The organism is Streptomyces sp. DH24 (assembly GCF_029813775.1).
In the GTDB taxonomy this organism is placed as follows: Bacteria; Actinomycetota; Actinomycetes; order Streptomycetales; family Streptomycetaceae; genus Streptomyces.
Genome location: NZ_JARVKW010000053.1, coordinates 1 through 47,259, shown reverse-complemented (window position 1 = coordinate 47,259; position 47,259 = coordinate 1). Strand labels below are relative to the sequence as shown.

At 72.5% G+C, this 47,259-nt stretch carries 42 protein-coding genes and 2 pseudogenes; 14 read left to right on the top strand and 30 right to left on the bottom strand.

The window, feature by feature from the left end; translation table 11 throughout:
- The 3 genes from QC282_RS28960 to QC282_RS28950 form a co-directional block, all read right to left on the bottom strand.
- A partial coding sequence (locus tag QC282_RS28960; protein WP_279552545.1) for a serine/threonine-protein kinase occupies positions 1 to 1,513 on the bottom strand: 1,513 nt, incomplete at its 3' end.
- Between the two features lie 83 nt (positions 1,514 to 1,596).
- Entirely contained in the window at positions 1,597 to 2,055 is a 459-nt protein-coding gene (locus QC282_RS28955) for a MarR family winged helix-turn-helix transcriptional regulator (RefSeq protein ID WP_279552544.1), read from the bottom strand.
- On the bottom strand, positions 2,052 to 2,678 hold the full coding sequence (locus QC282_RS28950) for a glutamine amidotransferase (protein ID WP_279552543.1): 627 nt from the start codon (positions 2,676 to 2,678) through the stop codon (positions 2,052 to 2,054). The genes QC282_RS28955 and QC282_RS28950 overlap by 4 nt, the downstream gene beginning before the upstream one ends.
- Positions 2,679 to 2,860: 182 nt before the next feature.
- On the opposite strand from QC282_RS28950, the gene QC282_RS28945 reads away from it, so the two are divergent.
- From QC282_RS28945 to QC282_RS28935, 3 genes and pseudogenes are all read left to right on the top strand, one after another.
- Positions 2,861 to 4,216, top strand: coding sequence for an aspartate aminotransferase family protein (locus QC282_RS28945; protein ID WP_279552542.1), 1,356 nt, complete (start codon positions 2,861 to 2,863; stop codon positions 4,214 to 4,216).
- Positions 4,217 to 4,425: 209 nt separating this feature from the next.
- Positions 4,426 to 5,121 (top strand): annotated as a pseudogene (locus QC282_RS28940) (GntR family transcriptional regulator); the annotation flags it as partial.
- 486 nt (positions 5,122 to 5,607) lie between these two features.
- Positions 5,608 to 6,258 (top strand): hypothetical protein, encoded by a 651-nt coding sequence (locus tag QC282_RS28935; RefSeq protein WP_279552541.1) that lies wholly within the window; start codon positions 5,608 to 5,610, stop codon positions 6,256 to 6,258.
- Positions 6,259 to 6,300: 42 nt separating this feature from the next.
- Here the strand turns inward: QC282_RS28935 and QC282_RS28930 are convergent, their stop codons facing one another.
- Together QC282_RS28930 and QC282_RS28925 are read right to left on the bottom strand one after the other, a co-directional pair.
- Positions 6,301 to 6,594, bottom strand: coding sequence for a hypothetical protein (locus QC282_RS28930; RefSeq protein WP_279552540.1), 294 nt, complete (start codon positions 6,592 to 6,594; stop codon positions 6,301 to 6,303).
- 139 nt (positions 6,595 to 6,733) lie between these two features.
- Positions 6,734 to 8,017, bottom strand: a complete 1,284-nt coding sequence (locus tag QC282_RS28925; protein WP_279552539.1) for an adenylosuccinate synthase — start codon at positions 8,015 to 8,017, stop codon at positions 6,734 to 6,736.
- 193 nt (positions 8,018 to 8,210) lie between these two features.
- Here QC282_RS28925 and QC282_RS28920 point away from each other — a divergent pair, with 193 nt between their 5' ends.
- On the top strand, positions 8,211 to 9,065 hold the full coding sequence (locus tag QC282_RS28920; protein ID WP_279552538.1) for a diacylglycerol kinase family protein: 855 nt from the start codon (positions 8,211 to 8,213) through the stop codon (positions 9,063 to 9,065).
- A 56-nt stretch (positions 9,066 to 9,121) separates the two neighbouring features.
- Here the strand turns inward: QC282_RS28920 and QC282_RS28915 are convergent, their stop codons facing one another.
- Positions 9,122 to 9,631 (bottom strand): GbsR/MarR family transcriptional regulator, encoded by a 510-nt coding sequence (locus QC282_RS28915; protein ID WP_279552537.1) that lies wholly within the window; start codon positions 9,629 to 9,631, stop codon positions 9,122 to 9,124.
- A 104-nt stretch (positions 9,632 to 9,735) separates the two neighbouring features.
- On the opposite strand from QC282_RS28915, the gene QC282_RS28910 reads away from it, so the two are divergent.
- On the top strand, positions 9,736 to 10,656 hold the full coding sequence (locus QC282_RS28910; protein WP_279552536.1) for an ABC transporter ATP-binding protein: 921 nt from the start codon (positions 9,736 to 9,738) through the stop codon (positions 10,654 to 10,656).
- Between the two features lie 92 nt (positions 10,657 to 10,748).
- Positions 10,749 to 12,257: an ABC transporter permease gene (locus QC282_RS28905; RefSeq protein WP_279552548.1), complete on the top strand. Its 1,509-nt coding sequence runs from the start codon at positions 10,749 to 10,751 to the stop codon at positions 12,255 to 12,257.
- Between the two features lie 62 nt (positions 12,258 to 12,319).
- On the opposite strand, the gene QC282_RS28900 is transcribed toward QC282_RS28905, so the two are convergent.
- The 3 genes from QC282_RS28900 to QC282_RS28890 all read right to left on the bottom strand — a co-directional run bounded on the left by QC282_RS28900 (position 12,320) and on the right by QC282_RS28890 (position 15,613).
- Entirely contained in the window at positions 12,320 to 13,522 is a 1,203-nt protein-coding gene (locus tag QC282_RS28900) for a cytochrome P450 (RefSeq protein ID WP_279552535.1), read from the bottom strand.
- 61 nt (positions 13,523 to 13,583) lie between these two features.
- The gene (locus QC282_RS28895) at positions 13,584 to 14,255 is read right to left on the bottom strand and encodes a response regulator transcription factor (RefSeq protein WP_279552534.1); all 672 of its coding nucleotides are present in this window, start codon (positions 14,253 to 14,255) and stop codon (positions 13,584 to 13,586) included.
- On the bottom strand, positions 14,252 to 15,613 hold the full coding sequence (locus tag QC282_RS28890) for a sensor histidine kinase (protein WP_279552533.1): 1,362 nt from the start codon (positions 15,611 to 15,613) through the stop codon (positions 14,252 to 14,254). The genes QC282_RS28895 and QC282_RS28890 overlap by 4 nt, the downstream gene beginning before the upstream one ends.
- Before the next feature lie 150 nt (positions 15,614 to 15,763).
- Here QC282_RS28890 and QC282_RS28885 point away from each other — a divergent pair.
- Both QC282_RS28885 and QC282_RS28880 read left to right on the top strand, forming a co-directional pair.
- A pseudogene (locus QC282_RS28885) lies at positions 15,764 to 15,859 on the top strand (ATP-binding protein); the annotation flags it as partial.
- 25 nt (positions 15,860 to 15,884) lie between these two features.
- On the top strand, positions 15,885 to 16,238 hold the full coding sequence (locus QC282_RS28880; protein ID WP_279552532.1) for a hypothetical protein: 354 nt from the start codon (positions 15,885 to 15,887) through the stop codon (positions 16,236 to 16,238).
- A 6-nt stretch (positions 16,239 to 16,244) separates the two neighbouring features.
- Here the strand turns inward: QC282_RS28880 and QC282_RS28875 are convergent, their stop codons facing one another.
- Positions 16,245 to 17,156: an alpha/beta hydrolase gene (locus QC282_RS28875; protein WP_279552531.1), complete on the bottom strand. Its 912-nt coding sequence runs from the start codon at positions 17,154 to 17,156 to the stop codon at positions 16,245 to 16,247.
- Between the two features lie 228 nt (positions 17,157 to 17,384).
- Between QC282_RS28875 and QC282_RS28870 the strand changes: the two genes are divergently transcribed.
- Positions 17,385 to 18,038: a TetR/AcrR family transcriptional regulator gene (locus QC282_RS28870; RefSeq protein ID WP_279552530.1), complete on the top strand. Its 654-nt coding sequence runs from the start codon at positions 17,385 to 17,387 to the stop codon at positions 18,036 to 18,038.
- Between the two features lie 17 nt (positions 18,039 to 18,055).
- Here the strand turns inward: QC282_RS28870 and kynU are convergent, their stop codons facing one another.
- The 10 genes from kynU to QC282_RS28820 all read right to left on the bottom strand — a co-directional run bounded on the left by kynU (position 18,056) and on the right by QC282_RS28820 (position 28,780).
- Entirely contained in the window at positions 18,056 to 19,252 is a 1,197-nt protein-coding gene (kynU, locus tag QC282_RS28865; protein WP_279552547.1) for a kynureninase, read from the bottom strand.
- A gap of 28 nt (positions 19,253 to 19,280) precedes the next feature.
- Positions 19,281 to 20,129 (bottom strand): tryptophan 2,3-dioxygenase family protein, encoded by an 849-nt coding sequence (locus QC282_RS28860; RefSeq protein ID WP_279552529.1) that lies wholly within the window; start codon positions 20,127 to 20,129, stop codon positions 19,281 to 19,283.
- A gap of 151 nt (positions 20,130 to 20,280) precedes the next feature.
- A complete protein-coding gene (locus QC282_RS28855) occupies positions 20,281 to 20,694 on the bottom strand; it encodes a DUF3151 domain-containing protein (RefSeq protein ID WP_279552528.1) in 414 nt (137 codons plus the stop codon).
- 242 nt (positions 20,695 to 20,936) lie between these two features.
- On the bottom strand, positions 20,937 to 22,391 hold the full coding sequence (locus QC282_RS28850; protein WP_279552527.1) for an MFS transporter: 1,455 nt from the start codon (positions 22,389 to 22,391) through the stop codon (positions 20,937 to 20,939).
- Between the two features lie 87 nt (positions 22,392 to 22,478).
- Positions 22,479 to 23,510 (bottom strand): class II fructose-bisphosphate aldolase, encoded by a 1,032-nt coding sequence (gene fbaA / locus QC282_RS28845; protein ID WP_279552526.1) that lies wholly within the window; start codon positions 23,508 to 23,510, stop codon positions 22,479 to 22,481.
- 136 nt (positions 23,511 to 23,646) lie between these two features.
- A complete protein-coding gene (gene pyrE, locus QC282_RS28840) occupies positions 23,647 to 24,195 on the bottom strand; it encodes an orotate phosphoribosyltransferase (RefSeq protein ID WP_279552525.1) in 549 nt (182 codons plus the stop codon).
- A 10-nt stretch (positions 24,196 to 24,205) separates the two neighbouring features.
- The gene (locus QC282_RS28835) at positions 24,206 to 24,994 is read right to left on the bottom strand and encodes an aldose 1-epimerase (RefSeq protein ID WP_279552524.1); all 789 of its coding nucleotides are present in this window, start codon (positions 24,992 to 24,994) and stop codon (positions 24,206 to 24,208) included.
- Between the two features lie 60 nt (positions 24,995 to 25,054).
- Positions 25,055 to 26,017, bottom strand: a complete 963-nt coding sequence (locus tag QC282_RS28830; protein WP_279552523.1) for an SRPBCC domain-containing protein — start codon at positions 26,015 to 26,017, stop codon at positions 25,055 to 25,057.
- Positions 26,018 to 26,262: 245 nt separating this feature from the next.
- Complete coding sequence (locus tag QC282_RS28825; RefSeq protein WP_279552546.1) at positions 26,263 to 27,846, bottom strand: polyamine aminopropyltransferase; 1,584 nt, start codon at positions 27,844 to 27,846, stop codon at positions 26,263 to 26,265.
- 334 nt (positions 27,847 to 28,180) lie between these two features.
- Complete coding sequence (locus QC282_RS28820; protein WP_279552522.1) at positions 28,181 to 28,780, bottom strand: DUF2617 family protein; 600 nt, start codon at positions 28,778 to 28,780, stop codon at positions 28,181 to 28,183.
- A gap of 868 nt (positions 28,781 to 29,648) precedes the next feature.
- On the opposite strand from QC282_RS28820, the gene QC282_RS28815 reads away from it, so the two are divergent.
- Positions 29,649 to 30,833: a pyridoxal phosphate-dependent aminotransferase gene (locus QC282_RS28815; protein ID WP_279552521.1), complete on the top strand. Its 1,185-nt coding sequence runs from the start codon at positions 29,649 to 29,651 to the stop codon at positions 30,831 to 30,833.
- Positions 30,834 to 30,920: 87 nt separating this feature from the next.
- Here the strand turns inward: QC282_RS28815 and QC282_RS28810 are convergent, their stop codons facing one another.
- Together QC282_RS28810 and clpB are read right to left on the bottom strand one after the other, a co-directional pair.
- A complete protein-coding gene (locus QC282_RS28810) occupies positions 30,921 to 31,457 on the bottom strand; it encodes a YbjN domain-containing protein (protein WP_279552520.1) in 537 nt (178 codons plus the stop codon).
- A 143-nt stretch (positions 31,458 to 31,600) separates the two neighbouring features.
- Entirely contained in the window at positions 31,601 to 34,198 is a 2,598-nt protein-coding gene (clpB, locus tag QC282_RS28805) for an ATP-dependent chaperone ClpB (RefSeq protein ID WP_279552519.1), read from the bottom strand.
- Positions 34,199 to 34,357: 159 nt separating this feature from the next.
- Here clpB and QC282_RS28800 point away from each other — a divergent pair, with 159 nt between their 5' ends.
- Positions 34,358 to 34,810, top strand: coding sequence for a TIGR03618 family F420-dependent PPOX class oxidoreductase (locus QC282_RS28800; RefSeq protein WP_279552518.1), 453 nt, complete (start codon positions 34,358 to 34,360; stop codon positions 34,808 to 34,810).
- Positions 34,811 to 34,973: 163 nt separating this feature from the next.
- Here the strand turns inward: QC282_RS28800 and QC282_RS28795 are convergent, their stop codons facing one another.
- Positions 34,974 to 35,309 (bottom strand): hypothetical protein, encoded by a 336-nt coding sequence (locus QC282_RS28795; protein ID WP_279552517.1) that lies wholly within the window; start codon positions 35,307 to 35,309, stop codon positions 34,974 to 34,976.
- A 296-nt stretch (positions 35,310 to 35,605) separates the two neighbouring features.
- On the opposite strand from QC282_RS28795, the gene QC282_RS28790 reads away from it, so the two are divergent.
- Both QC282_RS28790 and QC282_RS28785 read left to right on the top strand, forming a co-directional pair.
- Positions 35,606 to 36,619, top strand: a complete 1,014-nt coding sequence (locus tag QC282_RS28790) for a helix-turn-helix transcriptional regulator (protein ID WP_279552516.1) — start codon at positions 35,606 to 35,608, stop codon at positions 36,617 to 36,619.
- Positions 36,620 to 36,656: 37 nt separating this feature from the next.
- Positions 36,657 to 37,655: a helix-turn-helix transcriptional regulator gene (locus tag QC282_RS28785; protein WP_279552515.1), complete on the top strand. Its 999-nt coding sequence runs from the start codon at positions 36,657 to 36,659 to the stop codon at positions 37,653 to 37,655.
- Positions 37,656 to 37,677: 22 nt separating this feature from the next.
- Here the strand turns inward: QC282_RS28785 and QC282_RS28780 are convergent, their stop codons facing one another.
- The 7 genes from QC282_RS28780 to QC282_RS28750 form a co-directional block, all read right to left on the bottom strand.
- On the bottom strand, positions 37,678 to 38,715 hold the full coding sequence (locus QC282_RS28780; protein ID WP_279552514.1) for a helix-turn-helix transcriptional regulator: 1,038 nt from the start codon (positions 38,713 to 38,715) through the stop codon (positions 37,678 to 37,680).
- A 201-nt stretch (positions 38,716 to 38,916) separates the two neighbouring features.
- Positions 38,917 to 40,038 (bottom strand): sugar ABC transporter substrate-binding protein, encoded by a 1,122-nt coding sequence (locus tag QC282_RS28775; RefSeq protein ID WP_279552513.1) that lies wholly within the window; start codon positions 40,036 to 40,038, stop codon positions 38,917 to 38,919.
- Positions 40,039 to 40,402: 364 nt separating this feature from the next.
- Positions 40,403 to 40,855 carry a heat shock protein transcriptional repressor HspR gene (locus QC282_RS28770; RefSeq protein WP_279552512.1) on the bottom strand — a complete coding sequence of 151 codons (453 nt, stop codon included), beginning with the start codon at positions 40,853 to 40,855 and terminating at the stop codon, positions 40,403 to 40,405.
- Between the two features lie 5 nt (positions 40,856 to 40,860).
- Positions 40,861 to 42,042, bottom strand: coding sequence for a molecular chaperone DnaJ (gene dnaJ, locus QC282_RS28765; protein WP_279552511.1), 1,182 nt, complete (start codon positions 42,040 to 42,042; stop codon positions 40,861 to 40,863).
- Between the two features lie 36 nt (positions 42,043 to 42,078).
- Positions 42,079 to 42,765 (bottom strand): nucleotide exchange factor GrpE, encoded by a 687-nt coding sequence (gene grpE / locus QC282_RS28760; RefSeq protein ID WP_279552510.1) that lies wholly within the window; start codon positions 42,763 to 42,765, stop codon positions 42,079 to 42,081.
- The gene (gene dnaK, locus QC282_RS28755) at positions 42,762 to 44,624 is read right to left on the bottom strand and encodes a molecular chaperone DnaK (RefSeq protein ID WP_279552509.1); all 1,863 of its coding nucleotides are present in this window, start codon (positions 44,622 to 44,624) and stop codon (positions 42,762 to 42,764) included. The genes grpE and dnaK overlap by 4 nt, the downstream gene beginning before the upstream one ends.
- A 93-nt stretch (positions 44,625 to 44,717) precedes the next feature.
- Complete coding sequence (locus QC282_RS28750; RefSeq protein WP_279552508.1) at positions 44,718 to 45,746, bottom strand: MraY family glycosyltransferase; 1,029 nt, start codon at positions 45,744 to 45,746, stop codon at positions 44,718 to 44,720.
- Between the two features lie 264 nt (positions 45,747 to 46,010).
- Here QC282_RS28750 and QC282_RS28745 point away from each other — a divergent pair.
- A partial coding sequence (locus QC282_RS28745) for a (Fe-S)-binding protein (RefSeq protein WP_279552507.1) occupies positions 46,011 to 47,259 on the top strand: 1,249 nt, incomplete at its 3' end.

Sequence of the window (47,259 nt, the reverse complement as noted above, 5' to 3'; positions counted from 1 at the left end):
GGGCGGGCGTGGACGGACGGGCACCCGGGGCCGGCGTGGCCGCAGGGGGGCCGGGCGCGGGGCCGGCCGACCGCGCACCCGGAGCAGGTGTGGCCCCCGGGGCGCCCGGGCCCGGCGGAGGCGTCTGGCCCTGCTGACCGGCGACGAGCGTGGGCAGGTGGCTCAACAGGCCCGCGCCACCCGGCGAACCGAGGGTGGACGGGCCCGGCGGACGCCCCGAGGAACCCGGCGCCTCCTCGGCGCCCGGTGCGGCAGCGCCACCCGGCGCGGCGGCGGCAGCGGCAGCGGCACCAGGTGGACGTCCTTGAGCAACCGGCGCCCCGGCGGCACCCGGAGCCCTCTCGGCACCCGGCCCGGCAGCGCCACCCGGCCCGGCAGCACCACCAAGCGGGCCTCCCGGAGCACCCGGCGCACCGGCAGCAGCCGACGGGCGCCCGGGGGCTCCCGGAACCCCGGCAACACCTGGCGCAGCCCCCGCAGTTCCCGGTGCCCCAGCGGCACCCGGCGCCATACCCGCCGTACCCGACGGGCCGGTCCGGTCGGTCCGGTCGGTCCGGTCGGTCGGGTCGGTCGGGGTCGTGGGAGCCGATGTCGTCGGGTCCTCCGTGTCCAGCAACCGCACCGCGTGACGCCCCAGTTGGGCGACCAGGGTGGCCGGCAGCCACGGCTCGCGGGAGCGGCCGTCGGCGACCGTGTCCTCCGCTCCGGTGCGTTCCAGGATGCGGTCCAGGGTCGGCCGGGCGCCCGGGTCCTTCTTGAGGCAGTCGCGGACCAGGTCGGCGATGCCCTCGGGCACCCCGTCCAGGTCGGGTTCCTCCTGGGCGATGCGGAACATCAGCGCGTGCACGCCGCTGTTGGCCGTGCCGAAGGGGAGCTTGCCGGTGGCGGCGTAGGCGAGCACCGAGCCGAGGCAGAAGATGTCGCACGCCGGCGTGATCCGGTCCCCGCGCACCTGCTCGGGCGCCATGAAGCCGGGCGACCCGACGACCGCGCCGGTACGCGTCAGTCCCCCGTTCGTCACGGTCTCCAGTGCCCGCGCTATCCCGAAGTCGATGACGCGCGGCCCGTCGATGGTCACGAGCACGTTGGACGGCTTGAGGTCGCGGTGGACGATCCCGGCGGCGTGGATGTCCTTCAGCGCGTGCGCGAGCCCGGCCGCGAGGATGCGCACCGACCGTTCCGGCAGGGCGCCGTGGTCGTGGCCGACGATCTGCTCAAGGCTCGGCCCGGCGACGTATCCGGTGGCCACCCACGGCACCGCGGCCTCCGTGTCGGCGTCCAGGACGGGCGCGGTCCAGAACCCGCCGACCTGCCGCGCGGCCCGCACCTCCTGCCGGAAGCGGGCCCGGAACTCCTCCTGGCGGGCCAGTTCCCCGCGTACGAGTTTCACGGCCACGGTGCGTCCCCGGTCCGAGCGGGCCAGATAGACGTACCCCATGCCCCCTGCGCCGAGCCGCGCCAGCAACCGGTAGGCACCGATCCCCTGCGGATCCCCCGGCCCGAGCTTCTCCATGGCCCCGCCGCCTTCCCCCACACGAGCAACAGGGCGAGGATAGTGCCGGCCCGGGGTGGCGTGAGCCGAACACCGAACACCGTCTACGGTTCAGCAACAGGGGCCCCGAGGTCGTCCAGCACCTTCGACAGCCGTTCCAACACCTCGACGGCCCGCGCGAGTTCCGTCTCGCCGAAGGCCTCCGCCAGACGGTCGGCGTACGCGGCGTGGCCGGGGTCGATGCGGCGGACGGCGGCGCGTCCGGCGTCGGTCGGGGCGAGGAGCTTGGCGCGGCGGTGGGCGGGGTTGGGCCGGTACTCGGCGAGGCCCCGCTCGACCAGCAGGTCGGCGACGCGCTGCACGCTCTGCCGGGTGATGCCCATGGCGCGTGCGATCCCGGACACCGGCAGCGGCTCCCGCAGGACCGCGCCCAGCACCTGCCACCAGGCGGCGGTCAGCCCGGCCGGGCGGGACAGTTCCTCGGCGACGGCGAGGAACTGGCCGTTCAGCCGGAAGACGCCGAGGGCGCCGCGGCTGAGCAGGTCCTGGCGTTCCTCGCTCACGCCGCACCGGCCCTGGCGAGGACGGCGTAGGCCTCCGGGTCGGAGTCGTGGAACAGCCGGTACCAGGCGTCGACCAGTTCGTCGTCGTAGGCGCCCAGGAGGCGGAGGATCTCGCGTGCGAAGGCGACGGGTTCGGTGGGTCCGGCGGTGATCAGCGGGCCGTCGGTGACGGCGTCGGCCTCGACGTAGTTCCCGCCGCCCCGGTAGCCGGTGGCGGCCAGGTAGAAGGACACGGCGCTGGTGTGCCGGCGGTCGTCGAGGAGGCCTTCGCGGGCCAGTCCGGCGGTGGCGCCGCAGATCGCGGCGACGGGGACTCCGGCGGCGAGGAAGGCGCGGGCCTTGCGGGCGAAGGGGGCCAGGTCGTCGCCGGTGTCCCACAGGTCGGCGCCCGGCAGGATCAGCAGGGAGCTGTCCTCGGGGTCTACGTCGTCCAGGGCGAGGTCGGGCCGGATGTCCAGGCCGCCGATGCTGGTGACGGGGTCGGTGGTGGGGCCGACGGTGCGGATCTCGTGGCCGGTGCGGGCCAGGTGCGCGGTGGCGTGGCCGGTCTCCCAGTCGGCGAGGGTGTCGTAGACCGCGAGGTGGACGGGCTTGCGGGCGGTGCCGGGAGTGCTGCTGTTCATGGCTTCTCCTCACGCCGTTGCTTATGACAGAAGGCTGTCACTTATGCAGCATGCTGTCAACATTCCCCCTCCGCGTCCCGGCGGCCCCGGCCCGCCCTGTCGACAACCTGTCGCGGAAACCCCCGCACCGCAGACAGGACGCCCATACCGCGTCCGCATGACGGACATCTACGCTCGCCCGCATGACCCCTCAGCCCAACCCCGAGGTCGGCGCCGCCGTGAAGGCCGCGGACCGCGCGCACGTGTTCCACTCCTGGTCCGCCCAGGAGCTCATCGACCCGCTCGCCGTCGCCGGCGCGGAGGGGTCGTACTTCTGGGACTACGACGGCAACCGGTACCTCGACTTCACCAGCGGACTCGTCTACACCAACATCGGCTACCAGCACCCCAAGGTCGTCGCCGCGATCCAGGAGCAGGCCGCGCGGATGACGACCTTCGCGCCCGCGTTCGCCGTCGAGGCGCGCTCCGAGGCGGCCCGGCTGATCGCCGAGCGGACGCCCGGCGACCTGGACAAGATCTTCTTCACCAACGGCGGCGCGGACGCCGTCGAGCACGCGGTGCGCATGGCCCGGCTGCACACGGGCCGCCCGAAGGTGCTCTCGGCGTACCGCTCCTACCACGGCGGCACCCAGCAGGCCGTGAACCTCACCGGCGACCCGCGCCGCTGGGCCTCCGACAGCGGCTCGGCCGGCGTCGTCCACTTCTGGGCGCCGTTCCTGTACCGCTCGCGCTTCTACGCCGAGACCGAGGAGCAGGAGTGCGCGCGGGCGCTGGAGCACCTGGAGACGACGATCGCCTTCGAGGGCCCGTCGACCGTCGCCGCGATCGTCCTGGAGACCATTCCGGGCACGGCCGGGATCATGGTGCCGCCGCCCGGCTACCTGGCCGGGGTCCGCGAGATCTGCGACAAGTACGGCATCGTCTTCGTGCTGGACGAGGTGATGGCCGGGTTCGGGCGGACCGGCACGTGGTTCGCGGCCGACCTGTTCGGTGTCGTGCCGGACCTGATGACCTTCGCCAAGGGCGTGAACTCCGGCTACGTGCCGCTCGGCGGTGTGGCCATCTCCGGGGAGATCGCGCAGACGTTCGCGAAGCGGCCCTACCCGGGCGGTCTGACGTACTCGGGGCACCCGCTGGCGTGTGCGGCGGCCGTCGCCACGATCAACGTGATGGCCGAGGAGGGCGTGGTCGAGCACGCGGCCCGGCTGGGCGGCGACGTGGTCGGCCCCGCGCTGCGGGAGCTGGCGGACCGGCACCCGAGCGTCGGCGACGTGCGCGGCGTCGGCATGTTCTGGGCGCTGGAGCTGGTGCGCGACCGCGAGACGCGGGAGCCGCTGGTGCCGTACAACGCGACCGGCGAGGCGAACGCGGCGATGGCGGCGTTCGGCGCCGCCGCGAAGGCCGGGGGTCTGTGGCCCTTCATCAACATGAACCGCACGCACGTGGTCCCGCCGTGCAACGTGACGGAGGCCGACCTGAAGGAGGGCCTCGCGGCGCTGGACGCGGCCCTGACGGTCGCCGACGAGTACACCCGGTGACGGCGTCCTGACCGGTCGGTCGGCCGCACGCCGGTCCCCGGCGCCGGGCGGCCGGTCCTCAGGGGCGTTCGAACGCGTAAGGTGGCGTGCTCAAAGACATGCGCGAAGACATGCGCGAGGACACGCGTGGCGACCCGCATGGCGCCACACGTGAGCATGCGCGCGGACCTGTCCGCGCACGCCACCGAACGCGACGAGGAGCCCCGACGATGCCCGGCAGCAGCGGCATTGGTGCCGTCACGCGCAGCACCCTGCGGCAGCAGATCGCCGACGCGCTCCGTGACGAGGTCGTGTCGGGGCGGCTGAAACCCGGGCAGGCGCTCACGGTCAAGGAGATCGCCGAGCAGTACGGCGTCTCCGCGACCCCGGTCCGCGAAGCGCTCGTGGACCTGTCGGCGCAGGGCCTGCTGGAGGCCGACCAGCACCGCGGGTTCCGCGTGCCCCAGCACTCCGCCCAGGACCTGCGCGCCATGCTGGAGGCCCGCTGCCTCGTCACCGAGGGCATCTTCCGCAACCTCGCCGAACGCACCGACCTGGACGCCTCGGCCGTGCCCCGCATGGTCGCCGCGCTCGTCGTGGTCCGCCGCCGCGGCGAGGAGGCCCAGCGCGCCGCCCTCGCCGGTGACCTCACCGTCCTCGTCGGCTACGACCTGCGGTTCTGGCGCGAGCTCAGTGCCGTGTTCGGCAACCCCTACCTCGGTGACTTCCTGCACCGGCTGCGCACCCAGACCTGGGTCTGCACGGTGCAGCACCTGCGGGACGCGACCGACCTGCGCGGCCGGCTGTGGGCCGGTCACACGGACCTGGTGGACGCGCTGGCGCGCCTGGACACCAAGGCGGCGCACGAGATCGTCAAGTCGTACAACAGGCACGCCATGCAACTGGTCGACCTGCTCCCGCAGGACGGCCGGGGAACCGCGCAGGACGGCCGGGGGAGCGCCCAGCACCCCCCGGGGACCGCGCAGGGCACGCCGAAGGCCCCGCAGGGGGGTCCGGGAGCCGCCTCCGACGGACCGGCGACCGCGCCCGGCGGCCCGGCGGCAGCTCCGGGCGGTCCGGCAGCCGCGCCCGGCGGTCCGTAGGTCACGTCCGTCCGGTGGGCCGGCGCCCGCGCCGCGGGCTCCCGCGCGTTCCGGACGGTGCGCGCCCTCGCCGCCGTCCGGCGGCGTCAGCGACGGCCGGGCGGGTAAGGAACGGGCACGGGGAAGCCCGCGCGAGGAAGCGGAGCGCGCGGGTGACCGCCACCGAACCGCACCGAGCCCGCACCCAACCGCACCGACGAACCGCAGCGATTACCCTGCTTACCCTGCTTGCTATCCGCCCCGACCACGCGTTCCACGGCCGTGGTCCGACCGCCCGACCACGTGCCGTGCGCTAGCGAGGAGCCCTCTTTGGCCTGTGACCTGTGGCTGGTACCGCTCGTCGACGTGTTGTGCCACACGCCCGACAACCCGTTCGCCGAGGAACTCGCGCAATACAACAAGGTGCTGGCCGAGGCCGGGCTCCCGCCGGTGCCGGTGTACCAGTACATGCCGGGCCTGTCCGGCGACGTCGCCCCGGTGGCCGGCTTCGACTACGACGCGCTGCACTTCCTGCGCCGCGCCTATCTGCTCCAGGTGTGCGGGCTGCCGGTGACGCCGGTGGACGAACTGGGCGGCGACTACGAGCAGTTGCTGGAGATGTTCGAGGCGACGGCCCAGCAGTCGCACCTGGTCTGGCACTACGACCACGCGGGCACGTACGTCCCCGTCGACTTCCCGCACCCCCTCGCCAACGACGAACTCCTCGCCGGCGGCGGCCCGCTGGGCTCGTCCCAGGCGCTGCTGAGGGAGCTGGAGCTGGTGGCCGCGGCCATCGGCATCGACCCGGCCAACCCGCCGCCGGCGCCCGAACCCCCGATGTCCCCCACCGAGTTGGAGGAACCGGCGGTGCCCGCGCCGTACGACCCCAGCCCCTTCGCCCGGGAACGTCACGTCTGGCTGGGCCTGCACGCGGCGGCGACGCGGAGCCTGGCGCAGGGGTCGATGATCGTCTTCAGCTGAGGCGCGCGGCGGCACGCCCGCCGCGGCACCGGCCTGCCGCTGTCAGCGACCCAGCTGGGAGAGGCCCTTCTGCACGTCGTCGAGGTTCATCACCGGCGTGTAGGTGATCTCCGCACCGAGATGCAGGAAGAACGGCTCGCTGATCACCGGCATCTGCGAGCTCTCCTGCATGTCGAAGAACAGGTAGGCGGTCCGCCGGCCGTGGTCGGTCGTGAAGTAGGCCGCCTCGGGCCTGATCTGCTCCATCGACTCCTGGATGAGCTTCCCCATGGTGCCGTTCCGGATCGCCTCGTTGGCCTTCTCCGTGTCCATGGACGCCTTGAGCAGTACGCGCATCGCACTCACCTTCTCCGGTCGACGCACGCGGGGTACGGCTTCAGCCTATGCCCGCACCCCGTCACCCGCGCGGGCGCCGGTGACGGCACACGCCCCCGCCGGCCAAGGGCCGAACGGGGGCGTGTCGCGGCGGTGAGGCCTACAGGAACGAGTTGATCTCGATCGTCTCGTCCCGCCCCGGGCCCACGCCGATCGCGGAGATCGGGGCGCCGGACATCTCCTCCAGCGCCTTGACGTACGCCTGGGCGTTCTTCGGCAGGTCGGCGAAGGTCTTCGCCTTGCTGATGTCCTCGCTCCAGCCCGGCAGCATCTCGTAGACCGGCTTGGCGTGGTGGAAGTCGGTCTGGGAGTACGGGAGTTCCTCGACGCGCCTGCCGTCGATCTCGTACGCCACGCAGACCGGGATCTGCTCCCAGCCGGTCAGGACGTCCAGCTTGGTGAGGAAGAAGTCCGTCAGGCCGTTGACGCGGGTCGCGTAGCGGGCGATCACCGCGTCGAACCAGCCGCAGCGGCGGTCGCGGCCCGTGGTGACGCCCCGCTCGCCGCCGATGCGGCGCAGCGCCTCGCCGTCCTCGTCGAAGAGTTCCGTCGGGAAGGGACCCGCGCCGACGCGGGTCGTGTAGGCCTTGAGGATGCCGATGACCCGGCTGATCTTCGTCGGGCCCACGCCGGCGCCGGTGCAGGCGCCGCCCGCGGTCGGGTTCGACGAGGTGACGAAGGGGTACGTGCCGTGGTCGATGTCCAGGAGGGTGCCCTGGCCGCCCTCGAAGAGGACCACCTTGTCCTCCTCCAGCGCCTGGTTCAGGACCAGGACGGTGTCGGCGACGTACGGCGCGAGCTTGTCCGCGTAGCCCAGCAGCTCCTCGACCACCTGGTCGACGGCGATGGCGCGCCGGTTGTAGAGCTTGGTGAGGATCTGGTTCTTGACGTCGAGCGCCGCCTCGACCTTCTGGGTGAGGATCGACTCGTCGTACAGGTCCTGGACGCGGATGCCGACGCGGTTGATCTTGTCCGCGTAGGTCGGGCCGATGCCGCGGCCGGTGGTCCCGATCTTGCGCTTGCCGAGGAAACGCTCCGTGATCTTGTCGACGGTCACGTTGTACGGCGTGATGATGTGCGCGTTTCCGCTGATCAGGAGCTTGGACGTGTCGACGCCGCGCTCGTTCAGCCCGCTCAGCTCGGAGAACAGGACCGACGGGTCGACGACGACACCGTTACCGATGACCGGCGTACAGCCGGGAGACAGGATTCCGGAAGGGAGCAGGTGCAGGGCGTACTTCTGGTCGCCCACGACCACCGTGTGGCCGGCGTTGTTACCGCCCTGGTAACGCACCACATAGTCGACGGAGCCACCGAGCAGGTCCGTCGCCTTTCCCTTGCCTTCGTCACCCCACTGAGCACCGAGCAGCACAAGTGCGGGCACGCGCGTACACCCCTTCCGGGCGGGGCATGTCCTGGGTCAGGGGCGTACGCGGAGGGTTTCCGCCGCGTGCCCCGCGGCCGTCGTTGGCCGCAACCGTCGGACCGGATGCCCCGGAATAGACGAAGCCCCTGGCGCAATAGCGCAAGGGGCTCTTGCACAAAGATGCTACCCGAGGAAGCGAGGCAGGACCGAGGTGGCGACTTATCCGACGTCCGACCAGCTGCTCGTGGTCATCGACCCGGTCGCCCGTCGGACGGACGGGGAATCGGTACGGATCGCGAAAGACGTGCTCAGCGCGGGTGCGGCGGTGAAGGTGTGCCTGCCCGACGGGCCGGAGGAATTCGCCCGCGCCCTGGCGCGTCGGGGGTCGCGCCGGCCGGTCGTGGTCGGCGACGACCGGACGCTGGTGCGCGCGGTGGCGCTGCTGCACCGGCACCGGGAGCTGGCCGGATGCGCGCTGTCGATGGTGCCGGTCGGGACCGGTCTCGGGCTGGCCCGGTCGCTGGGCGTGCCGACGGGCGCGGTGGCGGCGGCGCGGGCCGTGCTCGACGGGTCGGCGCGGCGGCGGGACCTGCTCGTGGACGACAGCGACGGGGTGGTGCTGGGCGCGGTGCGGATACCCCCGCTGCGGGGCGCCCCGGCGGAGGAGGCGGAACCGCCGCACGATCCCTCCCGGCCCTGGCTGCGCACCTGCCAGTCCCTCGTACGGACCCTGGTCCCGGCCCGCCCGGCCCGGCTCGCGCCCTCGGCCGGCTCCGGTCCGTCCCGCCTGCGGATCGAGGTCGACGGGACCACTCTGGTGGACCTGCACCAGCCGGTGGCGGGCGTGTCGGTCTGGCCGGGCGCCTCGGGGGTGGCCGAGATCGAGGTGCGCCCGGTGTCGGTGGGCGCGGAGGCCTCCCCGGTGCTGGCGGAGGGCCGCACGGTCACGGTCTCGGGCGCCGACTTCCGCTACCGCGCGGACGCGTCGGTGTCCGGTCCGGTCCGACGGCGGACCTGGACGGTACGGGAGGGCGCCTGGTCGCTGACCCTGCCGCCGCCGCGGTGAGTCGCTCTCCGAGCGCTCCGCGCGGACCGCGCTCCGCGTGGTCCGGCCGGTGTGCGTCAGCCCTCGCCGAACGCCTTCGCGCAGTACACGCGCCAGCGTTCCATCATGCCCGCCACGTCCTGCTCGATGAACTCGAAGAAGGCCAGCGTCTCGGCGAGGCGGCGGCCCGCGGGGGTGTCGGGGCCGAGGCTGGAGACGCCCTCGCGGAGGGCGTCCTCCCAGCGTTTGATGATCGCCTCGCGGTTGGTGAGGGCCTCGTACCACTGGTCGCTGTGCACGCGGTAGCGCTCGCGGCGTGAACCGGGCTCGCGTTCGCGGGAGACCAGGTGGACCTGGGCGAGGTAGCGCACCGCGCCCGAGACGGCGGCGGGGCTGATCCTCAGCTGTTCGCCGAGGTCCGCGGAGGTCAGGGTGCCGGCGTCGGAGGCGAGCAGCGCGGCGAACACGCGGGCCGGCATGCGCGGGACGCCCGCCTCGACGAGCTGCGCCGCGAAGTTCTCCACGAACCGCGAGACCGTCTCCGGGTCGCGCCCGTCCGGCCGGTCCTGCGCCTTCGCTTCCGTCATGCCCGGATCATCTCCCCTGCTCGTGCCCGCCCCTGAGAGTCTACGACCCTTTCATACGGTTCCTTAACTTCACAAATTTCTGAAGTAAGCGTAGCTTCCCTTTCATGACCAAGGCCATCACCGTCTGCGGACTCCACAAGTCGTTCGGCCGGACGCACGCCCTCGACGGGCTCGACCTCGACGTCGAGAGCGGCGAGGTGCACGGCTTCCTCGGCCCCAACGGCGCCGGGAAGTCCACCACCATCCGCGTGCTGCTCGGTCTGCTGCGCGCCGACGCCGGCGCCGCGCAGGTGCTCGGCCGCGACCCGTGGACGGACGCGGTGGAGGCGCACCGCCGCATCGCCTACGTCCCCGGCGACGTCACCCTGTGGCGCAACCTCTCCGGCGGCGAGACCATCGACCTCTACGGCCGGCTGCGCGGAGGGCTGGACGCCGGTCGGCGGGCGGAGCTGATCGAGCGGTTCGAACTCGACCCGACGAAGAAGGGCCGGACGTACTCCAAGGGCAACCGGCAGAAAGTCGCCCTGGTCGCCGCCTTCGCCTCCGACGTCGACCTGCTGATCATGGACGAGCCCACCAGCGGCCTCGATCCGCTGATGGAGGAGGTCTTCCGGACGTGCGTCGAGGAGGAACGCGACCGCGGCCGGACCGTCCTGCTGTCCTCGCACCTCCTCAGCGAGGTCGAGCAGCTCTGCGACCGCGTGAGCATCATCCGCAAGGGCCGGACCGTCGAGAGCGGCTCGCTCGCCGACCTGCGCCACCTGACCCGCACGAGCGTGACCGCCGAACTCGCCGGCCCGCCCGACGGCCTCTCGCGCCTGCCCGGCGTCCACGACCTCGACGTCCGGGGCAACCGCGTCCGGCTCCAGGTCGACACCGGCGGACTGGACGCCGTACTGCGCTCGCTCAGCGAGTCCGGCGTGCGGTCGCTGACGTCGACGCCGCCCACGCTGGAGGAACTGTTCCTGCGGCACTACCAGGACGTGCGGCCGACCGCGGTGCCCGAGGCGGGGGCGGCCCGGTGACCGCCGCGGCCTGGGGCGTACGTCCCCGAAGCTCCCGCACGCTGGCCGGCACCGGCACGCTGCTGCGGTTCGCGCTGCGCCGCGACCGCGTGATGATCCCGGTCTGGATCGGCGTGAACGCCCTCATGGTGCTGTCCATGCCGAACACCCTGGAGGGCCTGTACGGCACCCCGGCCGCACGCGCCGACCTGGTGGCCCAGGCGGAGACCAACTCCTCCCTGCGCGCCCTGGTCGGCCCCGTCTTCGGCGACTCCATCGGCGCGCTGACCGCCTGGCGCGTCGGCGTCTACGCCGCCGCCCTCGCCGCCGTGATGAGCCTGACGATCGTCGTACGGCACACCCGCGACGAGGAGGAGAGCGGCCGCCAGGAGCTCGTGGCGTCGGGCATGGTGGGCCGCCGGGCCTCCCTGACGGCGGCGCTGCTCGCGGCGGCCGTCGCCAACGCGGTCCTGGCACTGCTGGTGGCCGCCGGGCTCGCCGGCCATGGCGTCCCGGGCGCGGTGGCCTTCGGGCTGGGCCTCGCGGGCGTCGGCATGGTCTTCGCCACGGTGGCGGCGATCGTCGCCCAGCTCACCGAGAGCGCGCGGCTCGCCCGGGGCCTGACGGCGGCGGTGCTGGGCGCGGCGTTCGTGCTGCGCGCGGCCGGCGACTCGGCGACAGACGACGGTTCGTCGGCGCTGACGTGGCTGTCGCCGCTGGGCTGGCCGGAGAACCTGCGGGCCTTCGCCGGGGAACGCTGGTGGGTGCTCGCGCTGCCGGTCGCGGCGGTCCTCGTCCAGGGCGCGGTGGCCTACGGGCTCGCCGGGCGCCGGGACGTCGGCATGAGCTTCCTGCCGACCCGGCCGGGACCGGCGTCCGGCCGGCTGGCCACGGCGGGCGCGCTGGCCTGGCGGCTCCAGCGGGGCGGCGTGCTCGGCTGGAGCATCGGCTTCTTCCTCGCCGGTGTCGTCTACGGCTCGCTCACCGAGGGCGCGGCCGATCTGGTCGGCGACAACGCGAACGCCCGCGAGATCATCGAGCGCATGGGCGGGCAGGCCGGCATCACGGACGCGTTCCTGTCGGCGATGATCGGCATGCTGGGCCTGGTCGCCGCCCTGTACGTCGTCGCGTCGGTGCTGCGGCTGCACGGCGAGGAGACCTCCGGGCGCGCCGAGCCGGTGCTGGCCGGGGCCGTCGGACGGCTGCGCTGGGCCGCCGGTCATCTGGTGATCGCGTTCGGCGGGGCCGCCCTGATCATGCTGATCGCCGGCGCGGGCTTCGCCGTCGGCCACGGCAGGGAGGTCGGGCCGATCCTCGGCGCCTGCCTCGTGCAACTGCCCGCGGTGTGGGTGATCGGCGGCGTCGCGGTGCTGCTCCTCGGCGCGCTGCCGCGTGCGGCGGTGGCGGCGTGGGCGGTCGCCGGGGCGGTCCTGCTGATCGGCTGGGTCGGCCCCGCGCTTGACGTCCCCCGGGCGGTCCTGGACGTCTCCCCCTTCGGTCACCTGCCGAAGATGCCGGGCGCCGACATGCGGTGGACGCCGGTGCTGGTCCTCACGGGGGTGGCGGGGGCGTTGGTGGCGACGGGGCTGGCGGCGCTGCGGAGGCGGGATGTGACGGCGTGATCCCGCCTGGGGCCGCCGCCGTTCCTTCCCGCCTGCTCACACCGTGAACCGGCCTCCGCCCCTCACACCGTGACCGGCAGCCCTTCCAGGCCTCGGATCACGAAGTTGGGCTTGCGGACCGGCTCGGCGGCGAGTTCCAGCGTCGGCGCCCTCTCCAGCAGCGCCGTCATGGACGCCGCCAGCTCGATGCGGGCCAGCGGGGCGCCGATGCAGTAGTGGATGCCGGCGCTGAAGGAGATGTGCGGGTTGTCGCGGCGGGTGAGGTCCAGGGTGGCGGGCTCGGCGAAGACGGCCGGGTCGTGGTTGGCGGAGCCGAACAGCATGGCGATCTCGGCGCCGCGCGGGACGGTGGTCCCGTCGATCTCGATGTCGTCCAGCACCCAGCGCTCGAACAGCTGGAGCGGGGTGTCGTACCGCATCAGCTCCTCGATCGCGGACGGCACGAGGGAGTGGTCGGCGCGCAGGGCCGCCAGCTGTCCGGGGTGCCGGAAGAGGGCGTACCAGCCGTTGACGGTCGCGTTCACGGTGGCCTCGTGACCGGCGTTGAGCAGCAGCACGGCCGTCGAGATCATCTCCTGCTCGGTGAGCCGGTCGCCCTCGTCGTGGGCCGCGATGAGCCCGGAGATCAGATCGTCACCGGGCTTCTCGCGCCGCTCGGCGATCAGCCCGAGCAGATACTCGGAGAACTCCACGGACGCCCGCACGGCCTTCGCCGCGGTCTCCTCGGAGGGGTTCAGCTCGTACATCCCGCAGATGTCGGCCGACCAGGGCCGCAGCGGCGCCCGGTCCGACTCCGGGATGCCCAGCATCTCCGCGATCACGGCGACCGGCAGGGGCTCGGCGACGTCCGTGAGCAGGTCCCCGCCGCCGACCTCCACCAGCCGGTCCACCAGGTCCCCGGCGAGCTGCTCGACATAGGGCCTGAGCTGCTCCACGGTGCGCGGTGTGAACGCCTTCGACACCAGGCGCCGGATGCGGGTGTGGTCCGGCGGTTCCAGGTCCAGCATCCCGTGGTCGTTCAGCGTGTGGAACGGCTCCTGTTGCGGTGGCGGCGCCGTCCGCCCGAAGTCCTCGTGCGAGAACCGGTGCAGATAGGTCCGCCCGAGCCGCCGGTCGCGCAGCAGCGCGGACACGTCCGCGTGGTGCGGCACGAGCCACTGGTCGGTGGCCTCGTAGTGGATGACCCGCCCCCGCGCACGCAGCTCGGCGTAGCCGGGGTACGGGTCGGCGACGAACGCGGGGTCCCAGGGATCGAAGGCTGCCATGCGGGGACGCTAGCCCGCCGGCCCCGCGTCTGACCAGGGGTGTCGTGCGCCCGACCACTTCTCAGCGCGGTGTCACCAGCCGCGCCTCGTACGCGAAGACCGCCGCCTGGGTGCGGTCCCGCAGGCCCAGTTTGACCAGGATGCGGCTCACGTGGGTCTTGATGGTCGACTCCGCCACCACCAGCCGGGCGGCGATCTCCGCGTTGGACAGGCCCTGCGCGATGAGGACCAGGACCTCGGTCTCCCGCTCGGTCAGGTCGCCGTACGCCGCGTGCGCGGACATCGTCGGGCGCGGCGCGTCGGACAGCTTGGAGAACTCCGTGATCAGCCGCCGCGTGACCGACGGGGCGAGCAGGGCCTCGCCCGAAGCCACCACCCGTACGCCGTCCGCGAGCTGCCGCGCCGAGGCGTCCTTCAGGAGGAAGCCGGAGGCTCCCGCCCGCAGCGCCTGGTACACGTACTCGTCGAGGTCGAACGTGGTCAGCACCAGCACCTTCGCCGCGTCGTCGGCCGCGACGATCTCGCGGGTCGCCTCGATGCCGTTCAGCTCGGGCATGCGGATGTCCATGAGGACGACGTCCGGGGCGAGTTCGCGCACCTTCTCGACCGCCTCACGCCCGTTCACGGCCTCGCCGGCGACCTCGATGTCCGGCATGGCGTTCAGCAGCACGGAGAAGCCCTCGCGCACCATCATCTGGTCGTCCGCGATCAGCACGCGGATGGCCGTCGTCATACGTCACCCTCACCCGTCGGGGCGGCCGTGGTGACCGTGGCGACCGTGGCGACCGGCAGGAACGCCGCCACCTCGTATCCCCCGTCGTCCGTCGCGCCCGCCGTCATCTCGCCGCTCAGCATGGACACCCGCTCGCGCATGCCGGTGATGCCGTGGCCCGCGCCGGGAGACGGCTTGATCAGGGACGGCTCGGGCGGCGGCCCGTTCACGACGCGCAGGCCGAGCCCGCCGAGGACGTAGCCGATCTCGACGCGGGCGCTCGCACCGGGCGCGTGCCGCAGCGCGTTGCTGAGCGCCTCCTGCACGATCCGGTACGCCGACAGCTCCACGCCCTGCGGCAGCTCCCGCACCGCGCCGGTCACGGCCTTGTCCACGGTCAGCCCGGCGTCGCGCACATTGGCCAGCAGACCGTCCAGGTCGGCGAGGGTGGGCTGCGGCGCGTCGGGCGCCTCGTAGTCCTCCGCCCGTACGACACCGAGGACGCGGCGCAGTTCGGTCAGCGCCGCGACCGCGTTCTCCCGGATGGTGGCGAAGGCGCGCTCCAGCTCGGGCGGCGGGTTCTCCACCCGGTAGGGCGCGGCCTCCGCCTGGATGGCGACCACCGACATGTGGTGGGCGACCACGTCGTGCAGTTCGCGGGCGATGGTGGTGCGCTCCTCCAGCAGCGTGCGCCGGGAGCGTTCGTGCGCGGTGACCGTCTGCTGCGCGGTCACCTCCTGCTCGGCCTCGCGGCGGATGTGCCGTACGGCGACCGCGAGCAGGGCGAGCGCCGACAGGACCAGCATCGGCGCGCTGTTGTCGGAGGAGCGCCCGCCGCCGAGCACCACCTCGGCGAGGAAGCCGTAGCCGAGGGTCAGCGCCCACATCCAGGCGGCCGTGCGGGGGCGGGTGCGTATCGCCACGACGATCAGCACCGTCAGGTGGCAGATGAACGCGCCCGGCGTCCACGGCCAGTCGCCCCAGGGGCCGTCGAGCACGGACACGACCGGGGTCGTGGCCATGGACAGCCAGAACGCGCCCACCGGACGCACGAGCGTGGCCAGCACCGGGACGACGCACAGCAGGCCGGTCAGCAGCGCGGGCAGGCCCGCGTAGCTGCTGTTGCCGACGTACCCGCCGTACAGGGCGATCAGCGCGGCACCCGCGACCGTCGCGTGCGGCAGGTACGCGGCCCGCGCCCTGAGCCGCGCGGGCAGCCGACGGGTCACCGGCCCGTCCGTGGCCATGGGCGGCAACGGCCGGTACGCGAAGGCGTCCTGGATCAGATCCTGCCGCAGCCCGCGCAGCGCGCCCTGCGCCAGCCGGTACTCGGGGCTGCGCGGCCTGGTGTCGTCAGTGTGCGTCGTCGTCTCGGTCACGCCCACACGGTAGGCGGGGGGTGTACGGGGGGTCGTCACCGTGGAGGGGGGTTCGCGGGGGTCCGTCTCAGGTACTACATGCCTTTCAGCAGATCCACGAGGGCGGAGAAAGAGTCCCGGGGGAAGGAGAGCACGGCCCGTTCCGGGGTTTTGGTCCGGTCGTGCGCCGACCTCTGGGGCCGGCAGCCGCTGTCCCGGTTCGGCAACCGGGGCAAGTACGTCTGGTGCGAGCCGGCCGCAGGCTGAAACGACAACGGAGAGACCCGTCATCATGCTCAAGCCAGACCTTGCCGTGATCTACGTCCACATGGCACCCGGCCGCGAACCGGGTCCCGCCGAGGCAGAGGCGCGCGCCTTCGCCGACAAGCGCGGGCTGGCGGTCACCGCCGTCGTCACGGACCCGTACGGCGAACCCGACCCCGCCGGGCGCCCCGGATGGCAGCGCGTTCGGGACACGGCCGCGCGCGGTGGGATCGGCACCGTCGTCGTCCGGCTGCCCTCCTGCATCGCCCCGGAGCACGCGCACGAGGTGCGCTACCGCGAGATGCGGTGGCTGCTCGACCGGGGCGTGCGGGTGAGGTTCTCGTGGCCCGCGCTGACGCCGCCCGACGGCGGGGTCACATGAGGGCGCTCACCAGGCCAGTTGGGCGATCTCCTCCGCCACCACCGCGCACGCGTCCGCCGCCGGGTCGATGAGCGGGAAGTGGCCCACGTCCTCCAGCAGGGTCAGGCCCACCACCTCGCCCGCCCTGGCCGCCGCGTCCGCGTACGCCTCGGCGACCGCCTGCGGTACGTCGATGTCCTCGCGGCCCTGGACCAGGGTCGTCGCGATGCCGGTCGGGAGCAGCAGCGCCGGGTCGGCGTACGGGCGTCGCTCGGCGAACGACCCCTCCCCGCCCAGGAGTTGGCGTGCCGCGCCGCCGCACACGTCCAGCGTGTCGGCGACCGCGAGGTCGGCGATCGGGGCGAGCGCGACCACGCCGCGCAGGGGTGCCGGCCGGTCGGTGCGCCACGGGGCGCCCTCGGGCAGGAGGTGGCGCGCGGCCACCCACAGGGCGAGGTGGCCGCCCGCCGAGTGACCGGTGACGACGATGCGGCGCGAGTCGGCCTCCGGCAGCGCCTCCCGCGCAAGGCCCGGCAGCGCGTCCAGCGCGGCGGCGACGTCGTCGAACGTGTCGGGCCACCGCCCGGCGATGCCACCCTCGACACCCGATCCGGCACCCGCGTCCTCAGGCGCCGCACCCCGCCGGTACTCCACGCTGGCCACCGCGAACCCCCGCCGGGCGAGGAAGGCGGCGAACGGGCTGATGTGCCGGCGGTCGTAGGGCGCCCGCCAGGCCCCGCCGTGCAGGACGGCGACCAGCGGGGCCGGGACGCCGGGGACCACCTCGCGGCGCGGGGCGTAGAAGTCGACCACCTGGTCGGGATGGTCGCCGTACGCGGCGCTGACGTCGGGCTCGACCGCCGGGTGCGAGAGGGCCGACTTCTCCTCGGCGGCGGCCCTGGCAGCGGCGTTCTCCGGTTCTGCGGCGGCGTCCGGCATGCTCCAACCTCTCAGCGATGAAACGGAATTGGCGGACCAGGAGAGACAATCGGCCGTTGGCCGGGACGGTACCAGGCCGGTGACGTGCGCGGACACGGGGATGTCACGCTCGGTGAGGCTCAAACGGTTCTGTCGTTTCGTTACGCTGGCGGTGGAGCCCGCGTCCCGGCCGCGCGAACCCCGCGTGAACCCCGCGCGCACGCCCCCGCCCGCACCAAGGAGGCCGACATGTCCCCCGAACCCGGCACCGTACGTCCCGCCGAACCCGGCACCGTACGTCCCGGAGGGCGTACCGCCCGTGTCCGTGCGGCCGTACTGCGGGCGGCCGGCGACGTCCTCGCCGAGCAGGGGTTCGCGCACCTCGACCTCGCGGACCTCGCCCGGCGGGCCGAGGTCGGCAAGACGACCGTGTACCGGCGCTGGGGCACACCGACCGCCCTGGTCGCCGACCTGCTCACCGACATGGCCGAGCAGTCGCTGCCCCGCACCGAGACGGGCACCGTCCTCGGCGACCTGCGCGCCAACGCCGACCTGGTCCGGCGCACGCTGGCCGATCCCCGCCAGGGCGCGCTGTTCCGGGCGGTCATCGCGGCGGCGAGCTGCGACGAACGCACCGCCGAGGCGCTGCGGCGGTTCTACGAGGTGCGGGTCGCCGAGTGGGCGCCGTGCGTCGAACAGGGCGTCCGGCGCGGGGAGCTGCCGGCCGGGACCGACGCGGCGGCGGTCGTCCGCGCCGTGTCGGCCCCGCTGTACTACGCCCTGCTGACCACCGGCGAGGCACCGGACCCGGCCGCCGCGGACCGCGCGGCACGCGCCGCGTTCGCCGCCGCGACGGCCGGGGTGTACGTCACCGGCCCCGACGCGCCCGACGGGGCGGCCTGAGCCCGGCGGCCGGCGCCTCAGGCGGCGGCGTCCGCCAGCACCTCCGCCAGCACCCGGGCCGCCCGCTCCACGTCCGCGAAGCCGACGTACAGCGGGGTGAAGCCGAAGCGCAGCACGTCCGGGGCACGGAAGTCGCCGATCACGCCCCGCTCGATCAGCCGCTTCATCACGTCACCGGCATCCGGGCAGCGCAGCGCGACCTGGCTGCCGCGTTCCGCGTGGGCGAGCGGCGTCACGCACTCGACCCGGCCCTCGGGCACGTACGCCGTGACGCACTTCAGGAAGAAGTCCGTCAGGGCGAGGGACTTGGCGCGCACCGCCTCGACGCGGACGCCGTCCCACACCTCCAGGGCCGCCTCCAGGGCGAGCATGGACAGGATGTCCGGCGTGCCGACCCGGCCGCGCCGTGCGCCGTGCGCCGCCTCGAACTCCGGGCGCATCCCGAACGGCTCGGCGTGCGAGTTCCAGCCGGGCAGCGGGGAGTCGAAGCGGTCCTGGAGGTCGTGGCGCACGTACAGGTAGGCCGGGGAGCCCGGCCCGCCGTTGAGGTACTTGTACGTGCAGCCGACCGCCAGGTCCACGCCGTGCTCGTCGAGCCCGACCGGCAGCGCGCCCGCGCTGTGGCACAGGTCCCACACCACGTACGCGCCCGCCTCGTGCACGGCGGCCGTGAGTCCCGGCAGGTCGTGCAGCCGGCCGGTGCGGTAGTCGACGTGGTTGAGCAGCACCGCGGCGGTGCGCGGGCCGAGCGCGGCCGGGACCTCCGCGGGCGTCACCGCGCGCAGCGTGCGGCCGGTCAGCCGGGCGGCCGACTCGGCGATGTACCCGTCCGTCGGGAACGTCGACGCGTCGACCAGGATCTCGTCGCGGCCCTCACCGGCGAGGCGTACGGCCGCCACGACCGCCTTGAAGACGTTGACGCTGGTCGAGTCGCCGACCACGATCTGCCCCGGCGCGGCGCCGACGAGCGGGGCGATCCGGTCGCCGATCCGCTCGGGCGCCGTCCACCAGCCGCTCTCCTCCCAGGACCGGATGCGCAGCTCGCCCCACTGGCGGCGTACGACGTCCGCGACCCGGTCGGGCACCGCGGCGGGCAGCGCGCCCAGCGAGTTGCCGTCCAGGTAGACCGCGTCGTCCAGGACGAACCGGGCGCGCAGCCCGGCCAGTTCGTCGGACGCGTCGAGTTCCTTCGCTTCCCGGGCGAGGTCGGACACCGGCCCGGACACGGATTCCGTCACGCCCTCAGACATACGACCGCGCCGTCCACAGCTCGGGGAACACGTTCTTCTGGGCCCGCTTCTCCAGCCAGGCCACCCCGGCGGAGCCGCCCGTGCCGGTCTTGGACCCCATCGCGCGGCGGGTGGCGACCAGGTGGTCGTTGCGCCAGCGCCACACCAGCTCGGCGACGTTCGTCAACGCCTCGCCCAGCCGGGTCAGTTCGGCGTTCTGGTCACCGGAGTAGACGGCCGTCCAGGCGGCCTCCACCTCCGGCGACGGCTCGTACCGCTGCGACACGTCGCGGTGCAGCACGGCGTCCGGGATGTCGTACCCCCGGCGGGCCAGCAGCCGTACGACCTCGTCGTACAGGCTCGGCTCGTGCAGGGCCTTCTCCAGTTCCGCGTGGGCGCGCGGCGCGCCCCGGTGCGGGACGAGCATGGACGCGGACTTCTCGCCGAGCAGGAACTCCAGGCGGCGGTACATCGCCGACTGGAAGCCGGAGCCCTCGCCGAGGGCGGAACGGTACGAGTTGAACTGCGCGGGCGTGAGCTGGGCCAGCGGCGTCCAGGAGGCGTTCAGCGCCTCCAGCTCGCGGACGGAGCGCTTCAGCGCGGCGACCGCCGTGGGGACGTCGTCCGAGCGCAGGGCGTGCGCGGCGGTCTCCCACTCGTGGACGATGACGGTGAACCACAACTCCATGACCTGGGTCGTGACCAGGAAGACCATCTCTCCGGGATCGTCGGAGAGGGGCTGCTGGAGGTGCGTGAGCACGTCGGCCCGGACGTAGTCCTCGTACGGTGTCGTGCCGGCGAAGTCGAGATGCGGGGTCTCGGGCTCCTGAGCCTGGTCAGCCTGGTGAGCCTGGTGGGACATCGCTGTCTCCTGTTTGTACTCCGGGTAGCGGTCCGCCCCTGCCGATGCCGGCACGGGGGCCCCGGTCCCCACTCGCATCCTCCGCAATCGTCCCCCACAAGGGCAAGGCCCGCCTGGTCACAGGCGGGCCCGCGGTGCGGTACGGGACGGGTCAGCCCAGGGTCTGGGCGGCCGTCGGGGAGGAGTCCCGCAGGAACTGGGAGCAGCGCTCGTACTCCTCCTGCTCGCCGATCGCCTGCGCGGCGCGGGCGAGGGCGTGCAGGGCGCGCAGGAAGCCGCGGTTCGGCTCGTGCTCCCAGGGGACCGGGCCGTGGCCCTTCCAGCCACTGCGGCGCAGGGAGTCCAGGCCCCGGTGGTAGCCCGTACGGGCGTAGGCGTACGACTCCACGACGCTGCCGCGCTCGAAGGCCTCGTCGGCCAGCCGGGCCCAGGCCAGGGAGGAGGTCGGGTACTTCGCGGCGACGTCGGCGGGGCTCGTGCCGGCGGCGAGGAGCTCGCGGGGTTCCGGGTCGTCGGGGAGATGGGTCGGGGGCGGTCCCCCGAGGAGGTTCTCGTGAATGGCCATGGGGTCCAGTGTCCCGCAGTTCGTGCCACTGGCGCTTGCCGGGTGCCGTGGACCCGGCCGGTTCCGCCACCCCGGCGACGCGGCTGGGACTGCGGACTGCGGCTCGGCTGCGGCTGCGGCGCGGCTCGGCTGGGAATGCGGCGCGACTGCGGACTGCGGCTGCGGCTCGGCTGCGGCTGCGGCTCGGCTGGGACTGCGGACTTCGGACTGCGGCTCGGCTGCGGCTGCCGCACCCCGCCGGCTCAGTGCCCGTCCCCGCGCTCCAGCGGCGGCACCGCCACGCTCCCGTGCGTCCGGCACTCCGGATGGCAGCGGTCCGGGGCCGGACGCCCGACCGTCGTGAAGGCCAGGACCGCGCCCGCCGCCAGGACCGCCGCGCACCACGTCATCGCGCGGCCGAACGCCGCGTCGAAGGCCGCCGGCATGCGGTAGGCCTCCGGTCCCATGCCGGCGAGGAGCGGGAGCGCCGCGACCGCGACCAGTCCGGCCGCGCGGGCCGCCGCGTTGTTGATGCCGCTGGCCAGGCCCGCCCGGGCGGTGTCCACGGACGCCAGCACGGTCGCCGTCAGCGGCGCGACCAGCGTGACCATGCCCAGGCCCAGGACCAGCAGCGCGGGCAGGACGTCGGCGGCGTACGAGGCGCCCGGGCCGACGCGCAGCATCAGCAGCATCCCGGCCGCGCACAGCAGCGGGCCGACCGTGAGCGGAACGCGCGGGCCGATGCGGTCGGCGAGCTCACCGGACCGGGCGGAGAGCAGCAGCATCAGGGCGGTCGTCGGCAGCAGCGCCGTACCGGCGGCCAGGGCCGAGTAGCCGACGACGACCTGGAGCTGGAGCGCGGCCAGGAAGAAGAAGCCGCCGAAGGCCGCGTACACGCACAGCGTGACGAGGTTGACGGCGGTGAACCGGCGGGACGCGAAGACGTCGAGCGGCATCATCGGTGCGGACCGGCTCCGCTCGACCAGCACGAAGGCGACGGCCGCCGCGAGCCCGGCGACCCCGGTGAGGACGACGGCCGCCGGACCGCCGCGCGCCTCGATCAGCGCGTACGTCAGCAGGGCGAGCGCGAGCGCCCCCAGCCCGGCGCCGAGCACGTCGAAGCGGCCGTGGGCGCGCGGGTCCGCCGACTCCGGCACGTGCCGTACGGCGATCACCGCGCACAGCAGGGCCGGCGCCACGTTGAGCAGGAACACCCACCGCCAGCCGGGCCCGTCCACCAGCCAGCCGCCGACGAACGGCCCGACCGCCGCGCCGATCCCGCCGAAGCCGGACCACAGGCCGACCGCGCGGCCCCGGTCGTCGGGGTGGAAGGAGGCCTGGATGAGCGCGAGGGAGCCCGGCGTCAGAAGGGCGCCGCCGACCCCCTGCAGGGCGCGGGCCGCGACGAGCAGCTCCGCGTTCGGGGCGAGCCCGCACAGCAGGGAGGCCGCCGCGAACCACAGCACGCCGGTCACGAAGATCCTCCGGCGCCCGAACCGGTCCCCGAGCGCGCCGCCCAGCAGGATCAGCCCGGCCAGCGTGACCATGTACGCGTTGACGGTCCACTGGAGGGCCGCGAGGTCGGCGTCGAGATCGCGGCCGATGCGGGGCAGGGCGACGTTGACGACGGTCGAGTCCAGCAGGGCCATGCCGGAGCCGAGGACCGTGGTGAGCAGAATCCACCTGCCCCGGGGCGAGGCGAGCCTGACATCGGGCATGGGGGGAGCATACGGAAGGGCCCGGCACCTGAGCGGGTGCCGGGCCCTGCCGGACGTGACGCGGCCGGCCCCGTGGGGCCGACGGACCTACTTGATCTTCGTGCCGGTGGAGCGCAGGTGCCCGCAGGCCTCCACGACGCGCGCGGCCATCGACGCCTCGGCGAGCTTGCCCCAGGTGCGCGGGTCGTAGGTCTTCTTGTTGCCGACCTCGCCGTCGACCTTCAGGACGCCGTCGTAGTTGCGGAACATGTGGTCGGCGACCGGACGGGTGAAGGCGTACTGGGTGTCCGTGTCGATGTTCATCTTCACGACGCCGTTCTCCAGCGCGGTGGCGATCTCCTCAGCGGTGGAGCCGGAGCCGCCGTGGAAGACGAAGTCGAACGGCTGGGCACCGGCCGGCTTGCCGTACTTGGCGGCGACGCCCTCGTTGAGCTCCTTCAGCAGCTCCGGACGCAGCACGACGTTGCCCGGCTTGTACACGCCGTGGACGTTGCCGAAGGACGCGGCCAGCAGGTAGCGGCCCTTCTCGCCCAGGCCGAGCGCCTCGGCGGTGCGGACGGCGTCGTCGACCGTGGTGTAGAGGGAGTCGTTGATCTCGTGGGTGACGCCGTCCTCCTCGCCGCCGGTCGGGGTGATCTCGACCTCAAGGATGATCTTGGCGGCGCGGGCGCGCTCCAGCAGCTCCTGCGCGATGGCCAGGTTGTCGGCCAGGGTCTCCGCGGAGCCGTCCCACATGTGGGACTGGAACAGCGGGTTGCGGCCGGCCTTGACGCGCTCCTCGGAGACCGCGAGCAGCGGACGTACGTACCCGTCGAGCTTGTCCTTCGGGCAGTGGTCCGTGTGCAGCGCGACGGTGATGTCGTACTTGTCGGCGACGATGTGCGCGAACTCGGCGAGGGCGACCGCGCCCGTCACCATGTCCTTCTTGTGCTGGCCACCCAGGAACTCGGCACCGCCGGTCGAGATCTGGATGATGCCGTCGCTCTCCGCCTCCGCGAAACCGCGCAGGGCCGCGTGCAGGGTCTGGGAGGAGGTCACGTTGATGGCCGGGTAGGCGAACTTGCCTGCCTTCGCCCGGTCCAGCATCTCGTTGTAGACCTCGGGAGTTGCGATGGGCATCTGTCCGCTCCTTGGTATGTGCGGGTTGGCGTTCTGCGTACTGACGGCCCTGACCTAGAACCATGGGTGCGACGTCATCGTCGGCCCCATCTTCCCAGACTTGGTCCGGTGGTCCACGGCGCCGTCCACCGGCTGGTCAGTCCAGCCCGAGCTCGTCCTTCGAGTACGCGAAGAGGTACGGCACGCCCGCGCCCTCCTGGATCTTCTCGGCGGCACCGGTCGCCCGGTCCACGATCGTCGCGACCGCCACGACCTCGGCGCCCGCCTCGCGGACCGCCTCGACCGCGGTGAGCGGCGAGCCGCCGGTGGTGGAGGTGTCCTCGACGACGAGGACGCGCCGGCCCGCGATGTCCGGGCCCTCGACGCGGCGCTGCAGCCCGTGCGCCTTGGCGGCCTTGCGCACGACGAACGCGTCCAGCTTCCGGCCGTGGGCGGCGGCCGCGTGCAGCATGGCGGCGGCGACCGGGTCGGCGCCCATGGTGAGGCCGCCGACGGCGTCGAACTCCAGGTCGGCGGTCAGGTCCAGCAGCACCTGGCCGACCAGCGGGGCGGCCTCGCCGTCCAGGGTGATGCGGCGCAGGTCGACGTAGTAGTCGGCCTCCAGACCCGAGGAGAGGGTCACCTTGCCGTGCACCACGGCCTTGTCCTTGATCTGCTGCAGCAGCGCGCCGCGTACGTCCGTCATGCCTGTCAGCTTAAAGGCGGCGCCAGCTCCAGGTGGTCGTGGCCTCCAGCGGCTCCAGGGGCGTGACCAGGCGCGGGAGGGTGTTGAGCCCGTCGGGCGGGCCGGTCTGCGGCTCCACGCACACCGCCTCGCGCTGCTCGTCGTACACGACGACCCACTCCTCGCGGCTGGTCACCCTCAGCTCCAGCAGCTCCGGCCAGGTGAGGGTGACGTCGACGCCGCCGGGCATGCCGAAGCAGTCGTCCCAGGGGCCGGGCTTCGGGTCGAGGCGGTTGCCGGTCGGCAGGTGGTCGGCGCCGCGCTCCTCCTGCCAGGCCGGGTCGAAGTCGATCCGCACGTCCCGGCCGCCGAGGCTGCGGTTGAACCACGGATGCCAGCCGATCTGAGCAGGGAAGGACGACTCGTACGTCTCCACGGCCGTCGTCAGCGTCAGCGCGTCCTCGGTGAGCGCCACGACCTGGGTGACCCGGCCCGGGTAGGGCCACGGCTCGGTCAGGTCGTACGTGATCGCCGCCTCGGTGCCGGTCGCGCGGGCCGTGCGCCAGGCGCCGTCGCGCGCGGTGCCGTGGATGGCGTGCGGCGGGGCGTTCAGCGGCATCCGGTGGACGACGGCGCCGTCCCGGAAGCGGCCCTCGCGGATGCGGCCGCACCAGGGGACCATCGGGAAGCATCCGTAGCGGTCGCCCTGCCGCAGCAGCTCGACGCCGCCGACCCGGAGCCCGCCGATCCGCCCGCCGTTGCCCGGCAGCACGGTCACCTCCGCGTCACCCGCGGTCAGCGTGATGGGTTCGTTACTCACATGACGACCCTACTGGGGTGATCAAGAGGGCGTGTCCGGCCGCGCCACCGGCGCACGGCCTCACCGGCGTCTGCGCAGCACCCGGCCGACCAGGATCGCCGACGCCAGCACCACGGCCGCCGCCGGGGCCGCCCAGCGCAGCGGGGTCTGCGCGGCGACGCTCTGCGGGCCGGGGACGGGCGCGTACCGGCCGCGCGGCGGAGCGTGGTCCACCTCCTCGGCGCTGCGCCCGATCATCGTCCGCCGCGCGTGCGCGGCCTCGGCGATGCCCTCGCCGTCGATCGGCGCCGCCGTCACGGCGTCGTCGGACTCGTCGTCGTCCTCGTCGTCGGCCTCGGGGTCGAGCGACGGCGGCGGCACCTGGGCGTCGAACACGGACGCGCGCGCGTCGTCCCCGGGGGCCTGCTCCGCGGCGGGCCGGGCGTCGTCGGCCGCGGCCTCACCCGGCTCGGCCGGCACCGGCGCGTCCTCCGCGTCCGGCGCCGCCCCGGAGTCGCCGGTCGCCGTCGGTTCGAGGTGCTCCGTGGCCACGGACCCGGGCGTTTCCGGTGTCTCCTGCGTTTCCGGGGCCGGCGGGGCGGTCGGCGCCGTCGGTTCCCCGCCCGCCGCCTCGCCCAGGTGCTCCGCGAAGCGGTCCAGCAGGCGCAGGACGGCCGACGTGACCGCGTCCTGCGGCAGCTCCGTGACCCGCCCGTCCGCGGACGCCGTGCCCGCGAAGGCGAGGGTGGTGCCGCCGTCGGTGTCGCGGACCCGGACCGTGAGGGCGAGCTTCGCCGCACCGGAGCCGCGGGACTCGGTGGCGTCGCCCTCGATCGCGTACGCGCCGTCGTCCTGTGCGGTGACCCGGACGGAGCCGCGGTAGGTGATGGAGTGGCTGCCGATGCGCAGCTTCAGCCGCCCGGTGACGGGCTCGGCGCCGGCGTCCTGCTGGAGCCCGGGAACCGCCCGGGCGACGCGCGCGGGGTCGGCCAGCGCCCGCCTGAGCCGCTCGGCCGGAAACGGAACGAACACCTCGTGCTCCATGTCGACGGAGCCTACCCAGTCGGCGGCGAACTGCACCCTTCCGTCGGCACGAAGTCACGTCCCGCTCCGGACGGGCAGTCAGCGGCCCGCCGCGACCGGCCCCGTCAACGGCACGCGCCGTCCACGCACGAGGCCGCGGGGCACCATCACGTCCCACGCCGTCCACGCACGACACCGCGCGGCACGCCACCACACCCCGCGCCGTCCACGCACGAGGCCGCGCGGGGCAGTTTCCGTGGCGCGGGTCAGTTCGCGTAGCGCGGGTGCATCAGGGTCGACGGCGGCAGGCCCGTCAGACGGGTCCGGGCGGCGGCGCGGGCGTTTCCGCGCAGCGACTCCGGCGTGAGGGTGCCCGCGCGGGGGCCGTCGGGGTCGAGGCGCAGCGGCGGGCGCGTGCGGGCGGCCAGCACGAAGCCCCAGTCGCCGGGCGCGTCGTCGTCATCGGAGGCCGTACGGTCGGGGCCTGCCGCGAATCCCGAGTCACGGCCGCCCACCAGATACGGCACGGTGCGCAGCCCGGCGGCCCGGACCGTCGCCTCCACCGTCCAGAACGTCTTCGGCCGCGCGGAGACCGACCCGGCGTGCACGACCAGCCGCCCGGAGTCGGCCAGCGCCCGCCCGACCAGCCCGTAGAACTCCTGCGCGTACAGCTTCGCGCTCGCCGTGATGCCCGGGTCCGGCAGGTCCGAGATCACCACGTCGTACGTCGTCGTGGGCGCCGTCCGCAGCCGCCGGAAGGCGTCGGCGGTGACGACGTGGACGCGCGGGTCGTCGTAGGCGTGGCCGTTCAGCCGGGTCAGGGCCGGGTCTCGGGAGGCCAGCCGGACGAGCCCCGGGTCGAGCTCCACGATGTCGACCCGGCGCACGTCCGGATGGCGCAGCACCTCACGGGCGGCCATGCCGTCGCCGCCGCCGAGGACGAGCACGCGCGCGTGGGGGCCGGCAGCCATCGCGGGGTGGACCAGCGCCTCGTGGTAGCGGCGCTCGTCCCGGCCGCTGATCCGCAGCCGCCCGTCCACGAACAGGTCGAGGGGCCGCCCGTGCGTGCCGCCGGTGAGGACCACCTCCTGGACGTCGGTCCGCAGCGCGACGCGGACGTGCTCGCCGAACACGGCCTGCCGGGCTGCGCGTTCGAAGTCGTCGACGAGGACGGTGGCGGAGGCGAGGACGGCGAGCACGGTGAGGTTGACGGTCAGCAGCACCCGGCGGGCCCGGCGGGTCAGGTCCCGGTGGAACAGGCCGAGCACCAGGGCGCCCCCGGCGACGACGTTGACCGCGCCGGTGAGCAGCACCCCGGTCAACTGGCCCAGGAACGGCAGGAGAAGGAAGGGGAAGGCCAGTCCTCCGACGAGCGCACCGACGTAGTCGGCGGCGAACAGGTCGGCGACGGCGCCGCCCGCGTCCTGCCGGCGGACGCGCTGGATGAGCTCCATCAGCAACGGGACTTCGGCGCCGATCAGCAGGCCGATGGCGAGGGAGAACGCGACGAGCAGCCAGCGCGGCCCGTCGGCCCACAGCCCGCCCCAGCCGCCGGTCCAGGCGAAGACCGCGTACAGGGCCATCGCGCTGCACCCGCCGACGAGGGCGAGCACGGCCTCGACGGTGGCGAATCCCGCGGCGGCGTGCCAGCGCAGCCGTTTGGCGGCGAGGGAGCCGACGCCCATCGCGAAGACCATGACGGACAGGACGACGGACGCCTGGGTGACCGAGTCGCCGATCAAGTAGGAGGCGACGGCGACGAGTTCGAGTTCGTACACGAGTCCGCAGGCAGCGCACACGAACACGCACGCGAGGACGAGGAACCGTCCCGTGTCCGGCCGGACGGGCAGCGGGACCGCCGGGCCGCACCGCTCGCAGGTGCCGGGTCCGCCGGGCGGTTCGGGTCCCTGGGGCGCGTGGGCTCCGCCGCACACTCCGTCGGGCCCCCCGTATGTCCACGGCGGGAGGTCCGACGGGGTGCGTGTGGACGGATCGATCACGCTGTGACGTTACGTTACTTCTCGGGCACGTCTCGTCACCCACACGTGTGGAAATGCCCGTTGCCCGGTCACCGAACGTTTGAAGTGCCGTTGCCCTGTCACACCGGACGGACCGGACGGCGGGGGTCCATCACACCGGACGCACCGGACGGACCGGACGGCGGGGTCCGTCGCACCGGTCGGATCAGACGGCGGACGGGCTGAGCCGGCCGCGCTCCCGCCCCCGGCCCGCGGAGCCCGCCGCGCCCGCCGCATCCGCGGGGCCCGCCGGGCCCGACGGCACCCGCACCCCCACACGGGTGCGCGTCGAGACCAGTTGGCCGTCCTGCGGATAGGCGTGCCAGGTGCGCCAAGTGACCTGGCCCTGCCGGCGGTTGGCCAGCATCGCCGTGAAGGCGTGCGGGCTTCCGGGGAAGACGCCGGCCAGGCCCTGCGGATGGTCCGAGACCAGGGCCAGCAACTCCTGGGCGCGGCCGGCGAACGCGCCCGGCGACAACACCTCCACCCGGGCCGCGAACTCGTACTCCCAGTCGCCCACCCGCTTGGCGACGCCCAGCGGCAGGGGTGTGCTGCTGCCCGGGATGCAGGCCACCGTCTCCGAGCAGGTGCCCCGTTCCTCCTCCAGAAGAACCTGGTGGGATGCGCCGAGCAGCCTCAACTGGACTGTGGCGGCGTCCAGTTCGAGGTCGAGCGTGGCCAGCGCCGGGAGGGGCTCGCGCCCCAGGGTCCAGGCGAGGTCGGCCGCGCGCGTGTCGGTGTAGGAGGTGTTCAGGGTCGTGAGCATGGAACGGCTCCGCTGGCACACGTGGAGAGGTGGGTGCAGGTCCCGCGCGCCCCCGGTCACACCGGGGAAGTCGGCCCGGTTGAGCCCGGTCGGCCGGTCGGGAAAAGGTCCGCGGACGGCACTTGGGGCTGCGTTGGTGTTTTAGAGGGAATCATGAACTGCGGCGGCGCCACAGCGTTTTTACCCAACTTCGGTTGGTTTCCATCCCTCAGGGGGCTACTCAGTTCAGGTGTTCAACCAGGGCGTGCGCCCTTTGCGTCAAGGCGCACGCCGGGGCGCGCGAGCGTCCGCCGGGAGCTGTTCCCGGCGGACGCTCATGACGGGACCCGACCCAGTGAGGGTCCCGTCGTGCCGGGGCCCGTCCCAGGACGGGCCCCGTCGACCGGATGCGTTCCCCCTGCCGGAGCTCGGCTGCCCCGTGTCAGCTGCCTCCGCCGCATCCGCCGCCGCCCCCACCCCCGCAGGACGACCCGCCTCCGCACGACGAGCCGCCCGAGGACGAACCACAGGAGCTTCCTCCGCCGCCCCCGTCGTGACCGCCGGACGATCCGGCGTCCCCCGCCGACGCGGCCACCCACCAGCTCGAGTCGCTGCTGCCGCTGCTGCTGCCGCCCCGCCCGCGAGTGGACCGCGAGCCGACCCGCGTCGCCGGCGTCGCCGCACGGTTGACGGCCACCCCGATGACCACCGCGACCACCACGAACAGCAAGACGATCCCCAGGATGATGCCGATGACCATGGCGCCACCCTCCTTCCGTTTCCCCCGAAGCGGCCCCCCGTGGGCGCCTCGCTCGTTGCGTGACACGGGGATGCCCGCCCCCGATCGCGGCCAAAGCAGAGTTGAGGAACTCCAGAGCTTCGGCGCAGGATGACCCGCATGACCTCCAGCGCGCGCCCCCTCCTCAACCGCCGGCTCGCCGAGTTCGGGACGACGATCTTCGCCGAGATGTCCGCCCTCGCCCTGCACACCGGGGCGATCAACCTCGGCCAGGGCTTCCCCGACACCGACGGCCCCGAGGAGGTCAGGGAGGCCGCCGTACGGGCCCTGCGGGACGGGCGCGGCAACCAGTACCCGCCGGGCCCCGGCGTCCCCGAGCTGCGCACCGCGGTCGCTGCGCACCAGCTGCGCCGGTACGGGCTGTCGTATGACCCGGACACCGAGGTCCTGGTCACGGCCGGGGCCACCGAGGCGATCGCCGCCTCGCTGCTCGCGCTGCTGGAGCCCGGCGACGAGGTGATCGCCCTCGAGCCGTACTACGACTCCTACGCGGCGTCCATCGCCATGGCGGGCGGCACGCGCGTGCCCGTCACCCTGCGCCCGGACGGCGACGGCTTCACGCTGGACCTGGACGAGCTGCGCGCCGCCGTCACCGACCGGACCCGGCTGCTGCTGATCAACACCCCGCACAACCCGACGGGCACCGTCCTCACGCGCGCGGAGCTCGCGGCGGTCGCGGAGCTGGCGGTGGAGCGGGATCTGCTGGTGGTGACGGACGAGGTGTACGAGCACCTGGTCTTCGACGACGCCGAGCACGTGCCGCTCGCGTCCTTCCCGGGGATGCGCGAGCGCACGGTGACGATCAGCTCCAGCGGCAAGACGTTCTCGTTCACGGGGTGGAAGGTCGGCTGGATCACGGCGGCGCCGCCCCTGGTCGCGGCGGTGCGGTCGGCGAAGCAGTTCCTGACGTACGTCTCGGCGGGCCCGTTCCAGTACGCGGTGGCCGAGGCGCTGGCGCTGCCGGAGTCGTACTTCACGGGCTTCCGGGACGACATGCGCGCCAAGCGGGACCTGCTGGCGGCGGGCCTGGCGGAGGCCGGGTTCCGGGTGTTCCGGCCGGCGGGCACCTACTTCGTCACGACCGACATCCGGCCGCTCGGCGAGACGGACGGCCTCGCCTTCTGCCGCGCCCTGCCGGAACGGGCCGGGGTGGTCGCCGTCCCGAACGCGGTGTTCTACGACCACCGGGAGGCGGGCGCGCCGTTCGTCCGGTTCGCGTTCTGCAAGCGGACCGAGGTGCTCCAGGAGGCGGCCAAGCGCCTGGCGGCCCTCTAGACGGCCCGAAACGGCCGAAGCCCGGCCCCGGCGCGCGACCGTGACGGTCGGCGCCCTGGCCGGGCTTCTGAGGGCCTGGGCGGCTGTCTACTCGCCGTCCTCGGTTCCCTCGGGCTTGTCCGCTTCGTTGACCTCCTGCTCAAGGCCGAGCTGCTCCACGAGCCACTTGTCGAACTCGATGGCGGCCCGCACCCAGCTGACCGTGGACGAGACGAAGTGCTCCAGGCCCACGCCCATGCCGATCAGCATCTGGGCCTCGCCGATGAGGCGGACCGTGCCGTCGTCGTGGGTGTGCGTGTAGACCTTGGGCCACAGGGTCCGGCGGTTCCAGTCGTCGATGGACTCCAGCAGCTGGGGCTTCTCGTCGATCTTGTGGGGCCGGTCGTAGAACGTCCGGACGGAGAAGACCTGCTGGTCACCCTCGCCGCGGAACATGAAATACGTACGGAACTGCTCCCACGGCGCCGCGAGGTCACCCTCTTCGTCGACGACGTACTTCAGCTCCATCTGCTCCAGGAGCTGCTTCACGAGGTCCTGATCCGGCACGACGGGGCCCGCCGGTCCTTGGGGCTGCGGCTCGGGCTGGCCCCCGAAGTTCGGAATCGAGGACGGGTCGATGCTCACCGTGATTTTCCCTTCGTACGGATCCCGCCATCCTCCCTCATCCGGGGAGGGGGGTGGCAAGCCCCGCCGGGGTCTGTCGCTCAGAACAGGCCCCGCTCGATCGGGTCCAAGTGTGGCCGGGGGCCGCCGGGCGTACGGCGGCGTCAGAGCGTCTTCCCGCCGGCCGGCCCCACGATCAGGTCGTCGCCGGCGCGGTCGACGCGGACCGTGTCGCCGTCCTTGATCTCGCCTGAGAGGATCTCCTTGGCGAGGCGGTCGCCGATGGCGGTCTGGACGAGGCGGCGCAGCGGGCGTGCCCCGTACGCCGGGTCCATGCCCTCGTCGGCGAGCCAGGCCAGTGCCTCGTCGGTGATCTCCAGGCTGAGCCGGCGTTCCGCGAGCCGCTTCGCGAGCGCGTCGATCTGGAGCCGGGCGATCCGGCTCAGCTCGTCCTTGGCCAGCGCCGAGAAGACGACGAGGTCGTCCAGGCGGTTGAGGAACTCCGGCTTGAAGGAGGCGCGGACCACCTCCAGGACCTGTTCCCGCTTCTCCGCCTCGCTGCTGATCGGGTCGACCAGGAACTGGCTGCCCAGGTTGGACGTGAGCACCAGGATCGTGTTGCGGAAGTCGACCGTGCGGCCCTGACCGTCCGTCAGCCGGCCGTCGTCCAGCACCTGGAGCAGGATGTCGAAGACCTCGGGGTGGGCCTTCTCCACCTCGTCCAGCAGGACCACGCTGTACGGGCGGCGGCGCACCGCCTCGGTGAGCTGGCCGCCCTCCTCGTAGCCGACGTAGCCGGGCGGGGCTCCGACGAGGCGGGCCACGCTGTGCTTCTCGCTGTACTCCGACATGTCGATGCGGACCATCGCCCGCTCGTCGTCGAAGAGGAAGTCGGCGAGCGCCTTGGCGAGTTCGGTCTTGCCGACGCCGGTCGGACCCAGGAAGAGGAACGAGCCGGTCGGCCGGTCCGGGTCGGCGATCCCGGCGCGGCTGCGGCGCACCGCGTCCGACACCGCGCGCACGGCCTCGCGCTGCCCGATGAGCCGCTTGCCGATCTCGTCCTCCATGCGCAGCAGCTTCTGCGTCTCGCCCTCCAGCAGCCGCCCGGCGGGGATGCCGGTCCAGGAGGCGACGACGTCCGCGATGTCGTCGGCGCCGACCTCCTCCTTGACCATGGTGTCGCGGGTGACCTCCTCCTCGGCCTCGGAGGCGGCCTCCAGGTCGCGCTCCAGGGCGGGGATCTCGCCGTACAGCAGCTTGGAGGCGGTGTCGAAGTCGCCGTCGCGCTGGGCGCGTTCGGCCTGGCCGCGCAGTTCGTCCAGCTTCTCCTTCAGCTCACCGACCCGGTTGAGGGACTGCTTCTCCTTCTCCCAGCGGGCGTTGAGGCCGCGCAGCTCCTCCTCCTTGTCGGCGAGGTCGCGGCGCAGTCGCTCCAGGCGCTCCTTGGAGGCCTGGTCGGTCTCCTTGCTGAGGGCCAGCTCCTCCATCTTCAGCCGGTCGACGGCGCGCTGGAGTTCGTCGATCTCGACGGGTGAGGAGTCGATCTCCATGCGCAGCCGGGACGCCGCCTCGTCCACGAGGTCGATGGCCTTGTCGGGCAGGAAGCGGGAGGTGATGTACCGGTCGGACAGGGTGGCCGCCGCGACCAGCGCCGCGTCCGCGATCTGCACCTTGTGGTGGGCCTCGTACCGGCCCTTCAGGCCGCGCAGGATGGCGATGCTGTCCTCGACGGACGGCTCGGCGACCAGCACCTGCTGGAAGCGCCGCTCCAGCGCCGGGTCCTTCTCGATCCGCTCGCGGTACTCGTCCAGGGTGGTGGCGCCGACCATGCGCAGTTCGCCGCGGGCGAGCATCGGCTTGAGCATGTTGCCGGCGTCCATGGCGGAGTCGCCGCCCGCGCCGGCGCCGACGACGGTGTGCAGCTCGTCGATGAACGTGATGATCTGCCCGTCGGAGTCCTTGATCTCGGCGAGGACGGTCTTGAGCCGCTCCTCGAACTCGCCCCGGTACTTCGCCCCGGCGACCATCGCGCCCAGGTCCAGCGCGACGAGGCGCTTGTTCTTCAGCGACTCGGGCACGTCGCCCTTCACGATCCGCTGGGCGAGCCCTTCGACCACGGCGGTCTTGCCGACGCCGGGCTCGCCGATGAGGACGGGGTTGTTCTTGGTGCGGCGGGACAGCACCTGCACGACGCGGCGGATCTCGGTGTCCCGGCCGATGACCGGGTCGAGCCTGCCCTCGCGCGCGGCGGCCGTGAGGTCGGTGCCGAACTTCTCCAGCGCCTTGTACTGGCCCTCGGGGTCGGCCGTGGTCACGCGGCGCCCTCCCCTCGCCCTCTGGAAGGCGTCCAGCAGCCTCTTCGCGGTGGCGCCCTGCCCGGAGAGTACGTCACCGGCGGCTCCGCCCTTCGCGGCGATGCCGATGAGGAGGTGCTCGGTGGACAGGTACTCGTCGCCGAGCTCCCGCGCGCGGGCCTGCGCGTCGGCGACCACGGCGAGCAGCTCGCGGTTGGGCTGGGGCGGCGCGACGGTGGACCCGGTCACGCTGGGCAGTCCGGCGAGGATCTTCTCCGCGCCGGCGCGGACGGCCGCCTGGTCGGCGTCGACGGCGGCCAGCAGGTCGGTGATGTTCTCGTTCTCCTGCCCCTGGAGCAGAGCGAGGAGCAGGTGAGCGGGGGTGAGGTCGGGGTGCCCCTCGGTCACGGCGCGGCTGCTCGCCGCGTTGAGCGCGTCCCGGCTCCGGTTGGTCAGCTCGGCGTCCACGTGTCCGTTCTCCTCCTGTGCGTCAGCCGTGTGTCACGTCTCCCGGCCCATGTCCGTCCTGACATAGTCAGCGTACACAAAGTTGAGTCTATTCCACTCAAGGACGATGCGGGAGACCCCCGGACCGCGACGCCCGGCGGGAGAGTTAGGTTCGGCACCATGAGCGCCACCTACTCCGTGGATCCCGGGAAACCGGACGCGTCGTACCTCGCCTTCTGGCGCGAGCGGCATCTGTGCACGCTGACGACCCCGCGCCCGGACGGCACCCCGCACGTAGTACCCGTGGGCGTCACCTACGACCCCGGGGCGCGGCTCGCCCGGGTCATCACGAGCGGGACGAGCGCGAAGGCGGCCCATGTGCGGGCGGCGGGCCCCGACGGCGCCCCGGTCGCCGTGTGCCAGGTCGACGGCCGGCGCTGGGCGACGCTGGAGGGCCGCGCGAGGGTCCGTACGGAACCGGACCGGGTGGCGGAGGCGGAACGCCGCTACGCCGAGCGCTACGGCCGGGAGCCGTCGCCGAACCCGCTGCGCGTGGTGATCGAGATCGAACTGACGCGGGCCATGGGACGCGGGGAACGGCGCGGGCCGGAAACAGGTCGGCGGCCCCGGTGAGAGCACGGTAAGAATCGGCGCCGCCGACCGCCGGTTCCGGCCACGACGACGGGCCGGCCCACCACACGCGCCACAAACTGCAGCGGCGTCACCGTGTTCAGGTCACGGTGACGCCGCTGCGGGGGGAAGCACCTGCGCGATCTACTGCGACGGGGGAATCGCGTCAGGCACTGCGGGGGGTGGCCGAGATGGTCCTCGAGTCGGTGGCCTCCGACTGCGCCAGCTGGTGGTCCCGCTGGTCGAGGTTCACAAAAATCATTCCGTACCGGATGGCACACCGCACGGGCTGTGGAGCGCCCCGGGGCCGGCGCAGACACCGGTATGCCCGGACGTCGTCGTCCTCGTCCCGCGTGACGACGACCGGCTCACCGAACACGGTCACCATCAGCGAGTCACCGCTGTGGGGGATGGCGGTGGCCAGATCGATGAAGTGCCAGCCGGAGCGGTAGGCGGAGGCCATTTCGCGGCGGAAGGACCGGTCGTCGGGCGGTGTGGTCATCGCGATCAGTCCCACCTGGTGTCGAGAGGGCTGTCCTGCGTTTCACCGCCGGCCGTCTCGACAGTCACAGACTGAGCAGCTCCCGCCTTGTGCACGTCGCTCTTCGCACCGGAGAGGCCAGCCAGCGTTCCGAAGGCCACAACGGCGGAGAAGGCGGCAACAAGTACCGAGCGAAGCATTCTCTTACTCATAGTCGGCTTCGTCCTCACTTGAAGGTCCCCTCATTCCCCCGTCGGATAAGACGATGGCTCATTCAGGCACGTAATGGCCACACGATCGGTGCATCATGTTCCTGCATGTTCAGGACCCTGGGGGGTGGAGATTTGACAATAAACCGGACTAAGGAGACACATCACCATGCGGTAACCGAGCTGTGCGAGGAGGGCGGCCGTCTGTATGCGCACGCCCTGCGCACGGGCCGCATCCTGCGGGCGGATGTCGAGCCTGCTCCGTGCCTGATGGAGTTCGCGCTGCTCCACCCGGATCCCGACGACGCGAACTGGCTGCGCCCGGTTCCGCCTTCGGTGGCCCTGGCGCAGCGGCTGCACCCCATCGAGCGCGAGATCACCGAACACCGGCGGCAGTCCATCGCGCTCACCGAGGTCTTCGAACCGTTCCTGGCCCTGAGCACGCAGGAGACCGCCCCCACCCACTCCATCACCGTCCTGGAGGGCCTCGACCGCATCAACGCCGCGCTCGACCTCGCCACCGCCCAGTGCCGGACCGAGGTCCTCACGGTCCAGCCCAGCGGCCGGCGCAGCCCCGAGAACCGGCTCCTGGAGGCCCTGGAGCGCGACAAGCCGCTCATCGAACGCGGTGTGCGCATCCGCACCCTCTACCAGCACACGGCCAGGTTCCTGCCCGACCGGCTCGCCTACGTCGACCAGTTCACCGAGGGCAAGGTCGAGTACCGCACCATCGACGAACTCGTCGAACGCCTCATCATCTGCGACGAGACCGTCGCCTTCATCCCCGTCCGCGAGGACCGGCAGGTCGCCCTCGAACTGCGTCACCCGGGCCTGGTCCGCTACCTGGTGAAGGTCTTCGAGTTCATGTGGGGCCGCGCCGTACCGCTCCAGGCCGGCACCCCCTACGAGACCGACCCCGACGGCATCACCGACATCCAGCACTCCATCGCCAAACTGCTCGTGGAGGGCCACGTCGACGAGGCCATCGCCCGCCGCCTCGGCATGAACGTCCGCACCTGCCGGGCCCACATCGCCAAGCTCGCCTCGGCCCTCGGCAGCGGCAGCAGGGCCCAGCTCGGCTACCTCATCGCGCAGTCCGGGATACTCGACAAGAATCACTGATCCCGGGGCGACCCCCCGGACAGGAGGGAGCTACCGAGTGACGTCGGCGCCCCACCCGGAGCACGGCGTGGAAGACCTGTGCTCCGAAGGAACAGAGCTGTACGAAAGAGCCCTGCGGGAGGGGCACGTACCGGCCGGGGACGCGCACCGCGCGCCCTGCCTGGTCGACTTCGGCCTGCTGCACCCGGCCGTCGACGACCTGAGCAGGATGGAACCCGTCGCGCCGGCCGTCGCCCTGCACCGGCTCCTGCGCCGCTCCCAGGAACGGATAGCGGACGAACGGCGGCGCGAGGAACGGCTCGCGGAGACGTTCGCCGCGCTGATGCGGATCGGCGGCAGCGGCCCCGCCGGCACGGACAGCCCGGCGATCCGCGTGCTCAGCGGCACGGCCCGGATCAACCAGGCCATCACGGAGGCGATGGCCGACACCACCAGCGAACTGCTCTGCATCCAGCCCAACGCCCACTACACCGGCCGCCGGGGCGAGGCGGCCCAGGCCGTGTCCCTCGACCGCGACCAGGCGCTGCTCGACCGGGGCGGCCGCATCCGCACCCTCTACCAGCACACCCAGCGCCACCTGCCCATGGTCCGGGCACGCTACGAACGGCTGCGCGGCGACGCCGAGGCCCGCACCCTGGACGAGATCCCCGACCGGCTCATCCTCGTGGACCGCGACGTCGCGTTCCTGCCGGCCGACAAGGAGAGCCTGCTCGCCCTGGAGGTCCGCCACCCCGCGCTGGTCTCCTACCTCGCCACCGCCTTCGACCGGCTGTGGCGGCTGGCGACCCCGATGTACCCGCAGGACGTCCAGCAGCCCACCCTCAACGGCATCACCGCCCGCCAGCGCACCATCGCCGCGCTGCTCGTGGAGGGCCACACCGACGCCGTCATCGCCGAGCGCCTCGGCATGAACGTCCGCACCGCCCGCGTCCACATCGCCAAGCTCGCCGCCACCCTCGGCAGCGAGAGCCGCGCCCAACTCGGCTACCTCATCGGCCGGTCGGGAATCCTCGACCAGCAGGGCACGGAAGGCTGACGGCGCCTGCCGCCCGGCCGCCTCAGCGCGCGGTACGGGACCCCTGACCGGGCACCCGCACCACGGGCTCCGCGTGCGGCGGGCCGTCCAGGCCCACCTGCGCGATGCGCACGCCGAGTTGGGTACGGCTCGCCGCGCCCAGCGTCTCCGACAGACGCGCGATGTGCGCGCGGCACGTCCGGACGCTGATGCCCAGCCGCTCGGCGATGACCGCGTCCTGGTGGCCCTCCGCCAGCAGCGCGGCGATCGACCGCTCCCGGTGCGAGATGCCCTCGATGCCGGTGTCGGGCAGCGGCGCGGTCAGCGGCAGCGCCAGGCGCCACAACCGTTCGAAGACCGTGCCCAGGTACTCCACCAGCGCCGGATGGCGCAGCTCCAGCGCCATCGTGCGGTCGGAATTGGCGGGGATGAACGCCACCGTCCGGTCGAACAGGATGAGCCGGTCGATCACCTCGTCCAGGGTGCGTGCCTCGACCGCGTCGCCCATCAGCTCCAGGTAGTTCAGCAGTCCCTGCCCGTGCCGTGCCACGTGCGTGTACAGGTCCCGCATCCGCACGCCGCGCCCGCGCAGTTCCAACGCCCGGTGCAGGCCCTCCGCCAGCTCGTGCTCGGGCCGGATGCCGCCGGGCTGCACGGTCAGCACCTCGGCCGTGCAGGCCTGCGTCGCCTCGTCCATGGCCGCCTGGATGCGGGACAGCCCGTCCAGGACGCGGATCGCGGTGCCCTCCCCGGCCGGCGGTGACGACGCGGGGCGGCGGCCCAGACCGGCGTACCACTCGACGGCGGCCACCACCGAGCCCACCCGGCGCTGGCTCGCCCGGACCTCGTCGTAGACGCCGCGCAGCAGCCGGGTCATGACCTCCTGGGGTGCCGTCGGCACCAGCCAGTCCATGTCGTCGGGGTCCGGGTGCAGCAGGGCCAGGTCGAGGAGGCAGGGCACCGGTTCCGCGTCGTGGCGCGGCACCCGGCCGCGACGTACGGCCCGGGAGTACACGCGATCCCCGGCATCGCACAGTCGGTCAGCACCGTGTGGATGCTCGTCCGTCCCGTGCCCGGTCATCGCCCATCCCACCCCCGGTTCAGCTCTTCCGCAGCGCAACTATGCGCGCACCGAACGTGGTCCGCAACACGGCTCCTCCTGCGCCGAACGCCGGAAAGCACCGTTTCACGGTGGTATTTCGGCACCTCAGGAAGGAGGCCTTGCAACAAGCTGGCGGGTGCATTCAGGACAAGCCCTGAGCGCCATGGCGCCCTCGGCGGGTCAGGACTTGAGGCCGATCTTGGCGCAGGCGCTCGCGTACTTGGCGGTGCAGATGTCGGACACCTCGTAGATGCCGTCCGCGACGACGGTGTCGTTGATGTTGTCCTGCGTCAGGGCCACCACGGGGACGAGCTGCGCCGGAATGTTCTTGTGCGTGGGACTGTCGACGCTGTCCCGGGTCAGGGCGTCGAACTGGATGTCCCGCCCCTGGACCCTCGCCACGGCCATCTCGGCCGCGTTCTCGGCCTCCTGCGGGTAGGACTTGTACACGCTCATGTACTGCTCGCCGGACACGATCCGCTGCACGGCGTCCAGTTCGGCGTCCTGGCCGGTGACCGGCGGCAGATCGGTCACGCCCGCGGCCTCCAGCGCCTTGATGACGCCGCCCGCGACGCCGTCGTTGGCGCAGTAGACGGCCGCGATGTTGGCCGCGCCGAGCTCGTTGATCGCCTTGGTCATGTTCGCCTGGGCGTTCTCCGGCTTCCAGCCCTCGGTGTCGTAGGACTTGGCGATCTTCACCTTGCCGTTCAGCTCGGACAGCGCGCCCGCCTTGAACTGCTTGGCGTTCGGGTCCGTGGGCGAGCCGTTCATCATGACGATCTGCGTGGAGCCGCCGGAGTTGCCGCCCAGGGCCTCCAGCAGCGTGCGGCCCTGCACCTCGCCGACGAGCTCGTTGTCGAAGGAGATGTACGCGTCGATGGGCCCCTCGGCCAGCCGGTCGTAGGCGATGACCGGAATGCCCGCCTCCTTGGCCTTCTCCACGCCGTCCGCGATGGCGTGCGCGTCGACCGCGTCCAGCAGGATCACGTCGGCCTTGTCGTCGATCATCTCCTGCAGCTGGCTCGCCTGCTTGGCGGCGTCCGCCTCGGCGTTGGCGTACAGGACGCGGCCCTGGTCCCGGGTCAGGGCGGCGACCTTCTTCTTGATGATGGGGTAGTCGAACTGCTCGTAACGCGTGTTCGCCTTCTCCGGCAGCAGCAGCCCGACGGTGATGTCGTTGCCCTTCGCCGGGCTGGCGTCGTCGCTGCCGCCCGACGCGCCCAGCGCACCACAGGCGGCCAGCGAGAGGGTCATCGTGGACGCGGCCACGGATATGGCGATACGACGCATACGGGTGCTCACTTCTGGTGTCTTCCGGACGCGGGCGCAGCTTTGCTACCCGAGTGACTGAAAAGCCAACGCGCCACCGCCCCTCAGCGTCAAGCAGAACCACTTAACGAGATGGCAACAGCACGTTCCGTGTCCGACGTGAAGACGCAGGGGCACAACCTGCAACCTCTCTTCACCGGTTGTTGAGCGAACGGCGCCCGGAAGCGAGGTCGTTAACCGTACAACCAACCCATTCGACGCGAGTCGTGATCATGAAACCCGCTCGCCGCCGGCCGTACGCCGCCCGGACGACCGAACAAACTCGGCCAACTTCCCACCAGAACGAAAGGGACCCCGGAGGACAAGCCTCCGGGGTCCCTTCGGAAAACGCGCGCGCTCAGTCCGAGGGCTGCTGCCGCTTCGGCCGCCACACCACCAACGCGCTGGTCTGCTGGACCTCCTGATACGGCACCAGATCGCGCCGGTACGACGCGTGCACCGCCGCCTCGCGCTGACGCATGGTCGCGGCGGCGCCGTCCAGCGCCGCCTGCAGCTCCGCCACGCGGGACTGGAGCGCGGCGACCTGGTTCTCCAGTTCGATGATGCGCTTGATGCCCGCCAGGTTGATGCCCTCGTCCTGCGACAGCTGCTGCACCTGACGGAGCAGCTCGATGTCACGGGCCGAGTAACGGCGCCCCCGGCCGGCGGTGCGGTCCGGGGACACCAGCCCCAGACGGTCGTACTGACGCAGTGTCTGCGGGTGCAGGCCGGAGAGCTGGGCCGCCACCGAGATGACGTAGACCGGGGTGTCCTCGGTCAGCTGATACGGGTTGCGTCGACGGCCGTCCATCTCCATCAAGCTCCCTTCGCGGCCTGGAACAGCTCCGCCCGCGGGTCCTCACCCGCGGTCGCCTCTCGATACGCCTCGAGCGCCTCACGAGCCTTCCCCGACACGTCCTTCGGAACACTCACCTCCACGGTGACCAACAGGTCCCCGCGGGTGCCGTCCTTGCGGACCGCACCCTTGCCCCGGGCGCGCATCGTGCGCCCGTTGGGGGTGCCCGGCGGCAGCTTCAGCGTCACCGCGGGACCGCCCAGGGTCGGGACCCGGACCTCGCCGCCGAGGGCCGCCTCGGCGAACGTGACCGGCACGGTCACCGTGAGGTTGTCGCCCTTGCGGCCGAACACCGGGTGGGAGTCGACGTGCACCACCACGTACAGATCGCCCGCCGGACCGCCGCGCTCACCCGGCGCGCCTTTGCCGCGCAGCCGGATGCGCTGCCCGTCCGCGACCCCGGCCGGGATGCGGACCTGCATGGTGCGCGACGACTTGGCGCGACCGCTGCCCTTGCAGACCTCGCAGGCGTCCTCGGCGATCAGGCCGCGGCCCTTGCAGTCCGGGCAGGGGTCCGTGAGCGAGAAGCCGCCGCCGGAACCCCGCGCGACCTGACCGGTGCCGACGCAGGTCGGGCACACGCGCGGCGTGCCGTTCTTGTCGCCGGTGCCCGAACAGGCCTTGCAGGGCGCCTGCGAGGACATCCTGAGCGGGACCGTCGCGCCCTCGATCGCCTCCGTGAAGCTGAGGGTGACCTCGGACTCCACGTCCTGTCCGCGCCGCGGCTGCGTACGACCGGTGGTCGTGCCGCCCCGGTTGAACAGGCCCCCGAAGACGTCACCGAGCCCGCCGCCGAAGCCGCCGGGCTGGCCGCCCTGCCCGCCCTGGCCGCCGAACAGGTCGCCCAGGTCGAAGTTGAAGGAGCCGCCCGCTCCGGCGCCCGGCCCGGGGCGGAAGCCGCCGTTGCCGAACAGGGCGCGCGCCTCGTCGTACTCCTTGCGCTTCTTGGGGTCGCCGAGGATGTCGTTCGCCTCGGAGATCTCCTTGAAGCGCTCCTCCGCCTTGGTGTTGCCCTTGTTGGCGTCCGGGTGGAACTCGCGGGCGAGCTTCCGGTACGCCTTCTTGATCTCGGCCTCGGTGGCGTCCTTGGGGACGCCGAGGACCTTGTAGTAGTCCTTCTCGATGAAGTCCTTGGTGCTCATCCCCGACGTCCCTCCTCTCCTGCCTCGGTTGTGACGTCAGCCCTCGTCCGGGCCACCGCTCTCCTTGTCGTCCGGCTGCTCGGCCGCCTCGGCCTTGTCGGCCTGCGCGCTCTCCTCGGCCGGCTTGACCGTCTGCGCGCCGGGCTGCGGCTCGGCCACGGCCACCCGCGCGGGGCGGATGGTGCGCTCGCCGATGCGGTACCCGGGCTGCAGGATCGCCACGCAGGTCGTCTCGGTGACGTCCGGCGCGTAGGAGTGCATCAGGGCCTCGTGGATCGTCGGGTCGAAGGGCTCGCCCTCCTTGCCGAACTGCTGGAGGCCCATCTTCGCCGCGACGGTCTCCAGCGACTCGGCGACGGACTTGAAGCCGCCGACCAGTTCGCCGTGCTCCCGCGCGCGGCCGATGTCGTCGAGCACGGGCAGGAGCTCGGTCAGGAGGTTCGCCGCGGCGATCTCCCGGACCGCGATCCGGTCGCGCTCGACCCGTCGGCGGTAGTTCTGGAACTCGGCCTGCAGCCGCTGGAGGTCCGCGGTGCGCTCACCGAGCGCGGAACGCGCCTGGTCGAGCTGGGCCACCAGGGCCGCCGTCTGGCCCGTGTCCCCGGCCGGGGCCGCCCCTTCCTCCGGGGAGGGGGAGGCGGCCTTCGGCTCGGCGTCGTCGGAGGTGGCGCCGGAGGGGACGTCGGGCTGCTGCTCGTCGAAGCCCGGGGTCTCCTCCGTCACGCGGCACCGTCCTTCCGCTCGTCGTCGACGATCTCGGCGTCCACGACGTCGTCGTCGGTCTTGGCCTGGCCGGCGCCCGCGTCCTCGGCACCGCCCGCGGCCTGCGCGCCCTGGGCGTCGGCGTACATGGCCTGGCCCAGCTTCTGCGAGACGGCGGCGACCTTCTCGGTGGCGGTGCGGATCTCGGCGGTGTTGTCACCTTCGGCGGACTCGCCCTTGAGCTTCTCCTTCAGCTCGGCGAGGGCCTCCTCGACCTCGGTCTTGACGTCACCGGGGACCTTGTCCTCGTTGTCCTTGAGGAACTTCTCGGTCTGGTAGACGAGCTGCTCGCCCTGGTTGCGGGTCTCGGCGGCCTCGCGGCGCTTGTGGTCCTCCTCCGCGTAGCGCTCGGCCTCCTCGCGCATGCGGTCGACCTCGTCCTTCGGCAGCGAGGAGCCGCCGGTGACGGTCATCTTCTGCTCCTTGCCGGTGCCGAGGTCCTTCGCCGTGACGTGCATGATGCCGTTGGCGTCGATGTCGAAGGACACCTCGATCTGCGGGACGCCGCGCGGCGCCGGGGGCAGACCGGTCAGCTCGAACATCCCGAGCTTCTTGTTGTACGCCGCGATCTCGCGCTCGCCCTGGTAGACCTGGATCTGCACCGACGGCTGGTTGTCCTCGGCCGTCGTGAAGATCTCCGAACGCTTCGTCGGGATCGTGGTGTTGCGCTCGATGAGCTTGGTCATGATGCCGCCCTTGGTCTCGATACCGAGGGACAGCGGGGTGACGTCGAGGAGCAGGACGTCCTTGACCTCGCCCTTGAGGACACCGGCCTGGAGCGAGGCGCCGATGGCGACGACCTCGTCCGGGTTCACACCCTTGTTGGCCTCCTTGCCGCCGGTCAGCTCCTTGACGAGCTCGGCGACGGCGGGCATACGGGTGGAGCCGCCGACGAGGACGACGTGGTCGATCTCGCTGATGGAGATGCCGGCGTCCTTGATGACGTTGTGGAACGGGGTCTTGCAGCGCTCCAGCAGGTCCGCGGTCAGCTGCTGGAACTGGGCGCGGGTGAGCTTCTCGTCCAGGTGCAGCGGGCCCTCGGCGGACGCCGTGATGTACGGCAGGTTGATCGAGGTCTCGGTGGACGAGGACAGCTCGATCTTGGCCTTCTCGGCGGCCTCGCGGAGGCGCTGGAGGGCCATCTTGTCCTTGGACAGGTCCACGCCGTGCCCGGACTGGAACTGCTTGACCAGGTAGTCCACGACGCGCTGGTCCCAGTCGTCACCACCGAGGTGGTTGTCACCGTTGGTGGCCTTCACCTCGACGACGCCGTCACCGATCTCCAGCAGCGAGACGTCGAAGGTGCCGCCACCGAGGTCGAAGACGAGGATCGTCTGGTCGTCCTTGTCGAGGCCGTACGCCAGGGCGGCGGCCGTCGGCTCGTTGACGATGCGCAGCACGTTCAGGCCGGCGATCTCGCCCGCCTCCTTCGTGGCCTGGCGCTCGGCGTCGTTGAAGTACGCCGGGACGGTGATGACCGCGTCGGTCACCTTCTCGCCCAGGTAGGACTCGGCGTCCCGCTTCAGCTTCTGCAGCACGAAGGCGCTGATCTGCTGCGGGTTGAAGTCCTTGCCGTCGAGCTGGATCTTCCAGTCCGTGCCCATGTGGCGCTTGACGGAGCGGATGGTCCGGTCCACGTTCGTGACCGCCTGGCGCTTGGCCACCTCACCCACGAGGACTTCGCCGTTCTTGGCGAAGGCGACGACGGACGGCGTGGTCCTGGCGCCCTCGGCGTTGGTGATGACGGTGGGCTCGCCGCCCTCCAGAACGCTGACGACGGAGTTAGTCGTGCCCAGGTCGATGCCGACCGCACGTGCCATGGTGATTCCTCCAGCTGACTTGAGTGGAACAGGCTCAAGTGTGCACGAGGCTCACCGCTGGGTCAACAGACCTGAGTCGGACGGACTCAACTCTTATCCATTCCTTACACGCAACCGCGCTGCTACCTGCGAAGACGTCACCGGAGATCGCCGCCGAGGCCCGGGGACCGGAACCCTCAACAGTGCCAGAACGACGACTGCGGCCACCGCCGCCACCCAGAGCACGGCACCCTCACCCGCCGCGCCGGTCTGCACCAGCACCCCGGCGAGTACCCCGGCCCCGCCGCCGATGCCGAGCAGCACGGTCGCACCCTGCGCGGTCAGCCCGAGCCGCCGCAACCGGTGCGCGAGATGGTCGGGGCCGCGCCGCAGCAGGGGCCGCCCGGCCAGTCGCCGGGAGAGCAGGACGAGCACGGCGTCGGCCGACGCCACCGCGGTGAGCGCGAACAGCACCCCGGCACTCGTCACGAGGTCCTGCCCGGCCCGCGTGACGACCAGACCCCCGGCGAGCAGGAAACCGACGAACAGGGCGCCGCCCGCACCGAGTCCGGCCCGCGCGGGCGGCCAGTTGTGCATGAGGAACCCGGTCAGGGCCGCCGCCAGCACACTCAGCAGCGTCGCGAGCCCGTCCATCACCTCGGCGGCGGCACACGCGCCCGCCCCGAAGGCGGCCAGCGTCCCGACCGCGCCGGCCGGCCCGTCGGCGTGGTCCAGCCCCTTGAAGGCGACGGCGACGAACACGATCCAGCCAACGGCGAGGACACCGCCCGCGATGCCGGTCTCCGCGTACGGCACCACGAGCGCCGCGGCGACGGCCGTACCGGCGAGCAGGAAGCGGGTGCCGAGCCGCCACAGGTCCGCGGCGAGCCCCAGCACGGCCACGCCGACCGCGGCGGCCAGCAGCCGGCCGACCCCCTCCCCGAGCGGCGCGAGTCCGGTCCAGTCCCCGATCCCGGCGACCAGCGCGGTGGCGGCGGCGACGGCCGTGCCGCCGGACAGCGGAACCGGCCGCTGCCTGCGCCGATCGACGGCGCCGAGACGCAGGGCGGGGGCACGCAGAAGAGCGGTCAGCACGGCGGCGAGGGCCAGGGCGAGGGCGGCGGCGACGATTCCGTAGAGCACGATGTCCAAGCTAAGCCGAATGTCACGATTTATGACGAATGGCATGATGGGGTCGGCGTGGCGCGGGCGCCACCCGGTCAGGGCCGCCTCAGCGACACAGATCACCGCCCGCCTGACTACAGTGCGACGGAGGATCGGGGTAGCCTCAGACGGACTGGGCAAGTTACCGCTTAGTAACGGCGAAACCCAGCCAGCCCCACACACCGCTCGAAACGCTCGACAGATCCCCTCGAACCACCCCTCGCAGGCCCGAGGAGCCCCGAAATGCAACTCGCCGCGATCATCGTGTCGCTGGTCCTGACCGTGGTCGGCGTTGCGCTGCTCGCGCGCGCCGTCGGTCAGTTCGTCCGGTACTTCAGGCTGGGCCAGCCGGTACCGGCCGGCAGCCGGACGGACAATCCCTACCAGCGCAGTGTGACCCTGCTGCGGGAGTTCCTGGGCCACACCCGGATGAACCGCTGGGGCGTCGTCGGCATCGCCCACTGGTTCGTCGCGGTCGGCTTCCTGACGCTGCCGCCGACCCTGGCCCAGGCGTTCGGCCAGCTGTTCCGGGCCGACTGGGTGCTGCCGGTCATCGGCGACTTCCTGCCGTTCGAGCTGTACATCGAGTTCATCGGCGTGATGACGATCCTCGGCATCGCCGTGCTCATCGTGATCCGCCTGCTGAGCCTGCCGTCACGCCCCGGCCGCAAGTCCCGCTTCGCGGGCTCCAAGGCGGGCCAGGCGTACTTCGTCGAGTACGTCATCCTCACCATCGGCCTCGCGATCTACGTACTGCGCGGCCTGGAGGGCGCGCTGCACCACGTGGAGCACTACGAGGCCGGGTACTTCGCCTCGTACCCGCTGGTCCTCGCCTTCAAGGGGCTGGGCGTCACCACGCTCCAGAACCTCGTCTACCTGTTCGCGATGATCAAGATCAGCACGTCGTTCATCTGGATGATCGTGGTCTCGCTGAACACGAACATGGGTGTGGCCTGGCACCGGTTCCTGGCGTTCCCGAACATCTGGTTCAAGCGGAACGCGGACGGCTCGACGGCGCTGGGCGCTCTGTTGCCGATGACGTCGGGCGGGAAGCCGATCGACTTCACCGATCCCGGTGACGACGACGTGTTCGGTGTCTCGCAGGTCGAGCAGTTCTCCTGGAAGGGCCTGCTGGACTTCTCCACCTGCACCGAGTGCGGGCGGTGCCAGTCGCAGTGCCCGGCGTGGAACACCGGCAAGCCCCTGTCGCCGAAGCTGCTGATCATGTCGCTGCGCGACCACGCCCACGCCAAGGCCCCCTACCTCCTGGCCGGCGGCGGCAAGACCATGGAGGGCGACGAGAAAGCCACCCCCGAACAGCTCACGGGCGTGCCCGCCGCCGCGCTGGCCGAGGCCGAACGCCCGCTGATCGGCACCGCCGGCGACAACGGCGTCATCGACCCCGACGTGCTGTGGTCCTGCACCACCTGCGGCGCCTGCGTCGAGCAGTGCCCCGTCGACATCGAGCACGTCGACCACATCGTCGACATGC

Excerpts from the sequence above, each read along its gene's own strand:
- QC282_RS28950 (WP_279552543.1), bottom strand. The coding sequence starts at position 2,678 with ATGAACAGCAGCACTCCCGGCACCGCCCGCAAGCCCGTCCACCTCGCG.
- QC282_RS28945 (WP_279552542.1), top strand. The coding sequence starts at position 2,861 with ATGACCCCTCAGCCCAACCCCGAGGTCGGCGCCGCCGTGAAGGCCGCG.
- QC282_RS28930 (WP_279552540.1), bottom strand. The coding sequence starts at position 6,594 with ATGCGCGTACTGCTCAAGGCGTCCATGGACACGGAGAAGGCCAACGAG.
- QC282_RS28915 (WP_279552537.1), bottom strand. The coding sequence starts at position 9,631 with ATGACGGAAGCGAAGGCGCAGGACCGGCCGGACGGGCGCGACCCGGAG.
- QC282_RS28910 (WP_279552536.1), top strand. The coding sequence starts at position 9,736 with ATGACCAAGGCCATCACCGTCTGCGGACTCCACAAGTCGTTCGGCCGG.
- QC282_RS28905 (WP_279552548.1), top strand. The coding sequence starts at position 10,749 with ATGATCCCGGTCTGGATCGGCGTGAACGCCCTCATGGTGCTGTCCATG.
- QC282_RS28900 (WP_279552535.1), bottom strand. The coding sequence starts at position 13,522 with ATGGCAGCCTTCGATCCCTGGGACCCCGCGTTCGTCGCCGACCCGTAC.
- QC282_RS28895 (WP_279552534.1), bottom strand. The coding sequence starts at position 14,255 with ATGACGACGGCCATCCGCGTGCTGATCGCGGACGACCAGATGATGGTG.
- QC282_RS28880 (WP_279552532.1), top strand. The coding sequence starts at position 15,885 with ATGCTCAAGCCAGACCTTGCCGTGATCTACGTCCACATGGCACCCGGC.
- QC282_RS28875 (WP_279552531.1), bottom strand. The coding sequence starts at position 17,156 with ATGCCGGACGCCGCCGCAGAACCGGAGAACGCCGCTGCCAGGGCCGCC.
- QC282_RS28870 (WP_279552530.1), top strand. The coding sequence starts at position 17,385 with ATGTCCCCCGAACCCGGCACCGTACGTCCCGCCGAACCCGGCACCGTA.
- QC282_RS28860 (WP_279552529.1), bottom strand. The coding sequence starts at position 20,129 with ATGTCCCACCAGGCTCACCAGGCTGACCAGGCTCAGGAGCCCGAGACC.
- QC282_RS28855 (WP_279552528.1), bottom strand. The coding sequence starts at position 20,694 with ATGGCCATTCACGAGAACCTCCTCGGGGGACCGCCCCCGACCCATCTC.
- QC282_RS28850 (WP_279552527.1), bottom strand. The coding sequence starts at position 22,391 with ATGCCCGATGTCAGGCTCGCCTCGCCCCGGGGCAGGTGGATTCTGCTC.
- fbaA (WP_279552526.1), bottom strand. The coding sequence starts at position 23,510 with ATGCCCATCGCAACTCCCGAGGTCTACAACGAGATGCTGGACCGGGCG.
- pyrE (WP_279552525.1), bottom strand. The coding sequence starts at position 24,195 with ATGACGGACGTACGCGGCGCGCTGCTGCAGCAGATCAAGGACAAGGCC.
- QC282_RS28830 (WP_279552523.1), bottom strand. The coding sequence starts at position 26,017 with ATGGAGCACGAGGTGTTCGTTCCGTTTCCGGCCGAGCGGCTCAGGCGG.
- QC282_RS28820 (WP_279552522.1), bottom strand. The coding sequence starts at position 28,780 with ATGCTCACGACCCTGAACACCTCCTACACCGACACGCGCGCGGCCGAC.
- QC282_RS28815 (WP_279552521.1), top strand. The coding sequence starts at position 29,649 with ATGACCCGCATGACCTCCAGCGCGCGCCCCCTCCTCAACCGCCGGCTC.
- QC282_RS28800 (WP_279552518.1), top strand. The coding sequence starts at position 34,358 with ATGAGCGCCACCTACTCCGTGGATCCCGGGAAACCGGACGCGTCGTAC.
- QC282_RS28795 (WP_279552517.1), bottom strand. The coding sequence starts at position 35,309 with ATGACCACACCGCCCGACGACCGGTCCTTCCGCCGCGAAATGGCCTCC.
- QC282_RS28790 (WP_279552516.1), top strand. The coding sequence starts at position 35,606 with ATGTTCAGGACCCTGGGGGGTGGAGATTTGACAATAAACCGGACTAAG.
- QC282_RS28780 (WP_279552514.1), bottom strand. The coding sequence starts at position 38,715 with ATGACCGGGCACGGGACGGACGAGCATCCACACGGTGCTGACCGACTG.
- QC282_RS28770 (WP_279552512.1), bottom strand. The coding sequence starts at position 40,855 with ATGGACGGCCGTCGACGCAACCCGTATCAGCTGACCGAGGACACCCCG.
- dnaJ (WP_279552511.1), bottom strand. The coding sequence starts at position 42,042 with ATGAGCACCAAGGACTTCATCGAGAAGGACTACTACAAGGTCCTCGGC.
- dnaK (WP_279552509.1), bottom strand. The coding sequence starts at position 44,624 with ATGGCACGTGCGGTCGGCATCGACCTGGGCACGACTAACTCCGTCGTC.